At 71.4% G+C, this 57,671-nt stretch carries 45 protein-coding genes, 1 tRNA gene, 3 pseudogenes and 1 riboswitch (2 of these 50 cut by a window edge); of the genes and pseudogenes, 13 read left to right on the forward strand and 36 right to left on the reverse strand.

Annotated elements, in window-relative coordinates:
* A protein-coding gene (gene galE, locus ACZ7J0_RS01305; protein WP_470882916.1) for a UDP-glucose 4-epimerase GalE crosses the window boundary here: on the forward strand, nucleotides 1–623 show its 3' portion. 406 nt of this gene lie to the left of the window's left edge; only the last 623 of its 1,029 coding nucleotides appear in the window; its start codon lies off the left edge, out of view; its stop codon occupies nucleotides 621–623.
* A gap of 23 nt (nucleotides 624–646) precedes the next feature.
* Nucleotides 647–2,029 carry a UDP-glucose dehydrogenase family protein gene (locus tag ACZ7J0_RS01310; RefSeq protein ID WP_470882917.1) on the forward strand — a complete coding sequence of 461 codons (1,383 nt, stop codon included), beginning with the start codon at nucleotides 647–649 and terminating at the stop codon, nucleotides 2,027–2,029.
* Here ACZ7J0_RS01310 and ACZ7J0_RS01315 read toward each other — a convergent pair.
* A complete protein-coding gene (locus tag ACZ7J0_RS01315) occupies nucleotides 2,008–3,774 on the reverse strand; it encodes a right-handed parallel beta-helix repeat-containing protein (RefSeq protein ID WP_470882918.1) in 1,767 nt (588 codons plus the stop codon). The two genes, ACZ7J0_RS01310 and ACZ7J0_RS01315, sit on opposite strands and share 22 nt — an antisense overlap.
* A 709-nt stretch (nucleotides 3,775–4,483) precedes the next feature.
* On the opposite strand from ACZ7J0_RS01315, the gene ACZ7J0_RS01320 reads away from it, so the two are divergent.
* The 7 genes from ACZ7J0_RS01320 (at nucleotide 4,484) to ACZ7J0_RS01350 (ending at nucleotide 19,379) form a co-directional block, all read left to right on the forward strand.
* Nucleotides 4,484–6,181 carry a S8 family serine peptidase gene (locus ACZ7J0_RS01320; protein WP_470884079.1) on the forward strand — a complete coding sequence of 566 codons (1,698 nt, stop codon included), beginning with the start codon at nucleotides 4,484–4,486 and terminating at the stop codon, nucleotides 6,179–6,181.
* 192 nt (nucleotides 6,182–6,373) lie between these two features.
* Nucleotides 6,374–9,469: a helix-turn-helix transcriptional regulator gene (locus tag ACZ7J0_RS01325; protein ID WP_470882919.1), complete on the forward strand. Its 3,096-nt coding sequence runs from the start codon at nucleotides 6,374–6,376 to the stop codon at nucleotides 9,467–9,469.
* 42 nt (nucleotides 9,470–9,511) lie between these two features.
* Complete coding sequence (locus ACZ7J0_RS01330) at nucleotides 9,512–10,192, forward strand: SDR family oxidoreductase (RefSeq protein WP_470882920.1); 681 nt, start codon at nucleotides 9,512–9,514, stop codon at nucleotides 10,190–10,192.
* 125 nt (nucleotides 10,193–10,317) lie between these two features.
* Complete coding sequence (locus ACZ7J0_RS01335) at nucleotides 10,318–15,789, forward strand: trypsin-like peptidase domain-containing protein (RefSeq protein ID WP_470882921.1); 5,472 nt, start codon at nucleotides 10,318–10,320, stop codon at nucleotides 15,787–15,789.
* Nucleotide 15,790: 1 nt separating this feature from the next.
* Entirely contained in the window at nucleotides 15,791–16,849 is a 1,059-nt protein-coding gene (locus tag ACZ7J0_RS01340; RefSeq protein WP_470882922.1) for a trypsin-like serine peptidase, read from the forward strand.
* 281 nt (nucleotides 16,850–17,130) lie between these two features.
* Nucleotides 17,131–17,976 carry an AAA family ATPase gene (locus ACZ7J0_RS01345; protein ID WP_470884081.1) on the forward strand — a complete coding sequence of 282 codons (846 nt, stop codon included), beginning with the start codon at nucleotides 17,131–17,133 and terminating at the stop codon, nucleotides 17,974–17,976.
* Nucleotides 17,973–19,379, forward strand: a complete 1,407-nt coding sequence (locus tag ACZ7J0_RS01350; RefSeq protein ID WP_470882923.1) for a vWA domain-containing protein — start codon at nucleotides 17,973–17,975, stop codon at nucleotides 19,377–19,379. Before ACZ7J0_RS01345 ends, ACZ7J0_RS01350 begins: the two co-directional genes overlap by 4 nt.
* Before the next feature lie 111 nt (nucleotides 19,380–19,490).
* Here ACZ7J0_RS01350 and ACZ7J0_RS01355 read toward each other — a convergent pair whose 3' ends face one another.
* From ACZ7J0_RS01355 to ACZ7J0_RS01370, 4 genes and pseudogenes are all read right to left on the reverse strand, one after another.
* A complete protein-coding gene (locus ACZ7J0_RS01355; protein ID WP_470882924.1) occupies nucleotides 19,491–20,999 on the reverse strand; it encodes a DUF4246 domain-containing protein in 1,509 nt (502 codons plus the stop codon).
* 146 nt (nucleotides 21,000–21,145) lie between these two features.
* A complete protein-coding gene (locus ACZ7J0_RS01360) occupies nucleotides 21,146–21,475 on the reverse strand; it encodes a TfoX/Sxy family protein (RefSeq protein ID WP_470882925.1) in 330 nt (109 codons plus the stop codon).
* A gap of 25 nt (nucleotides 21,476–21,500) precedes the next feature.
* A complete protein-coding gene (locus ACZ7J0_RS01365; protein ID WP_470882926.1) occupies nucleotides 21,501–21,950 on the reverse strand; it encodes an SRPBCC family protein in 450 nt (149 codons plus the stop codon).
* Nucleotides 21,951–22,150: 200 nt separating this feature from the next.
* Nucleotides 22,151–22,319: pseudogene (locus ACZ7J0_RS01370) on the reverse strand (SulP family inorganic anion transporter); the annotation flags it as partial.
* Nucleotides 22,320–22,415: 96 nt separating this feature from the next.
* Between ACZ7J0_RS01370 and ACZ7J0_RS01375 the strand changes: the two are divergent.
* Entirely contained in the window at nucleotides 22,416–23,222 is an 807-nt protein-coding gene (locus tag ACZ7J0_RS01375; RefSeq protein WP_470882927.1) for a DUF2182 domain-containing protein, read from the forward strand.
* A gap of 13 nt (nucleotides 23,223–23,235) precedes the next feature.
* On the opposite strand, the gene nrtS is transcribed toward ACZ7J0_RS01375, so the two are convergent.
* The 4 genes and pseudogenes from nrtS to ACZ7J0_RS01395 form a co-directional block, all read right to left on the reverse strand.
* On the reverse strand, nucleotides 23,236–23,517 hold the full coding sequence (gene nrtS / locus ACZ7J0_RS01380; protein WP_470882928.1) for a nitrate/nitrite transporter NrtS: 282 nt from the start codon (nucleotides 23,515–23,517) through the stop codon (nucleotides 23,236–23,238).
* Nucleotides 23,514–24,137, reverse strand: coding sequence for a DUF1326 domain-containing protein (locus ACZ7J0_RS01385; protein WP_470882929.1), 624 nt, complete (start codon nucleotides 24,135–24,137; stop codon nucleotides 23,514–23,516). Before ACZ7J0_RS01385 ends, nrtS begins: the two co-directional genes overlap by 4 nt.
* A gap of 295 nt (nucleotides 24,138–24,432) precedes the next feature.
* Nucleotides 24,433–25,270: pseudogene (locus tag ACZ7J0_RS01390) on the reverse strand (alkylmercury lyase family protein).
* Between the two features lie 254 nt (nucleotides 25,271–25,524).
* Nucleotides 25,525–25,598: transfer RNA gene (locus ACZ7J0_RS01395), tRNA-Pro, on the reverse strand.
* A gap of 649 nt (nucleotides 25,599–26,247) precedes the next feature.
* Between ACZ7J0_RS01395 and ACZ7J0_RS01400 the strand changes: the two genes are divergently transcribed.
* Nucleotides 26,248–27,444, forward strand: a complete 1,197-nt coding sequence (locus tag ACZ7J0_RS01400; RefSeq protein WP_470882930.1) for an acyl-CoA dehydrogenase family protein — start codon at nucleotides 26,248–26,250, stop codon at nucleotides 27,442–27,444.
* Between the two features lie 173 nt (nucleotides 27,445–27,617).
* On the opposite strand, the gene ACZ7J0_RS01405 is transcribed toward ACZ7J0_RS01400, so the two are convergent.
* From ACZ7J0_RS01405 to ACZ7J0_RS01440, 8 genes are all read right to left on the reverse strand, one after another.
* Nucleotides 27,618–28,187 carry a GAF domain-containing protein gene (locus ACZ7J0_RS01405; RefSeq protein ID WP_470882931.1) on the reverse strand — a complete coding sequence of 190 codons (570 nt, stop codon included), beginning with the start codon at nucleotides 28,185–28,187 and terminating at the stop codon, nucleotides 27,618–27,620.
* Entirely contained in the window at nucleotides 28,184–28,855 is a 672-nt protein-coding gene (locus ACZ7J0_RS01410; protein WP_470882932.1) for a GTP-binding protein, read from the reverse strand. Before ACZ7J0_RS01410 ends, ACZ7J0_RS01405 begins: the two co-directional genes overlap by 4 nt.
* On the reverse strand, nucleotides 28,833–29,204 hold the full coding sequence (locus ACZ7J0_RS01415) for a DUF742 domain-containing protein (protein WP_469121795.1): 372 nt from the start codon (nucleotides 29,202–29,204) through the stop codon (nucleotides 28,833–28,835). The genes ACZ7J0_RS01410 and ACZ7J0_RS01415 overlap by 23 nt, the downstream gene beginning before the upstream one ends.
* A 2-nt stretch (nucleotides 29,205–29,206) precedes the next feature.
* The gene (locus ACZ7J0_RS01420) at nucleotides 29,207–29,641 is read right to left on the reverse strand and encodes a roadblock/LC7 domain-containing protein (RefSeq protein WP_470882933.1); all 435 of its coding nucleotides are present in this window, start codon (nucleotides 29,639–29,641) and stop codon (nucleotides 29,207–29,209) included.
* A gap of 7 nt (nucleotides 29,642–29,648) precedes the next feature.
* Nucleotides 29,649–31,568, reverse strand: a complete 1,920-nt coding sequence (locus tag ACZ7J0_RS01425) for a sensor histidine kinase (RefSeq protein WP_470882934.1) — start codon at nucleotides 31,566–31,568, stop codon at nucleotides 29,649–29,651.
* 535 nt (nucleotides 31,569–32,103) lie between these two features.
* Nucleotides 32,104–33,543, reverse strand: coding sequence for a hypothetical protein (locus ACZ7J0_RS01430; protein ID WP_470882935.1), 1,440 nt, complete (start codon nucleotides 33,541–33,543; stop codon nucleotides 32,104–32,106).
* Nucleotides 33,540–34,466: a hypothetical protein gene (locus ACZ7J0_RS01435; protein ID WP_470882936.1), complete on the reverse strand. Its 927-nt coding sequence runs from the start codon at nucleotides 34,464–34,466 to the stop codon at nucleotides 33,540–33,542. Before ACZ7J0_RS01435 ends, ACZ7J0_RS01430 begins: the two co-directional genes overlap by 4 nt.
* A 163-nt stretch (nucleotides 34,467–34,629) precedes the next feature.
* Nucleotides 34,630–35,868 (reverse strand): MBL fold metallo-hydrolase, encoded by a 1,239-nt coding sequence (locus ACZ7J0_RS01440; RefSeq protein WP_470882937.1) that lies wholly within the window; start codon nucleotides 35,866–35,868, stop codon nucleotides 34,630–34,632.
* Between the two features lie 203 nt (nucleotides 35,869–36,071).
* On the opposite strand from ACZ7J0_RS01440, the gene ACZ7J0_RS01445 reads away from it, so the two are divergent.
* Entirely contained in the window at nucleotides 36,072–36,713 is a 642-nt protein-coding gene (locus tag ACZ7J0_RS01445; protein WP_470882938.1) for a carboxymuconolactone decarboxylase family protein, read from the forward strand.
* Nucleotides 36,714–36,926: 213 nt separating this feature from the next.
* Here the strand turns inward: ACZ7J0_RS01445 and ACZ7J0_RS01450 are convergent, their stop codons facing one another.
* Together ACZ7J0_RS01450 and ACZ7J0_RS01455 are read right to left on the reverse strand one after the other, a co-directional pair.
* Nucleotides 36,927–37,733 carry an SGNH/GDSL hydrolase family protein gene (locus ACZ7J0_RS01450; protein ID WP_470882939.1) on the reverse strand — a complete coding sequence of 269 codons (807 nt, stop codon included), beginning with the start codon at nucleotides 37,731–37,733 and terminating at the stop codon, nucleotides 36,927–36,929.
* Between the two features lie 160 nt (nucleotides 37,734–37,893).
* The gene (locus ACZ7J0_RS01455; protein WP_470882940.1) at nucleotides 37,894–38,841 is read right to left on the reverse strand and encodes a M23 family metallopeptidase; all 948 of its coding nucleotides are present in this window, start codon (nucleotides 38,839–38,841) and stop codon (nucleotides 37,894–37,896) included.
* 2 nt (nucleotides 38,842–38,843) lie between these two features.
* Nucleotides 38,844–39,003: riboswitch (cyclic di-AMP (ydaO/yuaA leader) on the reverse strand.
* 466 nt (nucleotides 39,004–39,469) lie between these two features.
* Between ACZ7J0_RS01455 and ACZ7J0_RS01460 the strand changes: the two genes are divergently transcribed.
* The gene (locus ACZ7J0_RS01460) at nucleotides 39,470–40,279 is read left to right on the forward strand and encodes a tyrosine-protein phosphatase (protein ID WP_470882941.1); all 810 of its coding nucleotides are present in this window, start codon (nucleotides 39,470–39,472) and stop codon (nucleotides 40,277–40,279) included.
* 45 nt (nucleotides 40,280–40,324) lie between these two features.
* On the opposite strand, the gene ACZ7J0_RS01465 is transcribed toward ACZ7J0_RS01460, so the two are convergent.
* From ACZ7J0_RS01465 to ACZ7J0_RS01545, 17 genes and pseudogenes are all read right to left on the reverse strand, one after another.
* Nucleotides 40,325–40,474, reverse strand: a complete 150-nt coding sequence (locus ACZ7J0_RS01465; protein ID WP_469121787.1) for a DUF6126 family protein — start codon at nucleotides 40,472–40,474, stop codon at nucleotides 40,325–40,327.
* 40 nt (nucleotides 40,475–40,514) lie between these two features.
* Nucleotides 40,515–41,207 (reverse strand): helix-turn-helix domain-containing protein, encoded by a 693-nt coding sequence (locus ACZ7J0_RS01470; RefSeq protein WP_470882942.1) that lies wholly within the window; start codon nucleotides 41,205–41,207, stop codon nucleotides 40,515–40,517.
* A 79-nt stretch (nucleotides 41,208–41,286) separates the two neighbouring features.
* On the reverse strand, nucleotides 41,287–42,708 hold the full coding sequence (locus ACZ7J0_RS01475; protein WP_470882943.1) for an aspartate aminotransferase family protein: 1,422 nt from the start codon (nucleotides 42,706–42,708) through the stop codon (nucleotides 41,287–41,289).
* A complete protein-coding gene (gene dxs / locus ACZ7J0_RS01480) occupies nucleotides 42,705–44,732 on the reverse strand; it encodes a 1-deoxy-D-xylulose-5-phosphate synthase (RefSeq protein ID WP_470882944.1) in 2,028 nt (675 codons plus the stop codon). Before dxs ends, ACZ7J0_RS01475 begins: the two co-directional genes overlap by 4 nt.
* A 39-nt stretch (nucleotides 44,733–44,771) precedes the next feature.
* Nucleotides 44,772–45,794: an adenosyl-hopene transferase HpnH gene (gene hpnH / locus ACZ7J0_RS01485; RefSeq protein WP_470882945.1), complete on the reverse strand. Its 1,023-nt coding sequence runs from the start codon at nucleotides 45,792–45,794 to the stop codon at nucleotides 44,772–44,774.
* 7 nt (nucleotides 45,795–45,801) lie between these two features.
* The gene (locus tag ACZ7J0_RS01490) at nucleotides 45,802–46,455 is read right to left on the reverse strand and encodes a phosphorylase family protein (RefSeq protein WP_470882946.1); all 654 of its coding nucleotides are present in this window, start codon (nucleotides 46,453–46,455) and stop codon (nucleotides 45,802–45,804) included.
* On the reverse strand, nucleotides 46,452–48,452 hold the full coding sequence (shc, locus tag ACZ7J0_RS01495; protein ID WP_470882947.1) for a squalene--hopene cyclase: 2,001 nt from the start codon (nucleotides 48,450–48,452) through the stop codon (nucleotides 46,452–46,454). The genes ACZ7J0_RS01490 and shc overlap by 4 nt, the downstream gene beginning before the upstream one ends.
* Nucleotides 48,453–48,556: 104 nt before the next feature.
* The gene (locus ACZ7J0_RS01500; RefSeq protein WP_470882948.1) at nucleotides 48,557–49,669 is read right to left on the reverse strand and encodes a polyprenyl synthetase family protein; all 1,113 of its coding nucleotides are present in this window, start codon (nucleotides 49,667–49,669) and stop codon (nucleotides 48,557–48,559) included.
* Nucleotides 49,666–51,090: pseudogene (gene hpnE / locus ACZ7J0_RS01505) on the reverse strand (hydroxysqualene dehydroxylase HpnE); the annotation flags it as partial. The gene ACZ7J0_RS01500 and the pseudogene hpnE, both read right to left, overlap by 4 nt.
* A 58-nt stretch (nucleotides 51,091–51,148) precedes the next feature.
* The gene (gene hpnD, locus ACZ7J0_RS01510) at nucleotides 51,149–52,087 is read right to left on the reverse strand and encodes a presqualene diphosphate synthase HpnD (RefSeq protein ID WP_470884083.1); all 939 of its coding nucleotides are present in this window, start codon (nucleotides 52,085–52,087) and stop codon (nucleotides 51,149–51,151) included.
* Nucleotides 52,088–52,095: 8 nt separating this feature from the next.
* Nucleotides 52,096–53,013: a squalene synthase HpnC gene (gene hpnC / locus ACZ7J0_RS01515; protein ID WP_470882949.1), complete on the reverse strand. Its 918-nt coding sequence runs from the start codon at nucleotides 53,011–53,013 to the stop codon at nucleotides 52,096–52,098.
* Between the two features lie 325 nt (nucleotides 53,014–53,338).
* Nucleotides 53,339–53,998, reverse strand: coding sequence for a TetR/AcrR family transcriptional regulator (locus ACZ7J0_RS01520; protein WP_470882950.1), 660 nt, complete (start codon nucleotides 53,996–53,998; stop codon nucleotides 53,339–53,341).
* A gap of 140 nt (nucleotides 53,999–54,138) precedes the next feature.
* Nucleotides 54,139–54,924: an ABC transporter ATP-binding protein gene (locus tag ACZ7J0_RS01525; RefSeq protein WP_470882951.1), complete on the reverse strand. Its 786-nt coding sequence runs from the start codon at nucleotides 54,922–54,924 to the stop codon at nucleotides 54,139–54,141.
* Complete coding sequence (locus ACZ7J0_RS01530) at nucleotides 54,917–55,846, reverse strand: ABC transporter permease (RefSeq protein ID WP_470882952.1); 930 nt, start codon at nucleotides 55,844–55,846, stop codon at nucleotides 54,917–54,919. Before ACZ7J0_RS01530 ends, ACZ7J0_RS01525 begins: the two co-directional genes overlap by 8 nt.
* Before the next feature lie 101 nt (nucleotides 55,847–55,947).
* A complete protein-coding gene (locus ACZ7J0_RS01535; protein ID WP_470884085.1) occupies nucleotides 55,948–56,820 on the reverse strand; it encodes a glycosyltransferase family 2 protein in 873 nt (290 codons plus the stop codon).
* A gap of 5 nt (nucleotides 56,821–56,825) precedes the next feature.
* On the reverse strand, nucleotides 56,826–57,605 hold the full coding sequence (locus ACZ7J0_RS01540) for a CDP-alcohol phosphatidyltransferase family protein (RefSeq protein WP_470882953.1): 780 nt from the start codon (nucleotides 57,603–57,605) through the stop codon (nucleotides 56,826–56,828).
* Nucleotides 57,583–57,671 carry the 3' end of an iron-containing alcohol dehydrogenase family protein gene (locus ACZ7J0_RS01545; protein WP_470882954.1) on the reverse strand. It continues 973 nt past the right edge of the window, so 89 of the gene's 1,062 nt are visible here — the last part of the coding sequence; its start codon lies off the right edge, out of view — the gene reads right to left on this strand; the stop codon is at nucleotides 57,583–57,585. The genes ACZ7J0_RS01540 and ACZ7J0_RS01545 overlap by 23 nt, the downstream gene beginning before the upstream one ends.

Here is a 57,671-nt window from a genome sequence, read left to right on the forward strand (position 1 = left end):
CCACGAAGGTGCCGCTGACCGAGCGGGACCCGGCCCGCCCGACCAATCCGTACGCCACCACGAAGTGGCTGTGCGAGCGGGTGCTCGACGATGTGTGCCGGCGGCTGCCGGCGCTGTCGGTGCTGGCCCTGCGCTACTTCAACCCGGTCGGGGCGCACCCCTCGGGCCTGCTCGGCGAGGTTCCCAGCGGTGTACCGAACAATGTGATGCCCTACCTCGCCCAGGTCGCCGCGGGCCGGCTCGACCGGCTCAAGGTCTTCGGTGACGACTACCCGACGGCCGACGGGACCGGCGTGCGCGACTACCTCCATGTGATGGACGTCGCCGAGGGCCACCGGGTCGCGCTGGAACACCTGGACGACGAGAGCGGCATGCGCACCCTCAACCTCGGCACCGGTCGCGGCACCTCCGTGCTGGAGCTGGTGGCGGCGTTCTCGCGGGCCTGCGGGACACCGATCCCGTACGAGATCACCGGCCGCCGCCCGGGCGACGTGGCCGCCCTCGTCGCCGACCCGAGCGCGGTGGCCCGCGCCTGGAACTGGACCACGACAAGGGACCTGACCGCGATGTGCGAGGACGCGTGGCGGTTCCAGGAGCTCAACCCTTCCGGCTACCCGAACTGATCCACAGACAGGAGCAAGACGACATGCGGCTGACCGTCATCGGAACGGGATATCTGGGAGCCGTGCACGCCGCGTGCATGGCGGACATCGGACACGAGGTCCTCGGCGTCGACGTCGACGCGGAGAAGATCGCACTGCTCGGTGACGGCAGGACCCCCTTCTACGAGCCCGGACTGCAGGAGATCCTCACCAGAACCGTCGGTTCGGGGCGGCTGCGCTTCACCACGTCGCTCCGGGAGGCCGCCGAGTTCGGCGAGGTCCACTTCGTGTGCGTCGGAACCCCTCAGCAGCGGGGCTCCCAGGCTGCCGACCTGCGGTACGTCGACGCCGTCGTCGACGGTCTGGCACCCCATCTGCGTCACCCCTGCCTGATCGTGGGCAAGTCCACCGTCCCCGTCGGCACGGCGGCCCGGCTGGCGGCTCGCGTGCGCAGGACCGCCCCCGAGACGACGGACGTCGAGGTCGCCTGGAACCCGGAGTTCCTCCGGGAGGGCTTCGCCGTCGAGGACACCCTGCGGCCCGACCGACTGGTGGCGGGGGTCTCCTCGTCCCGGGCCGACGAGGTGCTGCGCGCGGTGTACGCGCCGATGCTGGCGGCCGGTGTGCCCTACATCAGTACCGACCCCGCGACGGCGGAGCTCGTGAAGGTGGCGGCGAACTCCTTCCTTGCCACCAAGATCTCGTTCATCAACGCGATGTCCGAGGTCTGCGACGCGGCGGGCGCCGACGTGGTCACCCTCGCCGACGCCCTCGGGCACGACACCCGCATCGGACGCCAGTTCCTGTCCGCGGGGCTCGGATTCGGCGGCGGCTGCCTGCCCAAGGACATCCGCGCCTTCATGGCGCGCGCCGACGAGCTCGGCGTAGGCGGCGCAGTATCGTTCCTGCGGCAGATCGACGAGATCAACGGGCGCCAGCGCCGGCGCGCCGTCGACGTGGCACGGGGCATGGTGGGCAAGAACTTCGCCGGGCGCCGGATCGCCGTGCTGGGGGCGACCTTCAAGCCGAACAGCGACGACGTGCGCGACTCGCCCGCGCTCGCCGTCGCCGCCGCGATCCACCGTGAGGGCGCGGACGTCCGGATCCACGACCCCGAGGGCATGGACAACGCGCGTGCCGTACTGCCGGTGCTCGGATACGCCCCCGACATCGAGAAGGCCTGCGCGGACGCCGATCTCGTCCTGCATCTGACGGAGTGGGCCGACTACCGCCGGATCGACCCGGCGGCGCTCGCCGCCCTCACTCCCGCGCGCAGGATCCTCGACGCGCGCAACGCGCTCGACGTCTCTCTGTGGAGGTCCGCCGGCTGGACCTTCCGGACACTGGGACGGCCGACGCCGCCCGCGGTGCCCAGTCAGCACTCGGCTCCCACCCTCCTCCCGGTCTACTCCTCCGAAACGGGCTGAGCGGCGCCGGCGGCGATCCTCGGGGTGAGACTCGCACCGAAGTAGTCGACCCCGCCCGGGTCGACGCCGACCGCCGCGAGGTCCAGCGCCGCCGCGGTCAGCACACCGACACAGCCCGGCACCATGCTCGCGGCCCCCTGCGCAGTGCTGATGGGGGCCGTCGAGCCCTTCAGACACGGATCGGCATCGGTACCGGTCGGACCGGTGGCGTGCTGCTCCTGCCCGCCCCCCGCGCGCCACTCCCGCAGGGTGGGGTACTTCCGGGTACCCCACACCACCTGCCAGGTGTCCGTGCTGAAGTAGTCGTTGCCCTGCAACGCCACGACGTCGACGCGATAGTCCTGCTCCGAGGCCACCAGGGGCGCTCCGTTCGTGACGAAGACGTTGTTACGGATGGTGACGTTCCGCAGTCCTCTCTCGAGACGCAGCGCCGGCGCCCGGACCGGACCCTTCGCCGCCCTCAGCACGACGGTGTTGTGATAGATGTCGAGGTCGCGGACCCAGGCGCCGTACGCGACGATCCCGCCGTAAATGGAGAGCTTGCGGGCGTCGTTGTTGCTGATGTTGAACCGCACCGTGTTGTCCCGGTGCGCGCCGTTCCCGATGCTCGTGTACACGAGGAACCCGGGCCCGTCATTGCCGAACGACAGGTTGTACTGCATGACGGAGGACGACACGTTGTTGTCCAGGCCGAAGCCTCCGCCGTCGGCCTGGGAGCCGGTGCGGTTCGCGTAGGACACGTTGTGCTCCAGCACCACGTGCGTCGAGTCGTAGGCCCAGATGCCCTCCGGCCCCTCCAGAGCCTCGGGCGAGGAAGCCGCCCCGTTGTGATGGGCCGTCGATCGCTGCACCCGCGCGCCGCGGACACTGCCCAGGACGATGCCGTTGCCCGTGTTGCGCCAGCTGTTGGTCCGGTCGCCCGGGTTCGCGAAGGCCGACACACGGACGACGGACACCCGCTCGTGCGCGTACGTCGGATCGGCACCGCGGAATTTCGGTCCGGTGGTGGAGAGGCCGGCTTCCAGGTTGCCGTGCAGCGCGGAATCGGTGATCCGCACGTTCCGGAAGCCGGTGGCCCCCTTGCGGCCGGCGAGGAGGAGTCCGTTGCGGAAGTGCGAGACATCGACGCGGTCGACGACCACGTGCGACAGTTTGCGGTCGTCCGAGAGGTCGCTGAGGAACCGGATTCCCTCCGCCCACTTGTATGAGCGGCCGTCGCCGACCAGCGCGAGGTTACGGATCTCCACGCCCGCGGTGTTGAAGACGGAGATACCGGCCGTCCCGGACGCGGCGATGGTCGCCCGGCCCTTTCCGTACGACTCGATGACGACGGGCTTCCTCTCGCTGCCCGCTTCCTTCGGCCCGATCGAGAGGGTGCCGCGATAGCGCGAGCCACCCCGCAGTCGCAAACGGTAGCCCGGTTCGAAGACCACCGCGTCGGCCTTCTCCAGCGTCCGCCAGGGGCGCTCGGGCGTGAGGCCGTCGTTGTCGTCGTCGCCGTCCGGACTCACGTAGAAGGTGAATCCGCTGGCGCCGTTCCGCGGCGGGGCATACGGCTTGGGCAGGGCACATCCGGCCGCCGACAGCACCACGGCGGCGAGCAGGCAGCGCAGCGCCAGAGCACGCCATGCCTTCGCTCGCCCCTGCCCGGGCCCCTGTCCGAGTCCCTGCCCGAGTCCCTGCCCGAGTCCCTGTCCGGGGAGCCGCGCCTCATCACCGGCCGCCGTTTTCAGTGGATTCCGCATCGGCGCTCATACTCCCTGGCTGCCTGATCGGTCAACGGTGCTTCGCAGCTTGGCAGAGGGCGGACCGCGGACCCCGGCAATGACATGACGCACAGGAATGAAGAATCGCGATCGGGAATCCGGAGGGTGGATCCGCGAGCCGGCCGCACCTCCCGGAGTCCGGCCGAACGCACCGCGGAGCTGGAGCGAACGGCCCCGCGGAGCTGGAGCGAACGCGACCCGGAGCGGCCGAACGTTCCCGGCCATGCCCTCGCGGGGTCCGCGCGGTGCTGTGCGAGGGCTGTGCGGGGCCTGTGCGGGGGTGACAAGGGTTTTCCCCGTATCGGGTTCATCTCGCCGTTCCCTACTGTCTGCCGCACCGGCGCATTTCAGCCTCCGAAGGGGCACCTGTCAGGTGCATGAGGGAGAGCGAGATGTCCCGGTGACGGCCTTGACCCAGGGCCGTCGCGTCGGCGGCGGCGCGCGGGCAACCCGGCCCAAGGGAACTGCGGATCGCACCCCCACACCGCACCGCTTTTCCCGCGCCGCCCGCCCGCGCTCCGCACGTACGTCGTCAGTGAAAGGGAACACCTTGAACGGTTCCAGGCGGAGACTCATATCCGTCGCTGCCGCGAGTGCCACCATCGCGGGTGTCGTCGCCACCTCCACCGTGGCGTTCGCCGCCGCCCCGGCGGCCCCCTCGCCGAAGCCGGCTCCGGTTTCGCAGACCATGGCCGGCCTGCCGACCGCTCCGGTCGAGAAGGTCATCGTCACCTACAAGTCCAGCACGCCGGAGGCCGGTTCCAACGCGGCGGCCAAGAGCGACGCCGCCGCCAAGGGCAAGCAGACCGGCGAGCGCCTCGCCTTCGAGCGCCGGCTCGCCGGTGGCGCGGCCCTGGTCGACCTGGGCGACGCGGCCTCCAAGCAGGACGTGGCCGAGGTCATGGCCGCCTTCCGCGCCGACTCCTCGGTGGCGTCCGTGGAGCCCGACATCCGCGCCTACGCGATGGCGGTCACCCCGAACGACACCGAGTACAGCAAGCAGTGGGACCTGTTCGAGGCCACTGGCGGCATGAACGTCCCCGGCGCCTGGGACAAGGGCACCGGCAGCGGTGTCACCGTCGCCGTCATCGACACCGGTTACGCGGCCCACTCGGACGTGGCCGGCAACGTCGTCTCGGGGTACGACTTCATCTCCTCCTCCACGGACGCGCGGGACGGCAACGGCCGTGACAGCGACGCCAAGGACGAGGGCGACTGGAGCGCCACCGACGGCGAGTGCGGCACCGGTTCCAAGGCGAGCAACTCGTCCTGGCACGGCACGCACGTCGCGGGCACCATCGCGGCCACGACCGGCAACAGCAAGGGTGTCGCGGGCATCGCGTACAACGCGAAGATCCAGCCCGTGCGCGTGCTCGGCAAGTGCGGCGGTTCCTCGGCCGACATCGCCGACGCCATCACCTGGGCGTCCGGCGGAACCGTCCCCGGCGTCCCGGTGAACGCGAACCCGGCCAAGGTCATCAACATGAGCCTCGGCGGCGCCAGCGCGACCTGCCCCAGCGTCTACCAGACCGCCATCAACGGCGCCGTGTCCCGCGGCACGACCGTGGTCGTCGCGGCCGGCAACAGCAACGCCAACGCCTCCGGATTCACTCCGGCCAACTGCTCGGGCGTCATCAACGTCGCGTCCACCAGCCGTGAGGGCAACCGTTCGTTCTACTCGAACTACGGCACCATCATCGACGTCTCCGCCCCGGGTGGCGAGACCCGCCGCGCCACCGACACGCCGGGCACCATCACCACCCCCGAGAACGGCATCCTGTCGACGCTGAACTCCGGAACCACCGTCCAGTCGACGGAGAACTACAAGCCCTACCAGGGCACTTCGATGGCCGCCCCGCACATCGCCGGGCTCGCCGCGCTGCTGAAGTCGGCCAAGAGCACTCTGACCCCCGCCGAGATCGAGTCGGCGATCAAGAGCAACGCCAGGCCGCTCCCGGGCACCTGCACCGGCGGCTGCGGCACCGGTATCGCGGACGCGGCGAAGAGCATCGCCGCCGTCACCGGCACCACCCCGCCGGCCGGTACCACCTTCAGCAACGCGACGGATGTGACGATCTCCGACAACGCGACCGTCTCCTCGTCGATCGCCGTCACCGGACGCACCGGCAACGCGCCCTCGACCCTCAAGGTCGGCGTGGACATCAAGCACACCTGGCGCGGCGACCTGGTCATCGACCTGATCGCCCCGGACGGGACCGTGCGCAACCTGAAGGCCTCCTCGTCCTCCGACAGCGCCGACAACGTCCTCGCGACGTACACGGTCGACGCGTCGAGCGAGGTCGCCAACGGCACCTGGAAGCTGCAGGTCCGGGACGTGGCTTCGGGTGACACCGGATACATCGACTCCTGGAGTCTCACCTTCTGAGACCGGACCTTTTACGCATCACCGCTGGTCAGGGGCGCGTTCGCAGGCATATGCCGCGGGCGCGCCCCGCGGTCCGTCCGGTCTGTACCTGTCCGTATGCCGGACGAGGGGCCTGGACGGGAGCCACTTGCTTCGTATCCTCTGCTCGAACGGGCAGGGGGCCCGCGCACGCCGGAAGGTGGTGGTGGGTAGGTGACGTCGGCGGCGTACCGTCCCGCGCCTGTCGGGCGGGCGGAACTCATCAGGCGGCTGGACCGGGTGCTGCACACCCGTGGACGCGCCCTGCTCACCGGTCCCGCGGGGGTCGGCAAGACGGAACTGGCGCTGGCCGCCGCCGCACGCGCCGAAGCCCGTGGCGAGACGGTGCTCTGGCTCGCCACGCTCCCCGCCGACCGGGGCATACCGGGCGCGGCCGCCGCCGCGCTGGTCGCGTCGGTGTCGGCGTCCGCGTCATGGGCCGCCGACCGGCCCGCGCAGGGGGGAGCGGCCGGCACCGGGTACGGCCTGGGACACGGCCCGGCCGCCGGAGCGCCGGGCCCGGGGGCGGGAGCCGCGCCGGCGTCCGCTTCCGGAAGTCCGCTCACCGCCGCCGGCCACGGCTCGGGTCCCGGTTTCGCCGCCGCGCCCGGTCCGGCTTCCATGACCGGATCCGGCTTCGCGTCCGCGTCCCATCCCGGGCCCGACGCCGCCCCCACGGCCGGCTTCGGCCCCTACGACATCCTCGACGGGCTGCCCGGCCCGCAGCGCACGGCCGTCGCCATGCTCTGCCGCGAGGCGCCGATCCCCGCCACCGGCTGGGACCCCATCGCGCTCCGGCTCGCCCTCGCCCAGATCCTCCGGACGCTGACCGCGCGCGGCCCCGTCCTTCTCGTCGTGGACGGCGTCCAGCGCATCGACCCCGACAGCGCCGATCTGCTGCGCTTCGCCCTGCACCTGGCCCCGCCCGCGCTGCGCGCGATCGCCGTGGAGACCCCGACGGCCTACGGCCCGGTGGCATCCGCCACGGGCGAGCCGGCGGACCCCGAACCCCTCTGGGTGCCGTCCGAGGCCGATGTGCTCTTCGTACCGCCGCTGCACGCGGACGAGATCGCCGAGTTGCTCATCCACCACCGGCTGCCGTCGCGGATGGCCGGCCGGATCCACAAGGCGAGCGGCGGCAACCCGCGGCTCGCGCTCGCCGTCGGACGGTCGCTCGCCGACGCGCGCACGCCGGTGCACCATGCCGAGGCGCTGTCGCTGTCCGGGCGGGCCCGCGATCTGGCCCGCCAGCTCCTGGGTGTCGCCTCGCCCGCCGTTCGCTCCACGCTGCTGCTGGCCGCGCTGGCGCTGCGTCCGACGGCGTCGCTGATCCGCCGCACCGGCCGCCCCACGGCCGAGGCGGACCTCGCCGCCGCCGAGCGGGCGAACCTGATCTCCCTCAAGGAGGACGGGACGGTCGGCTTCACCGCCGGGGTCCTGCCCTCGACCCTGGTGCACGACGCCTGCTGGACCGAGCGCAGCGCGGGCCACGCGGCGCTGGCCCGGGTCGTGGACGACCCGGTGGAGGCCGTACGGCACCGGGCGCTGGCCACGGACATCCCGGACGAGGATCTCGCGGCGGAGGTCGCGGCGGCGGCCGAGACCGCGCGGCGCCGCGGCAACAGCGCGCTCGCGGCCGAGCTGGCGCTGCTCGCCGCCGAGTCGACACCCGTGCGGAACGGGGAGCGGCGGATCACCCGGCTCGTGGACGCCGCCGAGGAGGCGGCCCGCGCCGCCCGCGCCGATCTGGCGATGCGCGCGGCGACGGACCTGCTGGCCCGGGACGCCGCGCCGGCCGACCGGGTCCGCGCGCGCCTCGCGGTCCTGGACACGGCGGGCCAGGGCCTGACCGATCTCGACGAGATGTATGTCCACGCCATGGAGGACTCCGAGGGCGATACGGCCCTGCGGGCGGCCGTGCAGCTGCGTCTCGCGGTGAAGTACGTCCTCGCCGACGGCGATCCGGTGCGTTCCCGTGCCGCCGCCGTCGAGTCAGCCGCGCTCGCCGGGTCGGTGGGCGACCGGCAGACGGCCGCGAGGGCGCTGACCGTACAGGCGCGCATGGACCGCGCCCTCGGGTCGCCGGACGCGGAGCGGGTGCTCACCGAGGCGCGGGCGCTGGAGATGGTGGAGCGGCCGCTCGGCATCCACAACGCGGCGCAGATCCTGACGATCCGGCACGCGCTGTTCGACGACCGGCTCACCGACGCCCGCGACCAGCTGAACGCCCTGCTGCCGCTGGTCGAGCGGCGGGGCACGGTGGAGGACTCCATCGAGCTGCTCCACACCCTCGCCGAGATCGAGGCGCGTCAGGGCCACTGCGCGGCGGCGCTCTCGCACGCCGGGCGTTCCCTCGCCCTGACGCTGGAGGCGGGCCTGTCCCCCGGCCCGGCCTGGTACACGCTGGCGCTCGCGGAGACCGCGGGAGGCTCGTTCGCCCGTGCGGCGAGTTATGCCCGGCGCAGCGTCCAGGCCTCGGAGGAGGAGGGGGACCATGTCTTCCTCTCCCGCAGTCTGTACGCCCTTGGCCGGGTCCAGCTGGTCGACGGCGACGTGGCGACCGCCCTGGAGACTCTCCGCCGGGTGCAGGCGGACGAGCGGGCCCAGTCGGCGGTCGATCCGTCGATGCTGCGCTGGCACGAGGAGCTGGCGGAGGCGCTGCTGGCGAACGACTGCCCGGAGGAGGCGGCCGCCCTGCTCGCGGAGGTGCGGCCGGTCGCGGAGCGTCTGGGGCGTACGTCGGTGCTGCTCGGCTGCGACCGGGCGTACGCGCAGTACCTGGCGGCGACCGGCAGGTCCGACGAGGCGGCGGAGTCGCTGGGCCGGACCGCCGAGCGCTTCGCGGCGGCGGGTCTTCCGCTGGAGCGCGGACGGGCGCTGATCACGCTGGCCCGGGTGGAGCGCCGGCGCCGTAGACGCTCCGCCGCGCAGAGCGCGCTGCAGGCGGCCGCGGCGGTCTTCGAGCGGGCCGGGGCCGCGCCATGGCTGGCGCTGACGACGGAGACGCCGGCGGCCCGGGTCACCGATCCGGCCCCCGCGTCCGGGGACGCGGTGGCCTCCCTCACGGAGGCGGAGATGAAGCTGGCGCTGCTGGTGGGCCAGGGGGCGAGCAATCAGGAGGCGGCGGCGAAGCTGTACTTGAGTGTGAAGACGGTCGAGGCACGGCTGACGCGTATCTACCAGAAGCTGGATGTGCGTTCACGGGCCCAGCTGGCGACCGCGCTGCCCCACACTCCCGAGTGGGTTGGAAATTCAAACTCACAGGGTTAGGGTGAGTTCACTTTCCCAACTCACCCATCCTGGAGAACCCTCATGGAGATCGCCGGCAGCACCGCACTGGTGACCGGAGCCAACCGGGGCCTCGGGCGCGCCTTCGCCCTCGCCCTTCTCGAGCGAGGTGCGCGCACCGTCTACGCCGGCGTCCGTGACCCCGCCACCGTCACCGACCCGGGCCTGGTCCCCGTACCGCTCGACATCACCGACCCCGCGCGGGTCGCCGCCGCCGCCCAACGCTGCGGCGACACCACGCTCCTGATCAACAACGCCGGGATCCTGCGCGGCGACTCGCTGCTGAGCTCCCCCGAACTCGACGGCGCGCGGGCGGAGTTGGACACCAACTACCTCGGCACCCTGGCGATGTGCCGTGCCTTCGCGCCGGTACTGGCCCGCAACGGCGGCGGCGCGCTCGTCAACATGCTCTCGGTCCTGTCCTGGCACACGCTGCCCCGGATCGGCTCGTACGGCGTCTCCAAGGCGGCCGCCTGGGCGATGACCAACGCCGTGCGCGAAGAGCTGCGCGCCCAGGGCACGTTGGTGGTCGCCACGCACGCGGCCTTCATCGACACCGACATGGCGGCCGGAGTCGACCAGCCCAAGACCAGCCCCGCCGAGGTGGCCCGGCAGACCCTGGACGCCGTGGAGTCCGGGAGGGAGGAGGTCCTCGCCGACGAGATCACCCGCCAGGTGAAGGCGGGGCTCGCGGGGGTCGCGTAGCGGGGAGCGGCGGCCGCCGCGACGGTCCGCCTGGCCGCCCTTGCGACGGAACAGACCGAGTGAAACCATGACATATATACGTCAGGACCGTCGCACGCCGCCTGGGGCGGCCGGGTAGGTGCGGTATGCCGCTCACCGATACCGAATGGGGACTCGTCACCACATGGGTGCGGGACTATTTTCTTGACACCCCCGATCCCTATACACCGCTCAGGCAGTTCGGGTTCCCTCAGGACTTCATCGCCGACCTGCCCCTGACGGCCAAGAGCGGCCAGAACGCGATCGCCGTCGTGCAGGCGTCCAGGAAGGACATCGCCTCCCAGCGGCGCCTCCTCGACGCCCTGCTCGGACTCGACGACCTGAGCGCGGCGCAGGCCGGCGCCGAGGCGCAGGAATTCAGGGCGAGGCTGCACGAGGACGAGGATCTGCACTTCTCCGCGCAGGACCATTTCCTGACCAGCGTTCTCAAGAACGGCACCGAGGTGTTCATCGACCGTGGTGATCTGCGCGGCAGTCTGCGGGAATTCGTGCACGACCCGGAGAAGACCGTCCTGGTCGTCGACGGCGATCCGGACAGCGGGCGGTCGTACACCTACAACCTGATCCGTCACCTCGGACAGCACTGCGGGTTCCGTCCCGTGCGGATCACGCTGTCACGTACGTCGAGGGCCGAGAAGGTGATTCAGCGGCTGGCCGAGTTCGTCACCGACCCGCGCACCGGCATCCCGCCGTTGAATCCGACACAGTTGAACGATCCACTGCCCTCGATCGACGACGCCATCCACCGTGTCGTCAGCCGCGCGACCGCCGCGGACGAGCGGTTCTGGCTCGTCCTCGACGAGTGCGACAAGCTCGACATCAACTCCGACGTATGGGACTGCATCGGGAAACTGGCCCTGGCGATCTACGAGTACGCGCCGGTACGCCTGGAGACCGCGCCCCGACTGGTCCTGCTGGGCTATTCGGCGACGATGCGTCAACTGCCCTACGACATCCGCAAGAACGAGTGCCGGGACACGGCCAGGGCGGCCGGTCCGGACGATCTGCGCGCCTTCTTCGGTCAGTTCTTCGCCGAGTCCTCGCCCGTCGTCGACGCCTCCCGGATCCCAGGCCTGGTGGAGGAGGCGGTCACGGCCGTCCTGTGCGCCGCCGAGGCGCCGGGAGGCCCGGAGGACGAGAGCTATATGCGCAAGGTGTGCACGGCGACGGAGAAGGCGGTACGGGTCCACCGCTCGCTCGCGCCCGGCGAGGACTTCACCACGAGACTGCGGCAGGAGCTGCGGGCCGCGTCCGCGACCCGCCGTGAGCCGGTGCGGGACCTTCGCAGGCTCTACCGGGAGGCCGCCTGTCTGCTCACCCAGTTCGACCCCACGCATCTGCGGCTGCCCGACGAGGCGCGGGCGGCGGAGGGCTCGGCGCCGGCGCCGGGGGGCGCGGCGCCGGCGCCGGGGGGCGCGGCGCTGGAACTCGTACACGACTGCACCTCCCTCGGGATGCGCCGCACGACCAGCTGGGTGCTGAAGCCGGGCGTACGGGAGGCGACGCTGCGCGGTCTCACCGGCCCGGAGGCCGCCCGGCGCGCCCTGGAGGCCAACCTCGGTCAGATTCCCGAGGGCCCGGGACCCGAACGCACCGCCCTCGCCCTTCTGTCCGGCACGCCCCCCGACGTGGAGGGACAGAGCGTCGACGAGCTCGCCGACACGCTCCAGGCGGTGCTGTGGCTCTCCCGGATTCCGAGAATGACGGGCCTGCCGGACGTCGAGCACATCCAGCGGCGCCTGGAGAGGGCGAGGCTGGTGCAACCGCTGGAACGGCTCGTGCGGGGATCCTTCCAGGGCCGCGCGGACGAACTGGACCAGCTGCGCACCTATGTCGGGCTGCCCGCCGACTCCCCGTCCGCCCGTCTGCGGCAGACGAGACACGGGATCGTGCGGGCCGTCACCCGCACTCCCGAGCCGCCGCTGGTGATCCACGGTCTCGGCGGCGTCGGCAAGAGCACGCTCCTCGCGAAGTTCCTCCTCGACAGCCTGCGCGACTTCCGGTCCGGATTCCCCTTCGCCTACGTCGACTTCGAGCGGCCGACCCTCTCGATCCACGAGCCGGCCACGCTGATCGCGGAGATCGCGCGGCAGCTCGGCATCCAGTACCCCGATTTCCAGGGCGAGTTCGACGCGGTGGCGGACGAGTGCGAGCTCACGGCCGGAACCCAGCGGATCGAACAGAGCAAGGTCGACGAGCTGTTCGAGCTGTCCACCACCCGCCCCACGCTGGGCCGGGCGTCGTCGTCCGGGTTCCACGTCCTGGCGGGCGCGCGCGAGACGGATCTCGTGCGGCGGGTCGGCCGGATCCTCGTACGGGCGGTGGCGACACCCGCCGGTGAGGCGGGCCCGCCGCTGGTGATCGCGGTGGACTCCTTCGAGGAGGCCCAGTACCGCGGATCCCCGGTGATCGGCCGCATGTGGGCCATCTGGGCCGCGCTCCAGGAGGTCTGCCCCCGGCTGCGGTTCATCGTCTCCGGGCGCGCGCCGGTCGGCCACCCCGCACAGGTCATGGCGCCCCGCACCATCGCCCTCGGCGATGTCGACATGAAGGCGGCCGTCGGGCTGCTGACGTCCTGCGGCGTCGAGGACCCCCAGGTCGCGCAGGCGCTGGCCGAGCGGGTCGGCGGCCATCCCCTCAGTCTGAAACTGGCCGCGCGGGCGGCGGTACTCGCGGGCGGCGAGGCCCGGTCACTGAGCGAGCTGGTCGAGAGCCTGCCCGCCCGGCGGCGGTACTTCTACCGCAAGGTCGACCAGATGCTCGTCCAGGGGACGCTCTACGAGCGCATCCTGCAGCACATCGCCAACCGCGACGTCCGCGAGCTGGCCCAGGCGGGCATGGCGCTGCGGACCATCACCCCCGACCTGATCGCGGAGGTCCTCGCCGAGCCCTGCGGGCTGGCGCCGCTCTCCCCCGACGACGCCCGCCGTCTCTTCGGACTGCTGTCCCGCCTCGACCTCGTGGAGCCGTCCGGTCCGCAGGCCGTACGTCACCGCTCCGACCTGCGCGCCATCATGCTGCGCCTGGCCGAACAGGACCGTACCGATGTGATGCGGAGGGTCGGGCAGCGCGCCGTGGCCTACTACGCCGCGCGCGAGGGCCCGGAGAACCGCGCCGAGGAGATCTACCACCGGCTGCGGTTGAACGAGAACCCTCGCGCGGTCGAGGAGCGCTGGACGCCGGGTGTGGAGCGCTATCTCGAGGAGGCCGCCCAGGACATGACGGCCCGCTCGGCGGCCTTCCTCACCGGACATCTGGGCGGGCACACCCCGGACCAGGTCATGGCCGAGGCCGATCAGGAGGACTGGGAGCGGATCGCGGCCCGCGAGGTCGAGGACCTGCTGGCGCAGGGTTTCACCGAGGAGGCCGCCGCGCGGCTCGCCGAGCGCAGGCCGTGGACCGCGGGCAGCCCGCTGCATCCGCTGCTGGTGGAGACGCTGGCCCGGCAGGGGCGGCGCACCGAGGCGCGGGCGGTGGCCGAGGAGGCCGTGGACCGCGCCCAGGACGCGGGCCGTCCCGAACCCCAGCTGGAGCTTCTGCTGCTGTCCGCCCGGCTCGCGGAGGAGGACGGTGACGTCGAGGCCGCCGAGCGCGACCTGGTGGAGGCGGAGGACATCGCCACGCACCTGGGGCGCGATTTCGAGGCGATGGGCGCGATGCTGGCCCGTGCCCGGCTCACCGGCGCCTCCGCCGCCGAGGAGAGCGAGGTCGAGGACCGGCTCGCCCGGCGGCTGCGACGGCTGCCGGACGAGGCACTCACCCAGCGGCCGGCCCTGGTGCGGGCCGTCACCGCCGAAGTCGGCCGGCAGGACCCCCGAGCGCTCGACCACACCCTGAAGGTGGTGGGGCTGCCGACGGACGACGAGGGTGTACTCGACACCCTCGCGGAGTCGATCCGCCGCACGCTGTCCGACCAACCCCACCTGCGCGGCGCGCTGTTGAGGATCGTCGACACCGCCATCGGCTCCGCCGAGCCGCCACAGGCACCACAACCGTCACAGCCCTCGCGAATGGGGCGGCCGGAACGGCCCGACGGCTGGGGACAGAGCGACGGCCCGGGACCGAGCGGGGCGTCCCACGCCGACATGGCGGGCATGCTGCGCGAGGCCCGCGAACTCGGCACGCTCGACGAACTCGCCCAGCGGCTGCTGGTGGTACGGGACAGCAGTGGGGAGCTGGTCTCCGGGGTCGCCGCCGCGATGGGCGCGGGCACCGCCGTCCACGTACCGACCCTGACCCCGCACCGGCAGCCGTCAGAGGAACCGCGTCAGCAACCGCCGGAAACCCCACATGAACCGCCGCGGCGACAGCCCGGGCAACCGCCGTCGCCCGCCACGGCCGGAGGAGCCATGCACGACACCTATCTCCCCGCGCACGAGGTCGTCCGGCTGCGTGACGCCGCGCTGGAGGCCGGTCTGACCGATCCCTCGATCCGGCGGCTCCTGCTCGACGGCATCATGCCCAAGTACCGAGGCACGCTGCCGCTGGTCGCCGCCCCCGGGCCGCAGGTCCACTCGGACCTGAACGAGATGAACCATGTGGAGCGGCTCATCGACGGATCCGTGCCGCTGGAGATCTGGCTGCGCAACGCGGTCGCCCAGACCGCCGAGGCGGGTCCCCTCGCCGTCTTCCAGCACGCCCTCGACCGGGTGGCCCGGGACGCGGCCGGCGAGCCGGACATCCCGGCCCCGGCGCTCACCGGGGAGACCAAGGAGGAGATCATCCACCGGGACGACACGGTGCCGTACGAGTTCCTGCGCGGCGGCGAGGTGGCCGGCACGGCGGTCGCCCGTCTCAAGGTGCTGCCGTACCAGTCCGGCGCCCCTCTCCAGCCGAACGGCTTCCCCCACGCGGGAACCGGCTGGCTCATCGCCCCCGACCTGCTCGTCACCAACCACCATGTGGTCAACGCCCGGACCCGCACGACCGCCGAACGCCCCGCCGTCGACCCCGCGGACCTGCGGCTCCAGGCACGCAACTCACGCGCGCGCTTCGACTACGGCGCCGACGAGACGGAGACGGAGGAGGCGAGCGCCGGTGAACTCGTCGCCTGGGACGAGGAGCTCGACTACGCGATCCTGCGGCTCACCCCGGACGGACCGCCACGCCACGTCCTGCGCGTCGCCACCGAGCCCCTGAGGGTGACGAGGGACGAGCCCGTCGCGGTCAACATCATCCAGCACCCGGGCGGTCAGCCCAAGCGCGTCGCCCTGCGCAACAACCTCGTCTACGAGGCCGACGAGCGCGACGTGCGCTACTTCACCGACACCCGGGGCGGCTCCTCCGGTTCGCCCGTCCTCACCGACGACTGGACGGTGGTCGCCCTGCACCGGGGGACGCGGCGCGTCGAGGACGTCAACTTCCAGGGCAGGAGGACCGCGTTCGTCAACGTGGGCACCCAGATGAGCAGCGTGCTGAACCACGTGCGGGAGCACAGCCCGGAGCTGTACGCGGAGATCACGGCGGCCCAGTCGGCGCTGTCGCGGGGCGGGCAGTCCGCGGACCGGCCGGCGGAACCACAGGAGCGACAACCCGAAAGGCAGCCGGAGGTGGCGTGAGATGCGGAACGGATCACCCGTGGCGACGGGTCCCGGACAGGTCTTCGGTGACCTGCTGGAGGTCGCCGAACGCGTACGGAAGGGTCTGGAGCTGGAGATCTCCGAGTCGGCGGAGGAATTCCCCTCCGACGCGGCCCCGGCCGGACAGATCTCGCGCTTCGCCCAGGAGGAACGCGCCAGGGTCCTCGAGGCCGGCGTCACCGGACTGGAGAAGCTGGCCGCCGGCCGTGGGGACGCGCTCGACGAGGACGAGTACTTCGGTGTCGAGGCCATCGTCCTCCTCGAGGGTCGTCCCGCGATCCTCGTCCAGGGGCAGGACTTCCCCTCGCAGCAGGGCGACTGGTCGGTCCTCGACGGCCGGCGGGCCGGCATCCGGGACTCGATCACCCGGGTGGGCCGGGTGGAGGTCTCCGGGCACCCCGACCTGGACTGGCTGGGAACGGCGTTCCTCGTCGGCCCCGAGGTCGTGATGACCAACCGCCATGTCGCGGCGGAGTTCACCCGTACCGCCGGAGACAGCTGGACGTTCCAGGAGTCCATGACAGCCTGCGTGGACACCGCGGAGGAACTCGGCGCGGCGGAGTCCGACGGGTCGCACACGTACGACGTCACCGAGGTGATCGGCATCCACCCCGACGTCGACATGGCGCTGCTGCGGGTGGCGCCGGCCCCGGACGGCGAGGCCCTTCCTTCCCCGCTCCCGGTCGCGGCCGAACCGCCGGCGGACGTGGTCGGCCGTCCGGTCTATGTCATCGGATACCCGGCCTGGGACGGCCGCCGCAACGAACCGGAGTCCATGCGGCGGATCTTCATGGACATCTACAACGTGAAACGCCTCCAGCCGGGAGTGGCGACGGAACTCGTCCCCGGCCAGTTCACGCTGAAGCACGACTGCTCCACGCTGGGCGGCAACAGCGGGTCCCCGGTCTTCGACCTCGCCGACCACCGCGTCCTCGGCCTCCACTTCGGTGGCAGGTACCGCACGGGCAACTTCGCCGTGCCCCTGTGGCAGCTGAAGGACGATCCACTGCTGACCCGGGCCGACGTCAATTGGGTCTGACCCCACCGGAGGTACGACTCGCCGCGGAGGTGACCGCGGCGCGGCGGGTGACCTTCGCCGCATTCGCCGCCCCGCCGGTTGTGGAGTGGCTCGGGGAGCTGATCAAGTACGAGGGCCGTCACCCGCTCCGCCGCGCTGGAGGTCTGTTGTTCACCGACGAAGAAGGCCCCACCGCCGAAGGCCACAGGGACGCCGAAGACCACGGGGACGAGAACCGCGCACGCACGGGCCGCACCGGCGGCGGCGCGGCGGACCACCCGGCCACCGGATACTTCACCTCCGTGGACGACGTCGCCGCCCGCCTCGCCGAGACCGGCTATCTGGCCTCGCCCGCTGTCGCCACGACGGTCTTCCTCGCCGACCGGCTGGGCAAGCCCCTCCTCGTGGAGGGCCCGGCCGGCGTCGGCAAGACGGAGCTCGCCAAGGCCGTCGCCCAGGTCGCGGAGGCGCGCCTGATCCGGCTCCAGTGCTACGAGGGAGTCGACGAGTCCCGCGCGCTGTACGAGTGGAACCACGCCAAGCAGCTGCTGCGCATCACGGCGGGCCGGAACGAGTCGTGGGACGAGACCCGCACCGACATCTTCAGCGAGGAGTTCCTGCTGCCCCGGCCGCTGCTCACCGCGATCCGCGGCGGCGACCCGAAGGTGCTGCTCATCGACGAGACCGACAAGGCGGACGTCGAGGTCGAGGGCCTGCTCCTCGAAGTGCTGAGCGACTTCCAGGTCACCGTGCCCGAGCTGGGGACGATCAGCGCGACGCGCCGCCCCTTCGTGGTCCTCACCTCGAACGCGAGCCGCGAGCTGTCCGAGGCGCTGCGCCGCCGCTGCCTGTTCCTCCACATCGGGTTCCCGGAGGAGGAGCTGGAGCGCAGGATCGTCAGGATGAAGGTGCCGGGTCTGAGTGAGACGCTGGCCGCGTCCGTGGTGCGGGTGGCGGGCGCGCTGCGGGCGATGGACCTGCGCAAGGTGCCGTCCGTCGCGGAGACCATCGACTGGGCCCGCACGCTTCTCGCCCTCGGCGCGGACACCCTGGACGAGACGCTCGTACGGGACACCCTCGGCGTGGTCCTCAAGCACCAGGAGGACGTGGTGAAGGCGGCCGCGAAGCTGGACCTGGACAGCGTGTGAGCGCGCCGAGCGGGATCTCCGACCGGCTGACCGGGCTCGTCCGGGCGCTGCGGGGCCACGGCCTGCGGATCGGGCCGGCCGAGACGGTGGACGCGGCGCGGGCCCTGGAGGCGCTGGGCTTCGCCGACCGCGAGCGGATGAGGGAGGGTCTCGCCTCCACGCTGCTGCACCACGAGGGGCAGCGGGCTGTCTTCGACCCCGTCTTCGATCTGTTCTTTCCCCTCCGCGTCGGCGCCCCGGAGGGCGGCGGCCGGACGGAGGGGACCGCCCGGGACGCGGACGTGCGCGCGGGGACGGACGCGGACACGGCGGCGCTGCGGGAGCGCCTCGCGGACGCGCTCGCCGCCAACGACCAGGCGCTGCTGAGCCGGTTGGCGGCCGAAGCCGTGGACAGTCTCGGCGGCTACGGCTCCACGCCGGGCTCGGACGGCTGGTCGTCGCACCAGACCCTGTCCCGGCTGCGGCCGCAGACGCTGCTCGCGCGGGTGCGCGCCGCCCTGCGGCAGGGCGCGGACGCGAGCGGGTTCACCGACCGGCTGGTCGACGACGAGATCCGGCGCCGCATCGAGGAGTTCCGCGACCGCGTACGCACCGAGGCGCGCCGTCGGGTCGCCGAACGCCGGGGGACGGAGGAGATCGCGCGCCGCGTCGTCGCGACCACGGCCGACCGGGTCGACTTCCTGCTCGCGGGCCGGGACCAACTCGACGAGCTGCGCAGGGCCGTTCACCCGCTGGCCCGCAAGCTGGCGACGCGGCTCGCGGCCCGTCGCAGACGTGCGGCGAGGGGCCGGATCGACCTCCGTCGCACCCTGCGCGGGTCCCTGTCTACCGGTGGCGTGCCGATGCGGCCGGTCCTGCGCCGCCGCCGTCCGGCGCGGCCGGAGCTGGTGCTGCTCTGTGACGTCTCCGGTTCGGTCGCGGGCTTCGCGCAGTTCACGATGCTGCTGGTGCAGGCGCTGCACGACCAGTTCAGCAAGGTCCGGGTGTTCGCCTTCGTCAACCGCGTGGACGAGGTCACGGGCCTGATCTCACGCGGCGCCGCGGACCCGGCGGGTCTCGGCGAGCGTGTCCTCACGGAGGCGGCCGTGACCGGCTGGCACGGCAGCAGCGACTACGGCACGGCCCTGGGCGAGTTCGCCGAGCGCTACCTCGACGCGGTCGGACCTCGGACGGCCGTCTTCATCCTCGGCGACGCCCGTACGAACATGAGCGACCCGAACCTGCCGGCGCTGCGGCGGATCGCGGACCGGGCCCGCCGGGTGTACTGGCTGAACCCGGAGCAGATGTCCCTGTGGCCGACGGGCGACTCCGCGGCCCTGTCCTACGCGGCGCTGGTCGAGATGCACCCGTGCCGCAACGCCCACCAGCTCAGCGCCCTGATCGCCCGGCTGCTCCCGGTCTGAGGATTCCGCCCTACCGTCGGACACGCGGAGAGCAAGCGAAAGGCCGTTCCCTCAGCGAGAGAACGGCCGTCCGCACCCTCCTGACCTGAACGTATTCAGGACGGAACAGGTTCAGTGCTCGCAGAGGGAGAATTCTCGTTCGTAAAGCTGATCGTTGTGTTCGTCGACGAAGAACTTGCGTTCCCGCATGAGTTGTTCGCGGTGGTGCTTGGCCTGTTCAAGCGTCATGGTGGAGGTGCCGGACCATGGTTGCTGCGGTGGCACATCGGATGTCGAGACGATCGTCTCCGACGGGTCGACCAGGAAGAACGCAAGAATTTTGCGGTGTCCCGGGCGGGTGTGATCCATGAGGCGGAATGAGCCGACGCGGTGTTGCAGGATGTTCGGGAACGCCAGGCAGCGACCCGCCGGCGTCGATGCCGATCCCAGCATCTGGTTCAGTGCGTCTTCGTCCTCCAGGCCGTAGACCTCACGCAGACCGTTGTCGTCGTTCTGTTCGTAGTCCGGGTCGTCGAGTGCCGCCCGGAAACTCAGCCGGCTTTCGGTGATGTTCTCGCTGTCCCAGTAGTAGATGCCGGTCGAGACGATCCGCTCGTTCAACATCCCCTCGACATGCCAGGAACCGCCTGGATACTCGGGCTTTTCCGGGGTGAGATAAACGGTGGCGAGCTTGACGATGACCTGAAGACGGCGGCCGCGCAGGTCGACTCGGGCGGATTCATCGGGCAACTCGGGCGTGGTGAAGGCCGGGGCGTCCGGGATGGCCGGGCGGCGGTTCTCCCACCAGTCATCCTGGGCCTCTTCCCATGCGCGGAGGGCTCCCGCGTAGGCCCCGTCATCACTGCAGGAGGACTTGTCCGGAAACTCCGGCTTCGAGTCGTACCACCCGAAAGGATCGGCCTCGATCCGCAGGGGCCGCGGATGGCGCAGATCGGTGAGCACGTTCTCCAGCAGCGGGCGCATGCGCGCGAACAAGTCCGGCAGGACGGAGGCCAGTTCGTGATGAGTCTCGGGGTGGACGTTGTTGACGTACGAACGGAAGGTGACATCGCCGTCCTCACTGACGTCGACGTCCGTGGGCAGCCACTGGAACTTCTCCGAGAACTCGTACGTCGAGTAGCGGTCCGTCGGGTTCTGCCAAGCCCGCTCGGGCGCGCCGCTCACCTCTCTCACCAGGCAGAACAGTGAGGGATGAACCAGATCCAGTACCTGCCCGTCGGATCCGGGATGCCAGTCCTGTTCTACTTCGGAGACCTGCTCCAGAACCCGCACCGCCTCGCGCAGCCGGGATCTGAGCTTGTCGTCGACCAGTGTGTCCGACTGCCACACCCCGTCGACGGCGGACACCTCGACGCCGGTTCGCCCGTCCCGCAGCGCGGCGTAGTGCACGAGTTCGGCGAGCACGTAACGAACCTGCGCTTCGGTGAGGCCCTGGGCGACCGCTTCTTGCGTCCACCTCGCGACGATGTCGGCATCGTTCATCTTGTCGAACCACCCCGGCTTCGCCCGAATGTGCGCGCTGCACTGCATCATCTGAAGTTCCCGCAGCGTTCGGGGTGTCGCGAACGATATGGAACGGGAAGCATGAAAGGGCAGCGGGAAAGCAGACAGGCCGGTCAATTCTCGTGGTCCCTACAGTCGGTGTGCGGTGGCGGGAAGGATAGCTCAGCAGACTGACACCACAGCCGTGATCCCTGTCCGCTGGTGCGGCGTTGGGGAGGCTCAGCGGGTGGAAGCGCTCCTGCCGTCACGCGGCGGTCCGGCGCTCACTTGGGCGGCAGGCCGGCGGCGAAGGCCCGGCCCGTATCGATCCAGTCGGTCAGGGGCCCGTCCTCCACGAGGGCGGAGGAGTCCACGACGACCCAGCCGCGCATCGGCCGGCCGGTGAAGTCGAAGATCCTCGCACCGGGGCGCGCGAGGGCGCCGGCCGAGGCCTCCGGACCGACGCGGACCATCAGGTCGTCGCCGGTCACGCCCACGGCCATGTTGCCGTTGCACAGGAAAACCAGACAGCCGAACATGCGCTTCTCCGTGATGGCCCGGTCCTCTCCCAGACGGTCCCGGACCCGCTCGGCCAACCCTTCGTCGTACGCCATCGCGTTCCGCCCTCCGCATGGGCCCCTACGGCCCGCTCAGCCGCCGCTCCAGGTCCCGTAGGTCCTTGACCAGCGAGGATCGCACCTTGCGCGCCATGAACGGCGCCGCGAGACCGTACAGGCCGGAGGCGTCGCCCTGTACGCGGATGCGGGCCAGGGTGCCGCCGTCCGGGGTCGGGGTGAAGGTATACGTCACGTGCATCGGCATTGGGCCCGCGACCGACACCATGTCCAGCAGCCGCGGAGGCTCGTAGGCGGCGACGCGCAGCACGTAGTCGATCCGTTTGCCCAGGAAGTACGCGGTCCGGGTGACCTCGGCACCGGTCCCGAAGCCGCCGCCGTCGGCCTGGCGGGTCAGTTCCGCCGTACGGATGCCTTGCGTCCACTCCGCGTCATGGCGCCAGTCCATCGCGAAGACCGCGACCCGTTCGCACGGCCGCGGGATCACCCGCTCCGCCGTCACGTCGATGCCCATGCGCCACCCGCCTCAGCTCCGTTCCGGTGTCCCCTCCATCGACCCACCCCGGCCCGGCACCGGCAACCGGACGCAAGCCGTCGCACGCTCCGGGCCACTGCTGCTGCACCCCGGCCAACGCCGCAGAAGCCGTAGCGGTGTCCTGACGTGTGACCCGTGCCGGGATCGGCAGCCGGGGGCCGGGGTTCGCCGGGTGATCGTCAGTGGCCGGCGGCAAGTTCGCCGCTGAGCTGTGGAGGTCGGCACTCGGGTCGTTCAGGCGGTGATCTCGACGCTCTTGCCGCGCTGGGCGTACTTGTGCTCGATGGCGTCGAGGGCAGCGACGGAGGAGGCGTCACAGATGTGGGCCGTGGACAGGTCGATCACGACGTCTCACGGCTGATCCGGTTCCGCACCGGGCCCCGTGGCACTGGCGCGCGCGGGCGCTGGTGTGCTGTCCTGGAATTGCCTTTCAGGGAGAGCGCCATGCGTTCCATCACCGTTGAGAAGCAGCCGCTGCGGCTCGGGGTGCTGCTGCCCGCGAGGGATCTGGCGGTGGCCTGGGGTCTGATCGTGGCGATCGCGGCGCTGGCCTGGGTGATCACGCTCGGGCAGGCCCGGGACATGGGGATCGAGCCAGGCACGATGGGGATGCCGCTGCCGTTGTTCCTGCCGCTGTGGCTGGCGATGATGGCGGCGATGATGCTGCCCTCGGTGGCCCCGGTGGCGGTGACCTGGGCCAGGGGCATCGCCCGGCAGTCGAGCGGGATGACGAGGGCGGTGCGGACCACCGAGTTCCTCGGCGGGTACCTGCTGGCGTGGACGGCGTTCGGGCTGCTGGCGTACGGCGGGCTGGCGGTCACCGGCGACCTGGTCGACCGCGATCCCCAGGCCGGGAAGTGGATCGGCGCGGCGGCCTTCGCCTTGGCGGGGTTGTACCAGCTCGGGCCGCTGAAGTACGTGTGCCTGCGGCACTGCCGCAGCCCGATGACCCAGCTGATGCGGTACGCGGGCTTCCGTCCGCCGGTGCGCGATCTGCGGGTGGGGCTGCACCACGGCGCGTACTGCGTGGGCTGCTGCTGGGCGCTGATGGTGGTGTTGGTGCCGCTCGGGGTGATGAACGTGGCGGCGATGGCCGCGATAGCCGTGATGATCTTTCTGGAGAAGCTGTGGCGGCGCGGCCCGCTGCTGGCCCGGGTGGCGGGCGTGGCGTTCCTGGTAATGGCCGTGCTGGCGCCCTTCCAGGACTGGCTGCTGCCGGCACTGACCCCGGGCGGGATGACGCCGATGTGATCGGACGATGTGATCAGCGGGGGTGCTGCTCGCACCACATGGCCCGCTGGCTGCCGTAGAAGCCGGCGCTGGAGACGCAGAACGGTACCGCGTAGTTGGCCGCCCCCCTGGCCCAGGTGACGGCGGTGGCGGCGCCGGCGAAGAGCACCGATCCCTGGTTGACCAGGGAGAGCAGGGTGCCGACGACCAGGGCGATCGGGATGCACTTGGCCAGTGAGGCGTGCGAGAAGACGGTGGCGAGCAGTAGCGGAGGAGACCCTTGCGGCCTCCTCCGCGGTGTGACGGCGCGGGTCACGCGCGCCCCTTGGGCGCCCCCGCCGCCGGCTCGCTGCTGAAGACGAAGTCGGCCTTCTCGCCGTAGGCCGGTTCGAACTCCAGGCCGAAGGCGGACGAGTTGCCGCTGGTACGGCCGATTCCGTACTCGGCGGCGAAGCCGAACATCGCGTTCTTGACCGTAGTCGGCGCGTCGTCGGCGCCGAGCAGCGGCTCGTACGTCAGCCGGGTGCGCCCGGCGACGTTCGCGACCGGCTGCTCACCGTCGGTGAGCGATACCTCGCCGCGTTCGGTACCCACGAATTCGCCGATGAACTGCGCGAGTTCACCCAGCATGCCGCCCTCGCTGCCGGAGAGGATCCGGCCGAGTGCGTCGACCTGCTCGTCGCTGGCACCGCTGTCGATGACGACCCCGACCTTCCAGTCGCCGGCCGTCAGGTGGGAGGGGAAGTGGTTGTAGAAGGCGAAGTCGACCCCGGAAAGGTCGGTGTCGTCCAACCGCCCGTCGGCGATGTGGAACACGGCCGCACCCCGGCATTCGGTGCCGCCGTGCGTGTCCCTCGGCTGGGCGTCGACACTGCAGCCGCAGATCACTGCACACGAGCAGCTGGCCAGGTACTGCCCTGAGATGGCGTACGTCATGGAACTCTCCTCTCGCTCGAAGACCCCGTCGTCCGGCTCTTTTTTCCGGATGGCGTCGAGGGCTGGGTGGGTCGGTGGTGAGCGGGAGGTCTGCATGGTGGTGGGCTCCGCTCCGCAGGATCGGCCGGGGAGCGCCGGTACCTTCACGCTAGGCGTGCTCGATGTGGTCTGTAAACCGTCCGTAGCCTTCGCCGGATGTCTCGATCGCCGGAACGTCGCCCTGCGGCAGGTCACGGATGCGCAGTCGACCAACAGGTGACGGAGGGCATCGTCCACGGCGCCACCGCAGGGCAGCTCAAACCTCGGGTGCCGGACACGGCGGGCAGGGAACGCCGTGGCACATGGCGCTGCTCCGGATGCAGGGTGTGAGCCGACTGGCCTCACGGCCTCTTCCCCGTAGAGGCGGTGCCCGCCGGTCCGGTCGTCCAGGTCGTCTCAGGGGGCGAGCAAGGGTCCGAACGTCTGATGGGCGATCTGCTCGGCATCGGGGGGAGACGACGTGGCCTGGCACCTCCGGATGCGCCTTCGTCCAGGTCCGTGCCGTCTCGTCGCTGGTGAAGAAGTTCAACGCGTCGCAGCAGGCCGTGGCCGCCGGGCCGCTGGCCGACGAACACCACCGTACTCGTGGGTTCCCAGCTCAGGATGCCGGCGGTGGCCCTGACCTCGATACTTTCGCCGGTCACGGGGGCGGCGGAGGAGATCACCACGTCCCGGTCGAGCATGGCGGGAATGCCGAGTGCGTCGATCGCGCGCATCGACCACACCTCCGCGCCTTCCGCGATACGGACCCGGTGGCGGGTGGGGGTGGCGGAGAAGGGGTACGCGGCACGGACGCGCCCCTGCTCGTCCCCGGTGAGGAAGTCCTCCTCGGCCAGCACCGCCGGCACCGCGCCGGCACTCCGGCCGGCCTCCGCGGCGATCGCTGCCAGAGCCTCCGGGCCGGGCGCTCTCCCGGTCCTGGCGAAGGAACGCAGCACCTGCTGGTGCACCGCCCGCAGGCCCCCTTCCTCAGGCGCGCTTCGCCCACGGCCGGCCCTGCCGACGACATCCAGGGGCTCCGGGACAGAGCAGTCCGAGGCTGCACCCGCCCTCGTACGTGGTTGCCGCGGCCAGTGCCCGGCGCGTCGCAGCATCGCTCGGCACCCCGGAGACCGGGCCGTCCGCCTCCCGGTACAGGCGGCAGGACATGCTTGGCGCCCGGTGGCTGCATACCGGCTCGGCGAAGTCGTCCGCCGGCTCCGCTCCCCCGCCGTTGCCGAGTCCAGCGCCACGGCCGACCGGCCGCAGATCGGACGTGCGACCACACTGCGATCACCACGGCCCCGGACGCACGAAAGGCCGTCCCCTCATAGTTGAGAGAACGGCCTCCGACCTGCGTAAAAGCAAGTCGGGACGACAGGATTTGAACCTGCGACCCCTTGACCCCCAGTCAAGTGCGCTACCAAGCTGCGCCACGTCCCGTTGCCCGTCTGACCTGGGGTTTCCCCGGGCCGCACGCGCATGAGAACAATACCGCACTTCCCCGGGTGGTCACGAATCGCTTTCCCGGCGCGGCAGGGGCTCGGAGCCCTGACCCCTCGTGACGCGATAGGCACGCCATGTGATGGGCTTCAGAAAACGCATCCTCCGGGATGGGCGCCGGGCGGCCCGGGCGCGCCCCAGCGCACTCCCCCACCCGCGCGCGCACGCCTGTCACCCCCCGGGGCGCACCCTCGCGCCGGACAGGCCGTGGACGTGAGGCGTCCACTCCGGTCGAGAACGGTGCCGAATCGGTCCTGCCGTGCCACCTCGGAGGTACGACTGTGCACCTATGAGGTCAGGAATTGCGCCTCCGTGCCATATGCCCGCAAAACCTTTGCCGTTGGCATGTGGCAGAAAGAAGCACTGCGGGAATGCCCTACGAACAGGGCCCCACAGGCCGCTACCACCGGAAACGAGACGACTACGCATCGTCAACGGTTCCACTTTCGGACAAAGCTGGGAACGACGTTGAAGGGGCTCGAAAAGATCAACATCATGAGGTAGTCGGCCCGTTCAGGACGGGACCACTGCCGGTGCACCACCTGCTCGAACAACAGGTCGAGCAGGCGTTTCGCAGGGGAGGGCTCGGATGGACGGTTATTTCGCCAGTCGAATGCATCATCAACTGCGCCAGAACGTCAGGGACTTCGCCGAGAGCGAGGTTCGGCCACGCATTCCCTCGATGGAGGCGGCTCGTTCCGTCCATCGGGAACTCTCCCGGCTGATCGCGCGTCAAGGATGGCTCGGCGCGACGATCAACCGGGATTACGGCGGCATGGGTGCCGGCCATCTCGCCAAGACGATCATCATCGAGGAGCTGTCCCGGGTCAGCGCGGCCATGGGCGCCATGGTGCAGGCGTCACAGCTCGGAGCCGCCAAGATCGTCCACTTCGGCAGTGAGGAACAGAAGAAGACCTGGCTGCCCGCGATCGCCGAGGGCTCCTGCCTGCCGACGATCGCGGTGACCGAACCCGAGTCGGGCGGCCATGTGCTGGGCATGAGCGCCGAGGCGTTGCGCGACGGTGACGACTACGTCCTCAACGGCCGCAAGGTGTACGTCGGCAACAGCCACATCGGCGATCTGCACGGCGTGGTGGTCCGCACGGGGCCCGGCTCCGGGGGCCTCACGGCCTTCCTGGTCGAAACCGGCACGCCCGGCCTGCGGGTGGGCGCCCAGCAGCCGGCGATGGGCCTGCACGGCTTCGGCTTCGGCGAGCTGGTCTTCGACAACTGCCGTGTGCCCGCCGAGAATCGGCTCGGCGAGGAGGGGGACGGCCTGGCGGTCGCGTACTCCTCCAGCGTGCTCTACGGCCGGGCCAACCTCACCGCGGTGTCGCTGGGGATCCATCAGGCGATCGTGGAGGAGACCACCGCGTTCTGCGCCGAACGGATCCGCTACGGCAAGCCGCTGTACGAACTGCCGTCCGTGAAGCTCAAGTTGGGTCAGCTCCAGTCCCGGCTGATGACCGCCCGGCTCGCCGCGTACCACGCGGTGCACCTGCTCGACCAGGGTCTGCCCTGCGACGCGGAGCTGATGAACGCCAAGCTGGTCAATGTGGAGTCGGCGCTCGATTCGGCCCGCAACGCCATGGAGATCCACGCCGGGGCAGGGCTCTTCACCGACCGCCCCATCGAGCGGTATCTCCGCGACGCGCACCACATCTTCGCCCCCGCGGGGACGTCCGACGTACAGCTGCTCCGGCTCGCCGAGGTTGCCCTGGGAGCGGCGAAGGGACAGTGGTCCGAGCGGCTCGCCGACGTGGTGAGGATGGCACCGGCGCTTTAGGGGTCTGTCCTTTGGATCAGCCGGCAAGATCCGAACGACAGGCCCCAGCGACCTGGACGCGGCGGCACCCGCGCCCGAAACGGCCACCGCGGGGCCCGGCGGACACGGATGACGCCCCAGGGGCAGATGTTTCCCCCTGGGACGTCATGGGACGACGACCGGATGCGACCGCTTCAGAGACCACCGTCCTCGCGGCGGTGGATCTGCTCCACCAGCTCCGCGGCAAGGGACTTGATGGTCTCCAGGCCGGCTCGCCCCCAGGGACGCGGCTCGGTGTCGACGACACAGATGGTGCCCAGGGCCGTGCCCGTCCGGTCGATGAGCGGCGCGCCGAGATAGGAGCGGATGCCGATCTCGTCGACCACCGGATTGCCGGCGAAACGGGGGTAGTCGCAGACGTCCTCCAGTACGAGGGCCTTGCGGCGCACCACCACGTGCGGGCAGTAACCGTGGTCCCTGTCCATGAAGCGACCGACGTCGGCGCCGGCCGCGGCGGCGCCGAGGTCGGCGCCGGAGCGCGTGCCCTCGGGCGTGTGCAGCCCGGCGAAGAACTGCCGGTTCTCGTCGATGAAGTTGACCATCGAGTACGGGGCGGCGGTCACCTCCGCGAGCTTGTGGGCGAATTCGTCGAAGGCCGGGTCGGGGCGCTCGCCCAGGCCCAGCTGTCGCAGTCGGCGCACCCGCGCGGGCGCCTCCCGGTCGACGGGTGTGAGCAGCAGGTGACCGGTCGGGTCGTACGTCATGACGGTGCTCCGTAGCTCGGCGCCGGGGTCGGGGCCGGGGTGGTGGTGAGCAGATGCTGAACGAGGGTGACCAGGGTCTGGATCCCGGAGCTGGCGATCCGGGCGTCGCAGAGGACGACCGGGACCTCCGGCTTGAGGTCGATCGCGGCGCGCACCTCGTCCGGTTCGTAGTGGTAGGAGCCGTCGAACTCGTTGACGGCCACCACGAATCCGATGTCGCGCCGTTCGAAGAAGTCGACGGCGGAGAAGGAGTCCTGGAGGCGGCGGGTGTCGGCGAGGATCACCGCGCCCAGCGCGCCCTCGGACAGCTCGTCCCACATGAACCAGAAGCGCTCCTGGCCGGGTGTGCCGAAGAGATAGAGCACATGCCGGTCGTCCAGGGTGATGCGGCCGAAGTCCATGGCCACCGTGGTTGTGGTCTTGGACTCGACACCCTCGAGACTGTCGGTGCCGACGCTGATCTGGGTGAGCAGCTCCTCGGTGCTCAGGGGTTCGATCTCGCTGACGGCCCCGACGAAGGTGGTCTTGCCGACCCCGAAGCCCCCCGCGACGAGGATCTTCAGCGCGGTGGGAAAGAGGCCGGGGGCGTGTTCTCCGTGTGGCGGGAGAGTGTCGTGGTGCGGTTCGTGGTGGTCGTTTCGGCGCTCAGAGCCGTCGTCGTAGGCCATCGAGCACTGCCTCCAGCAAAGAACGGTCGGTGGGGTTGCCGTGGAGCCGGGGTGCCCGCGCGGTGAGCGCCCCGCAGTCCACGAGATCGGAGAGCAGCACCTTGGTGACGACCGCGGGCAGCCGTAAGTGCGCCGAGATCTCCGCGACCGAGGTCGGCCCGTCGCACAGCCCCAGAGCCAGGGTGTGTTCCGGGCCGAGCTGGGCCTGCGGCGCCGACCCCGTGGCCATCACCATGGAGAGGAGATCCAACGCGGCCGTCGGCCGCGTCCGGCCGCCGCTCACCGTGTACGGGCGGATCAGCCGGCCGGCCGCGTCGTCGAGCCACGGCCCGTCCTTGGGGGACGGCACGTTCAGCGCCCCCTCGCGCCGGGGACGGCGGCCGGTTGCCTGGCCGGGGTGATCAGGTACGGCCGGACGCTCTTGACCAGCATCGCCATCTCGTAGCCGAGAACGGCGGCATCGGCCTCCCGGCCGGCGAGTACGGCCAGACAGGTGCCGGACCCGGCGGTGGAGACGAAGAGCAGGGTGGAGTCGAGCTCGACCACCACCTGGCGCACCTCTCCGCCGTCGCCGAAGCGCGCGCCCGCGCTGCGGCCCAGTGAGTACAGGCCCGAGGCCAGCGCTGCCATGTGGTCCGCGCTGTCGGTGTCCAGGCCGTGCACCGACTTCACGAGGCCGTCGGAGGAGAGCAGAACCGCGTTGCGGGTGTACGGGACCCGCTGGACCAGGCCGCTGAGCAGCCAGTCGAGATCCGAGGAATGGCCGTTCGGCGCATCGCTCGCCATGGTGCATCTACTCCTTGTGGGAATCGTCGTGTCGCTGCGGTTCGAGTGGTGCTTCGTAGGGGGTGTCCACGCGCGCGGGCTGGGACTCGGCCAGTCCGATGCCGCGCTGGAAGGCGGCCATCAGACCGGGGTCGTGCAGCGCGTACTCCTCGTGCCTGCGTGCCACCGGCTCGTCGCGCAGCTGCGGAACGAGGTGCTCCTGGGCGCGCCGCTTGGGCAGTTGGGGCCGGTCCATGGTGCCGCGCACGACATCGTCCGCCGGCGGGTACGCCTGGTCCGGAGGCACGGGCGACGGCGCGCGGTGCGCCGGTCCGGCTCCGGGGAGCGCGGACGCCGGGTTCGGCCGGTCGCTCTGCTCACCGCGGACGGGCAGGGGCGCGGGGTACGCACCGTCGTTCACGGGGGCGGGCGGAGCGGGCGGGGGCCCGGCGCGGTGGGCCGCCGCCTGGACGGGTATACCGGGGGCCGACGTGGTGTAGGTCAGTGACCGGTGAACCGGTTCGGGGGCGGGTGACTGGGTCTGTACGTGCGCGGGGGCCGCGTACGCCGGCATGGGTGCGGCCGGGGTGTCGGCGCCCGGTACGGACTGCCCGACCGGCCGCACCGCCTGACCTGCGTGACCGGCCTGACCCACCTGGCCCACCTGGCCCGCTGGGGCCGTCTGCCCGGTCTGGCCCTCGCCCTGGGCGAGTCCCTCCGGTTCGTCGCCCAGGAGTTCCTGCGGCAGGACAAGGACGGCCTGCACCCCGCCGTAGATGTTCGACTGCAGGCGTACGGCGATCCCGTGGCGCCGGGCGAGCGCGGAGACCACGAAGAGCCCGATCCGGCCGTCCTGGAGCAGATGGGCCACATTGACCTGGTCGGGGTCGGTGAGCAGGGCGTTCATCTTGGTCTGCTCGGCGACCGGCATACCGAGGCCCCGGTCCTCGACCTCGACCGCGAGCCCGGCCGTGACGTGCTGGGCCCGGAGCAGCACGGTGGTGTGCGGCGCCGAGAACAGCGTGGCGTTCTCGACCAGTTCGGCGAGCAGGTGGATGACGTCGGCGACGGCGTGCCCGCGCAGGGTGCCGTCGATCGGCGGTACGAGCTTGACCCGGGGGTACTGCTCGACCTCGGCGATGGAGGAGCGCAGCACCTCCGTCATGGTGACGGGACGGGACCACTGGCGCCGCGAGATGGCGCCGCCGAGGACGGCGAGGTTCTCGGCGTGCCTGCGGATGCGGGTCGCCAGGTGGTCCACATGGAAGAGGCCCTTGAGCAGCTCGGGGTCCTCGACGTCGTTCTCCAGCTCGTCGAGCAGCTGGATCTCCCGGTGGACGAGCGACTGCAGCCGCCGGGCCAGATTGACGAAGACCTCCACCTTCTGTTCGTTGCCGACGCTGCTGGAGAGCCGGGAAGCCTGCACCACGGCCGCCACGGCGGCGTCGTGGGAGCGGCTCAGCTCCTGTGCCAGCAGGTCGAACTCGTCTCCGCCGAGCGCGGGCGGCGCGGTCTGGGAGCGGGCCGGCGGCCCTTCTCCCCGGCGGAGTTGTTCGACGACGGTGCGCAGGTCGCTCTGGGCGCGCGCGCTGGAGCGGCGCAGTGCGTGGCACCGGTCCAGGACGGACTTGGCGACGCGGTCCGCTCCCAGTACGGCGGCGGCCACGCCTGCCACGGCGAGCGCGGCGGAGCCGGTCAGCGCGGCCCACAGGCCCGTCGACGGCGTGGCTCCGGTGGAGCGGATGGTGAAGAGCACGGCTGCCGCGCCACCGAGGGCGACGACGACGGCCGGCAGCACCGAGGTGCGCAGGAGTTGGGGGCGTATACGGGCTTCCGGAACGAGCGGCGCGGGCCTCCCCGAGCTGGAGAGGGAACGGGCGCCTGGCCGGCCGTGCCGCCCGCCCTCGCGGCGGTCCGGCCGCGCGACGGGTGCGCGAAGTTGAGACATCAGCGTCCTTGGTACGTGGGCCCCAGGAATCGGCGTCATACGGGTGTTCGGCTTCGGCGCACCGGTGGGCCCGGAGCGAGTCCGATGAGCCCACCGTTGATCACCGGACACACACGGTAGTCGCGAACCGTTCATGTGCGGCGGGCAGTTGACAAAGTTGCCCACCGAGCGTCCCGCTCTGGTATGAGGCCTCGTACGGCAGCGCGAAAACGCTGCGTTGACGCGCTGGCGGTCAAGGGGTCCGCGCGGCTTCCCGGGTGTCCGCCCTCGTCGCGGGCGCCTTCCACCGGGGCACCGGCCGCGGACGGGGTGGTCCGGCTGTCACCTGCCGGAACCCGGCCCCTCGCCGGCTCGTGCGCGACTTCGCGCCACGATGGCGCGTCCGGGACCGTCGCGGCCCCGGCCCGATGGGCTCACCGGGCCGGGGCCGACGACCCGGGACCCGACCCCGCTCGCGGCGCCCGCCGTGCCCCCACCGCGCCCGGCAACGGCGTCGCCCCGCTCCCACCGGTCCGGTCCCATCCCGCGCGACCACTCACCAGTTGGGGTCGAGGACCAGTGGAGCCTCCTCGGCGATCATCCACGCGTCGAACTCGACCGGCGTCAGGAACACCGGGCGCCCGGCCTCCTCGACCGTCAGCGCCGCGAGCCCGCTCAGTGCCCCCGCCGGATCGGCGCTCGCGAGCCGTTCCCGTACGGCCACCAGCCCGGGCAGCACGACGGCCGACGCGCGCGTCTCCGGACCAAGGGCGGCGGCCGCCGAACTCAGCAGTCCCGAGGTCAGGGACACCGTGAGCAGCTCCCGCTCCAGCAGGGCCGCGCCCGGTCCGCCGGTGCCGCGGACCACCACCAGGGCCGCCTGAAGCCCCTGCGCGACCAGTGTGCCGACCGCCTGGCCCACCAGACCGCCCACCAGCGCCCCGACCACCGGGACCGGGATCACCGTCTGGGCCACCACCCCGCAGGCCCAGCCCAGACCGATCCGAAGGGTCGCCTCCGCGCTGCGGGCCGCGAACTCACCCGCGTCGATCCGGCCCCGAGCCAGCTCCACCCCGGCCTCCGCCACCGCGTAGGCGGCTCCGGCCGCGGCGAACGCCGTATCCCCGCCGCCGAGCACCACGGGCAGCCGGCCGGCGCGCGCCGCCGTACGGACCACCGAGCCGAGCCCTGCCACCGCGCCGGAACGCGCCGCCCCCTGCACGGCGGCCGCGGCCGCGGTGAGAGCGGCCGACGCGGCGGAGGTCTCGCCCGCCCGCACTCGGGCCAACTGCCCGGCCGCGGACGCGACTCCGGCGACCAGCCCGCCGACCGCCGCCGCCCCACCCGCCGCGGCTGCCGCCTCCCGGCCTGCCGCCCGAACCGCTTCGCCGCGTGCCCAGCGCCTCGGATCCAGGGCCGAACGGTGCGCGTCGGTCAGGTCCACCGGGACGGAGGAGATGTCTCCGTACTCCAGCCGATCCGTCAGGTGCGCCCGGGCATCGGCGTAGTCCACGAACCGCACCCCTTCGGGTGACATGGTGAGCCGGCGCTCCAGGAGGCTGTCCACAGCGGCGACCCTGTCGCCGGCCACGAGCCGCGCCATTCCGTCGTAGTGCGGCCGGGCCACCTGATGGGCCGTCGCCGGGACTCCGTTCATGAGCTTGGCCTGCGCCTCCCCCACGAGCCGTCCCCGGTCGATCAGATGGAGGTCGGCGGGGGCCGTGTGCGAGCCGCCGTCGGCCCACTCCGTGACCACGGCCCGCACGGACTCGCCCGCCCGGATCGCCCGCTGGTTGAACGAGAGCGCGTGCCGCACCTCGAAGAGATGACCCGCGCGCTGGGCGTTGCCGATGTTCTCGTACCGGCGCGCCAGCCGCTCCACGGTCTCCCTGGTGGACAGCGTCTCAACGGTGGCCTCGGCCAGCCGCCGCGTGGCGGCGTCCGCGACCGTCCAGACGGCCTGGTCGGCGGCGCCGGGCAGGGCCGTACGGCTCATGCGGCGGAGCCCAGTTCGGCGAGCCGGGCCCGGGCGTCCGCCACGACCCGGCCGGACAGCTCGCCGACCCGGCCGTCCTCCCCGGCCGGTGGGGCTCCCATTACCGTGACCGTCATACAGGCGAGGTCGAAGAGCTCCTTCACCTGGGCGCGCTGCCGCGCGTCGTAGGAACCGTAGTCGTCGCACTCGGCGACCAGGGCGGCGAAGGCGGGCAGCCGCTGCTCCATGGCCCCGCAGAGCTCCTTGAGCACGAGACGGACCTCCCGGCTGCGCTGCAACACCTCGGAGAGAACGCCTCGGATCTCGTCCAGTTCCGCCTCCGCCCGCCCGAGCTGCTCGGCGACCTCCTGCTGGGCGTCGCGGGCCGAGCGGCCCTGCCATTCGAGCAGGACGCCGGCGACGAGCAGCGCGGGGACGGCGACGACCGCGGCCAGGACCGCCGTCCCGGCGGCGACCCCGCCGCCTCCCGCGGCCAGCGACCCGCCGCCCAGCCAGGCCAGGGTGGCGCTGCTCGCGGCGGCCCCGGAAAGGCCGGAGATCGCCGTCCCGGTGGACGCGGTGGCGAAGGCGCCGACGGCGAGGTACGTGGCCGCGCCGACGCCGGCGCCGGTCGCCGCGCCACCGGCGAGCGAGCCGACGGCGGAGACGGCGAACTCCCTGATCTCCCGGAGTTCCACGTCGGCCGAGGTGTGCCCGGTCGGGTCCACCGGTACCAGTTCGGCCAGGTCCACCCGCTTCAGGCGTTCGAAGGCGTCCCGGAAGGGAACGAGCGCCCGGTGGTACACGGCCTGCCGCCGCTCCTCCTGGGCCGCGCTCTCCTGGGTCAGGCGCCGGTTGAGCTTCTTACGACGCGCGCGGAGCTTCTCGTGGAGCCGTTCGTTCTCCCGCGCGAGCATGACGGCCTTGTACATGGCCACGGCCATGCGGCACCCCTCCCCCTGGACCCGCGAACTGACTGGACGTCAGGCTAGCGCGCCTACCGGGATGCCGCCCGAAGCGTCCGCGATACGGAATGCGTTTTCCGCTGGAACGGTGCCCTGGGGCGCCGGCCCGCACGGTGTTCCGCGGTTCTCGTCCACACGCGGGTCAGGGCGTCTGCGCGGTCTCCTGGGTGTCCCTGCCCTCGCCGGGGACGACGGATTCCACGGACGCGCCGGCTTCGGACGGGACCGGCAGGCTGTCGCCTGCCGGGGTCCAGCCGCCCACCGGCTCGTGCGCGACTTCACGCCACCACGGCGCGTCCGGGACCTTCGCGGCGGTTGGCTCGAACGGCTCACCGGGCCGGGGCAGGGCGATCCGGGACCCCGTCTGGGCCGCCGCGGCGACCGTGCCCTCACCCGGCTCGGCCCACGGGTGCGGCGCCAGGTTGAAGGTGGCCCAGTGGATGGGCAGCATCACTCCGGTCGGCCTGCCACCCTGCAGATCGAGGTGGGCCCGCATGCCCTCGGCCGGGGTCATGTGGATGTCGGGCCAGTACTCGCTGTACGCGCCGATCTGGATCATGGTGACGTCGAAGGGGCCGTGCGCGGCGCCGATCTCCTGGAAGCCGGGGAAGTACCCGGTGTCGCCGCTGTGGTAGATCCGGTGTTCGGGTCCGGCCACGACCCAGGACGCCCAGAGGGTGTGCTGCTGGTTGCGCAGGCCGCGACCGCAGAAGTGGCGCGCGGGGGTGGCGGTCAGGCGGAGGCCCGCGACCTCGGTGGACTCGTTCCAGTCCAGCTCGCGCAGGCGCGAGGGGGCGACACCCCAGCGCTCCAGATGGGCGCCGACGCCGAGCGGCACGGCGAAGACGGTGTCCGTGCCGGCCAGGGCGCGGATGGTGGGCATGTCCAGGTGGTCGTAGTGGTCGTGGGAGATGACGACGACATCGACCGGGCCGAGGGTGGAGAGCGGTACGGGTACCGGGTGGAGACGCTGGGGCCCGGCGAAGGAGAAGGGCGAGCAGCGCCTGCCCCAGACCGGGTCGAACAGCACGCGAACGCCGTCGATCTCGGCGAGGACGCTGGAATGCCCCATCCACGTGATCCGCAGGCCGGAGGCCGGGGGCTTCGCGAGTTCCGCGAGCGTGGTGGTGTGCACGGGGATCACGCCGAGGGGCGAGCGCCGCGACCGGGCTTCCTTCTGGAAGTAGACCTTCGCGAATTCGACCGAGGAACCCGACGGTCTGTGGCTGGCGGCCACCGGATTCTGGAAGACCCCGTCCGCGAAGTTCGGCGAGCGGCGGATCCGCTCCATCCGCTCTCCCGTGGGGTCCGCGCCGAAGGCCGCGGCCCGCAGCGAGCGAAGCCGGGCACGCAGCGGATGAACAGAGCCAGCGCCGGTCACAGCACCTCCTGGTGTTCGGGGTCGTTCCATTATGGGCGGCGGACGACGCTGGTGGCGTTGTCGCAGGTGAGAGCTGCGTGACAGGGCGGGTGACAGGGCGGCCGGGAGTCGGTCGAGGATTTCCCGGCCGCGATGTCACATCTGACGGTGCCGCATCCGTCTCCTCGGTGAAACGTCACCACGCGACACCCAGGAGGCCCGTCATGGCCCGTATCTCGCTCACCCCGCCCCGCACGCTCTTCTCGCGCGCGATGGAGTGGTACTGCAAGCGGACCTACGGCAAGATCCTCGAACCCGCTCTCGCCCTCAGCCACAACCCGCGCGTCCTCCGCGCGGACCTGCGCTTCGAGCTGGCGGTCGGGAAGTGGAAGGCGCTGGACGCGGATCTCAAGGCCCTGGCCGTGATGGCGGCTGCCGCCTCGATCGGCTGCAGCTGGTGCATGGACTTCGGGCACTGGGAGAACCAGCGGCGCGGTATGGACGCGCGCAAGCTGCGCGAGGTCCCGGTCTGGCGCGACAGCGACGCGTACACCCCGCTGGAGCGGGACGTCCTCGCATACGCGGAGGCGATGACCGCCAACCCTCCGACGGTCGAGGACGCACTCGCCGCGCGGCTGGTCGGGGCGCTGGGCGAGGCCGCGTTCGTGGAGCTGACGGCGATGGTGGCGGTGGAGAACCTGCGGTCGCGGATGAACGCCGCGCTGGGGCTGACGAGCCAGGGCTTCAAGGACCACTGCGAGATCGGCGAGGCCTCCGCGAGCCGTGCGCTCCGTGAGACCGGAGGAATGGGTGAGACGGGTGGGAGCGGTGGCGTCCCTGAGGCAGCCGGCGCCGGTTCGCACTGAGACCGGCCGCGCCGCCGGGGCGGGCCGTCGCCCGCCCCGGCGGCGCGCACCCGAACACCCCAGACCCGCCCCCGAGCCCCGGCGGCACGAGCCCGAGCGGCCCTGGATCAAGCGCCCCCTCGGGGGCCGCGAGCCTCCCGCGCGCTGGGCCCGGGTGGCGCGAGCCGCGGCGTCATGCGACCCGGCGGTCCGCGATCCGCCGGGCCCCCGAGGTCACAGCGGCAGCAGGTCGGGGCGCTTCGGCTCGACGTGGTCGCCGGACGATTCGCCGCGGAGCCTGCGTCCGATCCAGGGCACCAGATACTCGCGCGCCCACTGGATGTCGTCCCGGCGCACTTCGAGGGCGCCCCGCGGAGGCAGCGGCGGCCACGGCTGGTCGGGGTCGGCGGGCACCTCAAGGCCCAGGACCTGGCCGGCGCGCAGGGCGACCCGGGTGTGGCCCTCGGCCGACAGGTGCAGCCGGTCGCTGTCCCAAGCCCGCCTGTCCTGAATGGACTTGAGGGACCACAGGTCGAGGACGGGGCATCCGTACCGGTCGGCGACGGCCCGCACATGCCCGTTGTACGTGGCGATCTTGCCGCGGAGATGACGCAGCAGGGTCACACCGCGCGTGTCGAAACCGGTCGTGACCATCACGGTGCCCACGGCCGAGGTGAGGTCCGCGACGGCGCGCTCGAAGCGTTCGGCGACCTCGTCGGGGTCGGTGCCGGGCCGGATGATGTCGTTGCCGCCCGCGCAGAAGGTCACCAGTTCCGGGGCGAGTTCCTTCGCCCGGGGGACCTGCTCCTCGACGATCTGGTCGAGGAGACGTCCGCGGACGGCGAGGTTGGCGTAGCGGAAGCCGTCGTGGTCCTCCTCCGGAAGCCGGTCGGCGAGGAGGACCGCGAGGCGGTCCGCCCAACCCACATACGTTTCCCCGGGCCCCGGGTCCCCCACCCCTTCGGTAAAGCTGTCGCCGATCGCCGCGTACGAACCGAATACGCCTGTGCCACTGTCTATTGCTCTCGAACGGTCTGCCACGGGACCACATCTTTCCCTTACGGATGTGACCTACGCGACCGTAAGGAGCGGTTGACGGGGCGTGACATATGCCACCGGTCAAGATTCACCCAAGCCGGAATAGACCGAGGCCCGGCACAGAAGTGCCGGGCCTCGGTACGGGATTCGCGCGTGTACCGGGTCAGATGGAGACGCCGTGCTGACGCAGGTACGCGAGCGGGTCGATGTCCGAGCCGTAGCTCGGGCCCGTACGGATCTCGAAGTGCAGGTGCGGACCGGAGGAGTTGCCGGTGGAGCCGGAGAGGCCGATCTGCTGTCCGCCGGTGACGCTCTCACCGGAGGAGACCGAGAGGGACGAGAGGTGGCCGTACTGCGAGTAGCTGCCGTCGGTGTGCTGGATGATGACCTCGTTGCCGTACGCGCCGCCCCATCCGGCGGAGACGACGGTGCCCGGGCCGACGGCCTTGACGGTCGTGCCGGTGGAGGCCGCGAAGTCGACACCGGTGTGGTAGCCGGAGGACCACATGGAGCCGGAGGCGTGGTACGGGGTGGTGACGCTCGGGCCGCTGACCGGGGCGGTGAAGCCGGAGGCCGACGTGGAGTCCGGGGTGGACGCCGAGGTCGAGGTCGAAGGGGCGGACGCGCGGTCACTGCTGCGGGAGCTGCGCGCCGAGTCGTCGGCCTTGGGGGCCGCCTTCGGAGCCGCCTTCGGCGCGGCCTTGGGAGCCGCCTTGTGCGCGGGCTTGGCCTTGGCGGTGGACTTCGCGCCCAGGGTGAGCTTCATGCCGGGGATGATCAGCGCGGGGTTCTCGCCGACGACCTGGCGGTTGTCGTGGTAGAGCTTCTTCCAGCCACCGGCGAGGTGGTGGTCCGCGGCGATCGTCGAGAGGCAGTCACCGGCGACGACGGAGTACGTCTTCGGCGCGGCCTTGGCGGACTGCTGTGCCACGGACTTGGCGGCGGCGACGGTGGTTCCCTGCGTCACGGCCGGGGCGCTCGCCTCGGCGGCGTGCGCTCCGGTCGCGCCGAGAAGCGGAAGGGCGACGACGGCGCCACCCGTTCCGGCGGCGACGAATCCACGCGTGATCGGGTTGGCCTTGGGACGGCGGTGCTTACCCTTCGCGGGCATGGCGAATTCCTCTCCGGCGCCTGCGAGGTGAGCTGTCGGGTTCGGGCTGGAGATGCCCGGTCGCGCTGTGGCGCGCCTTAACCCCGAGCCGCCTCCGGAAATCCGGAATCGGCGTTCTTACCTGGGTCCCCCGCTCCTGCCACACGTGGGTGGGTGTGAATTCCGGACGGTGGCAGGATTCGGCGGTCCATCCGGATTGACGGTGACCGTAGACGAGCCGGTCGGCGCTAACAAGCCATCGCATTCCATCGCGAATGGGCGCTGTGATATCGGCGCGAAATTCCGGTCACCCTCCGTCGACTCCGGATCATCAATCTCCGTCGTGAGCAAGGAATTCGACTTCCGTGTTCCGCCACGGACGGTCACGTTTATGACGCTGCTCACGTGCCCGTACCCATCTCCCGCATTACCGGGGCACGCCATGCCGAACAACTCAATACGGACAGAAGGCTCATTCCATACGCATTGCACTCAACAGCAAATGTTCTGCCGATTGCCGCCAGTTCCTCAGGAACCGGCGTGTCGGGAGGCTCCCGCCGAGATGATTGCCTCAGGAACCGATGTCGTATCGTCGAGGCCGCGCCACGTCGGCGATCAGCGCCGACGGCAGAACACCTCAGGAGCTCTCGTGACGCAGCAGCTGCCGCAGGTCCCGTCGACCGAACCCGAGCTGACCGGAGTCCGGAATTTCCGGGACGTGGGCGGGCTGCCGACCGTGGACGGGCGGACAGTGCGCTATGGGCGGCTCTTCCGCAGCGGGCACCTGGCCCACGCCACCGATGACGACGCGACCTTCCTCGCCGGCCTCGGGCTGCACACGATCTTCGACTTCCGCAACGCCGCCGACCAGAAGGTGGAGGGCCCGGACGTCGCCCTGCCCGGCGTGCGGAACGTGAACATCCCGCTCAACGACCCCGCGGACGGCAAGGAGTTCTGGAAGATGGTCAGCGGTGGCGACCTCGCCCAGCTGCGCTCCCTCCTCGGCGACGGCAAGGCCGCCGCCCGCATGACGCACACGTACCGCGAGATCATCACGGACCGCACCGCCGAGCACAGCCGGGTCCTGCACGCCATGGCCGAGGACAGCGTCCCCGCCCTGATGCACTGCGCGGCCGGCAAGGACCGCGCGGGGCTCTCCATCGCCGTGTCCCTGCTCGCGGTCGGCGTCGAGCGCGAGGCGATCGAGACGGACTACCTCAAGTCGAACGACCCCCACCGCCGCTACAAGGTCCGCCGCAGCAGCACCTCGGCCGAGGCCATGTCCCCGGAGGTCATGGAACTGCTCGGCCCCCTCTTCGACGCACGCGCGGAGTACCTCTCCGCCGCCTTCGACACCATCGAGGCGAACTGGGGCAGCGTCGAGCGGTACCTCTCCGAGGGCCTGAAGCTCACCCCGGAGACCCGCGAGCGGCTGCGCTTCGCCCTCCTCCAGGACTAGCGGTAATCAGGATCGGCGGAAGCGCGGGACCGGCGGGATCCGGCCCTACTGGTTCTGACCGCCGAGCAGGAACAGCAGATAGAGGAACGCCGCGAAGAGGTGTCCGGCGACGAGGTAGGCGAAGAGGCGGATGACCAGCCCCCGGGGGAACTTCTTCTCCTCGGTGGACGGGACAGATGCTGATTTGTCGGACATTCGACGTCTCATTTCATGAGGTCGGCGGCGAGCGTGCGGGTCAGCGGCGCGGCGCTCCGCCACCGAGGCACAGCTCGGTGGCGGGACTCTGCAGCAGGGTGTGGACGAAGAGCAGCGCGGCGCCGCCGCGCGTGGCGGCGCCGATCCGGTGCGGGGTGAGCGAGTCGAAGTGCGCGCTGTCCCCGGGGTCGAGGACGTGGACGGCGTCGCCCAGGGCGAGGCGCACCCTGCCTTCCAGGACGTGGAGCCACTCCTCCCCCGGGTGGACGCGGACGAGGTCGTCCCGGGTGGTGTACGGGACCTGGACGCGCAGCGCCTGCATGGCCCGTCCGGGCCCGCCCGCCTGGTGATAGATCCACCCGTCCGCCTCGGCGGGCTCGGCGCTCCCCGCGCGGACGATGGGATCGCGCTCGGGCGGCACCTCCCCGAGCAGTTCGGAGACGGTCGTGCCGTAGATGCGGGCAAGGGCGAGCAGCATGGGCAGCGAGGGCTGCCGGCGGCCCGTCTCCAGCCGGGAGAGGTGGGCCGGGGAGAGTCCGGCGCGGCGGGCGGCCGTCTCCAGAGTGAGCCCCTGGCGTCGGCGCAGCCCCCTCAGCCGGGGCGCGACGTCGGGGAGGGCCTCCGAGATCAGTTGGTCGTCGGACGCGCCGTCCGACGCGGCGGCGGCCGACCCTCGGTCCGGGACTTCCGCGGACGTCGCAGCCCTGTCCGCCCTTCCGGCAGAATTGCTCATGGGTCCATTGCGCCAGGGTTTTTCCTCAGGGGCAATTTTCTTGCCCCTGAGGCAAACACGCGGCTGGCGATCCGCCGGTTCAGCGCTGCGCGACGGCCTGCTTGACCAGCGTTCTGCCGAAGTCCCACATCAGCCCGCCCCCGCCGTGGGCGTCGTCCATCACGGCGGTGAAGGCTTCGACGAACCGGTCCACGTCCGTGTCGTCGATCACCAGCGGCGGGATCAGCTTGATCACTTCCATGTGGTCGCCGGACACCTGCGTGAGGATCCGGTGCCGCTGGAGCAGCGGGACGACGACCATCTGGGCGAAGAGTCCCTTGCGGGCCGCCTGGAGCATCGTCCAGCGGCTGCGCAGGCCGAGCGACGACGGCCTGCCGAACTCGATCCCGATCATCAGCCCGCGTCCGCGCACGTCGTGGAGCAGTTCGTACCGGGGTACGAGCGCGGCGAGGCGCGAGCGCAGCAGGTCACCGGTGCGACGCGCGTGGGCGACGGTCTCCTCGTTCTCCATCACCGAGAGGACGGCGAGCCCGGCGGCCATGGCCTGGGCGTTCGAGCCGAAGCTGGCCGAGTGGACGAGCACCCGGTCCATCGACGAGTAGACCTTCTTGAAGATCCAGTCCTTGCCGAGGGTGGCGCCGACGGGCACATAGCCGCCGGAGAGCGCCTTGGCGACGCACACCAGGTCCGGTTCGACCCCCATCTCGTGCTGGTAGGCGTAGAAGTCGCCGGTCCTGCCGAGCCCGGTCTGCACCTCGTCGGCGATCAGCAGGGCCTTGTGCCGGCGCAGCAGCTCCTGGGCGGCGCGCAGGAACCCCGGCGGGACCTCGCGCACTCCCTTGCCCTGGATGGGCTCCACGACGAACGCGGCCACGTCGCCCTTCCGCAGCTCCCGCTCCAGGGCGGCGAGGTCGCCGAGCTCGATCGCGGTGTCGGGCAGCAGCGGCGCGAAGCCGTCCCGGAAGCCGCTTTCGCCGTTGACCGAGAGCGAGCCGGTGGTCAGTCCGTGGAAGGCGTGGGCGCAGTAGAGGATCCGCGGCCTCCCGGTGGCGAAGCGGGCGAATTTGAGTGCCGTCTCCACCGCCTCCGTACCGCTGTTGCCGAAGAAGACCCGGTCCAGGTGAGGGCTGTGGGTGAGCAGCTTCTCGGCGAGCAGCCCGGGCAGCGGCTGGCAGTCGAACCGGGTCAGATCGGCGAGCGAGGCGTCGAGGACGTCGTGCAGGGCCTTGCGGACGACGGGATGGTGGCGACCGAGGCCCATCACCCCGAAGCCGGCGAGCATGTCGAGGTAGTCGTTGCCGTCGGCGTCCCAGAAGTGGGCACCCTCCGCCCGCTCGTAGTACTTGTCGAACCCGAGGGTGTGGAGCATGCGCGGCAGCTGGTGGTTGAGGTGTCGGGTGTGCAGCTCGTAACGCTCCGCGCCGCGCTCGGCGAGCAGCCGGCCCAGGTCGAACTCCTTGCTCGTCGGCGCCCCCGTCGGCGTCCCCATCGGCGTCGTCATCGACCGTTCTCCTTGGGCTTTCCGGGTTCCCCGGGATCCTTGGGCTCCCGCGGCTGCGTCGGCACCACGGATTCCTTCACGTCGCCGGCCTCCGGGGACGGCGACCTCTCGTAGGCCGTGGGCTCCGGCGCCGCACCCCCGGCGGCCTCGTCGGGCTTCCTTCGCGCCAGGGCGGCGCTGATCCGTCCCGCGATCTCGACCGGGGTCAGCCCGATGTCGGCCAGGACCTCACCGCGCTTGCCGTGGGCGAGGAACTGCTCCGGGATGCCGAACGTACGCAGTGGCACGTCCACATCAGCGTCCCGCAGCGCCTGCCCCACCGCCGAGCCCACACCGCCGGCCCGGCTGTTGTCCTCGACTACCGCGACGAGCCGGTACCCGGCGGCGAGCGGCGGGAGCTGTGCGTCGACCGGCTTCACCCAGCGCGGATCGACGACCGTGCACCGGATGCCGCGCCCGGCCAGCAGCTCGGCGGCGTGGAGGCAGACCGGCGCCATGACGCCGACGGCCACGAGCAGCACATCGGGGTCCTCGGCCTGCCGCAGTACGTCCATCCCGCCGATCCGGCCGACGGCGGGCACGGCCTCTCCCACCGGTTCCTTGGGGAAGCGCAGCAGGGTCGGCGCGTCGGACACCTCCACGGCCTCGCGCAACTGCGCCCGCAACTGGTCGGCGTCCCGCGGCGCGGCGATCCGCAGCCCGGGGACGACCTGGAGGACGGACATGTCCCACATCCCGTTGTGCGACGCTCCGTCGGTGCCGGTCACCCCCGCACGGTCGAGTACGAAGGTGACACCGCACCGGTGCAGTGCCACATCCATCAGCAGCTGGTCGAAGGCCCGGTTGAGGAAGGTGGCGTAGACGGCGACGACCGGGTGCAGCCCGCCGGTGGCGAGACCGGCCGCCGACACCACGGCGTGCTGCTCGGCGATCCCGACGTCCCAGACCCGCTCCGGGAAGCGCTCGGCGAACGCCGTGAGCCCGACCGGATGCAGCATGGCGGCGGTGATCGCCACGATGTCCGGCCGCTCGGCCCCGAGGACGGCGATCTCCTCACCGAAGACGGAGGTCCAGGACGGCCCGTCGGCGGGAACGAGCGGTGCGCAGGTCAGCGGGTCCATCGAGCCGACCGCGTGGAACCGGTCGGCCTCGTCCCGGAGCGCCGGAGGATAGCCCCGGCCCTTCTCGGTCAGGCAGTGGACCAGTACGGGACCGTGGAACCGTTTCGCCCGCCGCAGCGCCGACTCCACCGCCGCGATGTCGTGCCCGTCGACCGGCCCCACGTACTTGAGCCCCAGGTCCTCGAAGAGGCCTTGCGGCGCGAAGGTGTCCTTGAACCCCTTCTTGGCTCCGTGCAGCGACCCGTACAGCGGCTGCCCGATGACGGGGGTGTGCTGGAGCACCTCCTTGCCCCAGGCGAGGAAGCGTTCGTAGCCGTCGGTGGTGCGCAAGGTGGCGAGGTGGCCGGCGAGGCCACCGATCGTGGGGGCGTAGGACCGCTCGTTGTCGTTGACGACGACGATCAGCGGGCGGTCCTTGGCGGCGGCGATGTTGTTCAGCGCCTCCCAGGCCATGCCGCCGGTGAGCGCGCCGTCGCCGATGACGGCGACCACGTGGTCGGAACCGCCGTGTAGCCGATGGGCCTTGGCGAGACCGTCGGCCCAGCCGAGGACCGTCGAGGCGTGCGAGTTCTCGATGACGTCGTGCGCGGACTCCTGACGGGACGGGTATCCGGAGAGTCCGCCCTTGCCGCGCAGTTTGGAGAAGTCCTGTCGGCCGGTGAGGAGCTTGTGGACGTAGCTCTGGTGGCCGGTGTCCCAGAGGATCCGGTCGGCGGGTGAGTCGAAGACCCGGTGCAGGGCGATGGAGAGTTCCACCACCCCGAGGTTGGGTCCCAGGTGACCTCCGGTTCTGGCCACCGCTTGGACCAGGAACTCCCTGATGTCCTGGGCCAGTTCGTCCAGCTCCGGTTCGATCAGCGCTTTGAGGTCGCGCGGTCCTCGGATGTTCTCCAGAATCGTCACGCTCGGGCCCCCTTCCGGATCGCTCCTGCCGGCATCACGTCACCCGCGGTTCGCCGAGACGGTCTCGCGCGCCGCGCGGAGCGACTCCTTGAGGGAGCCCATGGTGGCGAGGACGGCGGTCGGCTCGTAGCCGCAGTGGGCCATGCAGTTGGCGCAGCGCGGGTCCTTGCCCCGGCCGTACTTGTCCCAGTCGGTCTCCTCGATGAGCTGGCGGTACGTGGGGACGTACCCGTCGCTCATCAGGTAGCAGGGCCGCTGCCAGCCGAAGAGCGAGTAGTTCGGGATCGCCCACGCCGTGCACGGGAAGTCCGCCTTGCCCTCCAGGAAGTCCAGGAACAGGGGCGAGTGGTTCAGGCGCCAGCGTCGCCGGTTGCCGCCCGCGAAGGCCTTCTTGAACAGCTCGCGGGTCTGCTCGACGCCCAGGAAGTGCTCCTGGTCCGGCGCCTTCTCGTAGGCGTAGGCCGGCGAGATCATCATCTCGTCGACCTTGAGGTCGTCGTTGAGGTAGTTCAGCACCTCGATGATGGTCTGCGGGGTGTCGGTGTTGAAGAAGGTGGAGTTGGTGGTGACCCGGAAGCCGCGCCGCTTGGCTTCCTTGATGGCCTCCACCGCCTCGTCGAACACGCCCTCCTTGGCCACGGATTCGTCGTGCCGCTCCCGCAGCCCGTCGATGTGCACGGCGAAGGCGAAATAGGGCGACGGCGTGAAGTCCTCGATCTTCTTGCGGAGCAGCATGGCGTTGGTGCAGAGGAAGACGTACTTCTTCCTGGCCACCAACTGCCGCACGATCTCGTCGATCTGGGGGTGCATCAGGGGTTCGCCGCCCGCGATGGACACCATGGGCGCTCCGGATTCGAGCACCGCGCCGACCGCCTGGGCGACCGGCATGCGCTGCTTCAGCACGCCGGCCGGATGCTGGATCTTTCCGCAGCCCTCGCATTTCAGGTTGCAGGCGAAGAGCGGTTCGAGTTCGACGATGAGCGGAAACTTCTCTCGCTTGCGAAGTTTCTGCTCGAAGAGATAGGTCCCGACCCGGATGGACTGACGAAGCGGCATGGCCATGACTCGCTCACCTCCAGGGGAGCAGCAAAGAACGGTGCCATTCGAAGAAAGCAGGAAGGACGGCACGAAGAACGCGGAAGGCAGATATTCCACCGCGTACCGTGCTGATCCGGACCAGTTCATGCTCCGGAGCGTCCACGACCACCCGTACGGCCGCAACCGGACGCCGTCCGGTGCTCAGCGCCGTGCGGAGCGTGGCGGCGGACTCCATGTCGACCGCGATCGCCCCCGTGCCGCGCAGCTGGGCCCGCTCCGGCCCTCGCACGACGTGGTCGGAGCCGTTGAGCGGGCCGGTGTGGACGGTGCGCCCCGGCAGGGCGCGGGTCAGGGCCGTCACCAGCAGGTCGGCGGCGTCGCACGCCGTACTGCCGTCCGGGCCCCGGGTCTCCTCGGCGACGACCAGGTCTCCGGGGTGCATACCGGGCGCGAGGCCCGCGCAGAAGCCGGACGCGATGACGGCGGCGCCCCGCAGCCGGGGGTCGGCGAGCTTCTCCGCCACGGCACGCCGTGCGTTGTCGGGCCCCATGCCCGTACGCAGCACGGTCACCGCCCCCGGGACCCCCGCGCGCTCTCCCCCGCGCAGGGCGAACCGCTCGATGCCCAGCGCGCATGCGATCAGCAGTGGCGGCACGGCACCGGGCGGGTCCGCGCTCCCTGTCACCGGGCCTCCTTGCCGGCGGCCAGGCCGAGGGCGGGCTCCCCGTTGACGTACCGGCCGAGCGCGGTCAGCGGGAACACCTGCCGGTACAGGTGGTAGTTGATGGAGAAGTCCCAGGGGAACCCGGTTCCGGTGAAGTGGGGCTCGTCCCAGGAGCCGTCCTGGCGCTGCATCACGACGAGCCAGGTGATTCCGCGCTCGACGGCCTCGGTGTCCCGCTCCCCCGCCGCGAGGAGCGCGAGGAGCGCCCAGGCGGTCTGCGAGGCGGTGGAGGCGCCGTGTCCGATCCACTCCCGCTGCCGGTACGAGCGCAGGTCCTCGCCCCAGCCTCCGTCGTCGTTCTGGACGGATTCGAGCCAGGAGACGGCCCGGCGGATCGCCGGGTGGGAGGTGGGCAGTCCGGCGGCGGTCAGGGCGGGGACCACGGAGCCGGTTCCGTAGATGTGGTTGACGCCCCAGCGGCCGAACCAGGCTCCGGTGGGCTCCTGTTCGGCGAGGAGCCACTCGACGCCCCTGCGGGTACGGGGGTGATGGGCGAGGCCCTCGTGGGCGAGCATCTCGACGACGTGCGCGGTGACGTCGGCCGACGGCGGGTCGATGACCTCACCGAAGTCGCAGAAGGGAAGCCGGTTGGGGAACGGGCTGGTGTTGTCCGCGTCGAAGGCGGCCCAGGCTCCGTTGGCGGACTGCATACCGAGGGTCCAGCGGGCACCCCGGCGGACGGCCGCGTCGGCCTGGTCCCGGTCGGGGTGCCGGACCCTGCGCAGGGCGAGGATGACCTCGGCGGTGTCGTCGATGTCGGGGTAGTTGTCGTTGTGGAACTCGAACGCCCAGCCACCGGGACGCAGTTGGGGTCGGCGGACCGCCCAGTCGCCGGGCCGGACGATCTCCTCGCCGAGCATCCAGTCGGCGGCCCTGACGAGCGACGGGTGGTCGGGCGCCACGCCCGCGTCGGCGAGCGCGATGGTGGCGAGACAGGTGTCCCACACGGGTGACTGACAGGCTTCGATCATGCGGGAGCCGTCCTCGCGCCACACCGCGAAACGATCGAGCGACTCGAGCCCGGTGCGCATCACCGGGTGCTGGAGGTCGTAGCCGAGCAGATGGAGCGCGATGATCGAGTAGACGGCGGGGGGCTGGATACCGCCCCAGCATCCGTCGTTCTCCTGGCGCTCGATGATCCAGCGGGCGGCCGCGTTCATCGCGGTCCTGCGCAGCCGGCGCGGGGCGACCTTGTGGTAGACGTGCAGGGCCTTGTCGAGCCGCTGGAAGACGCCGTCCCAACTGACCACCGGGGCCGTGGACTTGGGCGGATTGGGGACGCTGGGGTCGGTGTGCAGCTCGTCCAGCGGGAAGGGCGCGGGGCGGACGGGCCGCTTCGCCGAGACCACGGTCAGCGGGACGATGGTCTGACGCGCCCAGCAGCCGAAGTCGTAGATGTTCAGCGGGAACCAGCGGGGCAGGAAGATCAGCTCGGGTGGCAGTTGGGGGAGGTCGTCCCATTTCCACCAACCGAAGAGCGCCAGCCAGATACGGGTGAAGACCCGGGCGGCGGCCATTCCGCCCTGTCCCCTGATCCAGGCGGACGCGCGAGCCATGTGCGGGTCGTCGGGCCGGTCCCCGGCGAGCCGGAGGGCGACGTACGCCTCGACGGTGGCGGAGAGCTCGGCGGGCCCGCCGTAGAAGGTGGCCCACGTACCGTCCTCGCGCTGTCGGCCCCGGATGTGGAGGGCGGCCGCGTGGAGAATCTTCTCGTCCTGGATGCCGAGGAACTGACGGAGCAACAGGTCCTCGGCGTCCATGGTGACGTTCGTCTCCAGGTCGCCCTTCCACCACCCCTCGGCGTCCTGCCGCCCCAGGAGATGGTCGATGGAGCGATCCGCGGCCCGCGCCGCGGCTTGGCGCACGTCCTCCGCGACGGGTGTGACGTCGGTTGTTTCGCTGGCCGAGGCTGCCCGGGGGCCCACGGCCCCGGCGCTTCCGTCGGTCGTCGCTGTCATGGCTTCCCCTTCGTGCAGTCGGATTCTGCTGCTGCGGGTCTGCCGTCGGCCGGTGCCGGGTGGCACCGGCCGGCGACTGCGAACTCATATGAGGGTGATGGGGATCATCTCTTCCGTACGACGACGAAGTCGGCGAGCGCGGTGAGCTGCGCCCGTACCCGGGACGGCATGTCGACGCCGTCGAGGGCCTCGATGGCGATGGCGTGCTGCCTGCGCGCCTCCTGCGACGTCCAGGCGCGCCCGCCGGCCTCCTCGATGAGGGCCGCGCGGGCGGCGAACTCCTCCTCGGAGAAGGAGTCGAGGTCATTGCTCTTGGCGTCGGCCGCGAGCAGCTCTCCGAGGCGCTCGGAGGCGGATCCGCCGGCGGCGAGCGCCGCGACGACCGGGAGGGACTTCTTGCGCTGGCGCAGGTCGCTCCAGGTCTGCTTGCCGGTGGACTCGGGGTCGCCCCAGATGCCGAGGAGGTCGTCGACGGCCTGGAAGGCGAGGCCGAGGTGGTAGCCGTACTCCTCCAGCTTGTCGGCGGTCCGGTCGTCGGCTCCGCCGAGCACGGCGCCGATGGAGACGGCGCAGGCGAGCAGAGCGCCGGTCTTGTTGCCCTCCATCTCCAGGCACTCCTCGACGGTGACCCGCTCGCGGTGCTCGTAGGAGATGTCCTGGGCCTGGCCGTCGATCAGCTTGCGGGTGGCGGTGGTGAGCCGGCGGGTCGCGCGTCCGGCCTCGACGGTGCCGAGCTCCAGGAGCAGCTCGTTGGCCAGCGCGAAGAGCGCGTCGCCGACGAGGATCGCCTGGGCGGGGCCGTGCACCTTCCAGACGGTGTCGCGGTGGCGGCGCTGCTCGTCGCCGTCCATGAGGTCGTCGTGGAGCAGCGAGAAGTTGTGGACCAGCTCCACGGCGACGGCGCCGGGGATGCCGACCTCGGGAGCGGCGCCGGCCGCCTCGGCGGAGAGCAGGGCGAGCGCCGGCCGTACGGCCTTGCCGCCGTCGCCGTCGGCGGGCCGGCCGTGGGCGTCGATCCAGCCGAAGTGGTAAGCGGCCACGGTGTCCATGGGCGGCGCGAGCCGGTCGACCGCGGCGCGCAGCACCGGCGTCGACATCGTCCGCCCGCGCTCCAGCAGTGCGGTGACATCCGCGGTGTCGACAGCCGGTTTCACCGGGGGCACAGTCGGCACGGTCTCTCCTCTACTTGCCGTACGTGTTCCACTGCTCAGGCTCATGCCGCCTCCTTGAGGGGATGTTCGTGGGGGCGGCCGAGGGCCGAGAGCGCGGCGCCGGCGGCACTGAAGCCGCTGCGTACGGCGCCCTCCATGGTGGCGGGCCAGCCGGTGGCGGTCCACGCGCCGGCCAGGTAGAGGCCCGGTGCGCGGGTATGGGCGCCGGGGCGCAGGCGCCCCACGCCGGGGGTGGGGGCGAACGTCGCTGTCCGCTCCCGGGTGACGAAGAAGTCGCGTACGACGGCTCCGCGAGCGGCGGGCAACAGCCGTTCCAGCTCGGGGAGATAGCGCGCGCGCAGGTCGGCGACCGGCCGGTCGATGTCGTCCTGTGCCGCGGACTGGGAGACGGCGAGGTACTGGCCGCCCTTCAGCCCCGAGGAGTCGGTGCGGTCGAAGACCCACTGCACGGGCGAGCCCAGCGCGGTGAAGAAGGGCTGCCGCAGGACCTTGCGGTCGTAGACGACATGCAGGTTGAGGATGGGCGCGGTGCCGATGTCGAGGAGGCTGCCGGGGTCGTCCAGCGCGCCCTCGGGCAGCAGGTCGTGGGCCTCGCGCTGCGGTACGGCGAGGACGACGGTGTCCGCCTCCAGCGTCTCGCCGGACACCTCGACGTTCCAGCGTCCGTCCCCGGCGCGGGAGATGCGGTCGGCCCTGGTGCGCAGTTCGGTGCGGATCCCCGCGGAGTCGAGGGCCTTGCGGGCGAGCCCGTCGTGCAGGTCGCCGAGGGGCACCCGCGCCCAGCCGATGTCGGCCGCGCCGGGTTCGGAGAGCAGGGCGGTCTTGAAGACCATCGCCGCCAGCCCCATGGAGGCGTGGGCGGCGGTGGCGTTGAGGGTGGCGACGCCGATCAGGTCCCAGAGGGCCTCGGCGGCGCGCTCGGACTGGCCGTGGCGGCCGAGCCAGGTGGCGAAGTCGATGCCGTCGAGCGCGGGATCGGCGGGGTCGAGCCTGCCCAGCGCCAGGGCGGCGCGCCCGACACCGATCCGCTCGGCGAGCGAGAGGTGCGGATAGGTGGCGAGGCTCGCGGCGAGGTGCAGCGGTACGGGCAGGGCGGTGCGGCGCAGTCTGCCGAGCCGGGGGCCGCGCGGATGGGCGACGTCCAGGACGGGGACGTCCAGCCGGTCCTGGAGCGGGGCGAGGGCCGCGCCGTCGACGCGGTCGAGGAACCACCGGTAGGCGGTGCAGCAGCGCAGGTAGACGTGCTGGCCGTTGTCGACGGTGAGGTCGCCGCGGCGGAAGGAGAAGGCGAGACCGCCCAGGCGGGGCCGTGCTTCGAGCAGGGTCACGCGCAGGCCCGCGTCCGCGAGTTGCAGGGCGGCGGTGATGCCGGCGAGGCCCGCGCCGACGACCACGGCGTGCCGGGACGGTGTGTCGTCGCCGAAGATGCTGTCCGTCATGCGACCTCCCCACGGGTCGTCGCAGTCAGGGACGCGGGGCCGGGGCGAAGGGTTGCCCGTCGCCGCGGGCCGTGCTGGGGGCGCATCAGGCTCTCCTCCTGACGGTCTGTCGCGAGATGGTGCGCGCGTCGAGGCCGGACAGGCCGCGTACCGCGACGTACGCCTTCTCCCGGCCGGGCAGCGAGACGCGGCCGCGCAGCACGGCCTCGGGGTCGCGCTCGATGCGGTCGAGCAGGCGCCGGTAGATCCCGGCCATGGCGGCGACACAGGCACCGCTGCGCCGGTCGAGCATCGGCAGGAGCCGGTACCCCTCGGCGAACAGCGCCCTGGCGCGCCGGACTTCGAAGTGGACGAGGCCGGTGAAGTCGGCTCCGGCCGGCGGGGCGGAGCTGTGGAAGCCGTCGGAGCAGCCGAACTTGGCGAGGTCGTCCGCGGGCAGATAGGTCCGCCCGCCGGCCGCGTCCTCGCGGACGTCCCGCAGGATGTTGGTGAGCTGGAGGGCGAGGCCCAGCGTGTCGGCGTACTCGGCGGCGCGCTCGGCGCCCGGTGCGCCGGGCTGGGTACCGAACACACCGAGGGAGAGCCGGCCGATGGCTCCGGCGACGCAGCGGCAGTAGACCTTGAGGTCGTCCCAGGTCTCGTAGGTCTCGCCGCGCACGTCCATCAGGACGCCGTCGATCAGCTCGTCGAGTCCGTCGAGCGGAAGGGGAAAGCGGCGTGCCGCGTCGGCGAGCGCCACGGCCACCGGGTCGGTGTCGTCGTCCTCGATCGCGCCCTTGCGGATGCGTTCGAGGAGGTCCCGGGTGGTTTCGAGCCGCTCGCGCTTGGTCTCGGGGGCGAGGGTGCCGTCGCCGATGTCGTCGACGCGCCGCGAGAACGCGTACAGGGCCGACATGGCCTGCCGCTTCTCGGTCGGCAGGAGCCTGATTCCATAGGCGAAGTTACGCGCCTGCTGCCCGGTGACGGCCTCGCAGTAGCTGTACGCGGCCTGCACCGGCGCGGTCATGTCCGTCTGTGCCTCCACGGTCCGGATCACCCCTCTCTCCGCGCTCGTCGCAGGACGGCGCCCGCTTCGCGCATCAGGCTCGGCTTGGTGGGCTTGGGCGGCCTGGGCAGTACGTCGTGTCCGGCTGCGGCGATGGCGTCGAGGGCGGCGTGCCCGCCGGCGACGAATCCGGCGAGGAGCAGGCGGAGCCTGCCGTGGACGCTACCCACGAGCGGGGTGCCCTCATGCAGCAGCTGCCGGGCGCGCGCGGCCTCGAACGCGATGAGGGCACGCACCGACGCGCCCCCGGAGGGTCGCCCCAGATCCGCTTCGGTGACGTGGAAGCGCTTCATGTCCTGGGCGGGCAGGTAGATGCGGTCGCGGCCGAGGTCCTCGGCGACGTCCTGGAGGTGCTCGACGATCTGCAGGGCGGTGCAGATGGCGTCGGAGCGGCGGATTCGCTCGGGGCTCTCGGTGCCGGTGATGCCGAGCACGAGCCGGCCGACGGGGTTGGCCGAGAGTTCGCAGTAGGCGACGAGGTCGTCGTAGGTCTCGTAGCGGCCGACCAGCTGGTCCTGGCGGTTCGCGGCGATGAGGCCGAGGAACGGCTCGGGCGTCAGCGCGTGGCGGCGTACGGTCGGCTCCAGGGCGCGCAGCAGCGGGTGGCGAGGGCTGTCGGACGGGTCGAAGACACGCATGAGGTCGGCCTCGAAGGCGTCGAGCACAGCGATGCGGTCGTCGGCGCGCCCGGGCTCGACACCGAGGTGGCGGGCGTCCGCGCCGCCGGGGGCGAGATCGCCGTCGCCGATGTCGTCGACGAGGCGGGCGAAGCCGTAGACCGCCATGAGGTCGTCGCGCCAGGCGCGCGGCAGGAAGAAGGGCGCCACGGGGAAGTTCTCGTGTGCGGCCTTGTCGAGGGTGGCGCGCGAGGAGGCGTCGGGGCGCACCTGCCGGGTACCTGTCACTGTGTGCTGCCCGCTGCGGGGACGGCCGAACGCTCGCGGAGCTGGAGATTTTCCGTCATTGCCGTCACATCTCCCGTTCTACACTGCTGACCCAATACATCCTATTTCGGACACGCCGCCGGTCCTCCCAAGTGGAGCGCCCGCCGGGGGACGAAAAAGCCGGGGAGTATCGCCCCACTTGCCGCGAATCAGCACCGGTACAGCTTACGTTGTACAACGCGAGGTGCCGCGTCGGGGTGTTCGCCGCACGGCAAGAACACTCCTTTGCCCGCCAACGTTCTTCTGTTTCATGGGACTTGACCGACGCTTGAGGTTCGGGCGGGGCTCAGGCGGCCCGCACGCCCGAGACGACCATGGCCAGGGTCCGGTCGAGGACCGCGCCCCGCTCGCCGTGGGCCAGATGGTCCAGCGGACCGTCGAGCAGCAGGAGCGACAGGCCGTGCAGGGCCGACCACACGGCGGCCTGCGCGCCCGGGCGCGTCGCCGCGCCCATCCGGCCGCTCGCGACGAGGGCGTCGAGCGCCTCGGAGAGCAGCCGCAGCGCGCGGGGTTCCTCGCCCGCCCCCTCGCACTCCGGTTCGAACCGGACACGCTCGTCCCCGGCGGGCGGGCGGGGGGTGCAGAAGGCCGCCCGGTAGAGGCCGGGCTGGGAAAGGGCGAAGCCGACGTAGCCCCGGCCGATGGCGGCCAGCCGCAGCTCGGCGGCCCGGCCCGGGTCGTCCGCCCCCGGGGCTTCGGCGGCGGCCTTCTCCATGGAGTCCGCGAGCACCTGCCGGCTGTGCGCCTTCACGGTCCGGAGCAGCTCGCCCTGGCCTGCGAAGTGCCGGTACGCGGCGGTGGGCGAGACACCGACCCTGCGTGCGGCCTCCCGGAGGACCACCTTCTGGGGGCCGCCGCCGGTCGCGAGCGCGACCGCTGCCGCGATGAGCGCGTTGCGCAGGTCGCCGTGGTGGTAGCCGGACTTGCCGCCCAAGATCGCTGCCATGTGCGGCATCCTGCCCGATGTTGACTGCGGGAACATGCACGCTCCGTGTTCCGTCGCCGCCCGGGCGGCCGAGGGCGGCGCCCCACGGAGACGGGCCCCCGCCGGAGGTTTCCGGCGGGGGCCCGTCTCACCGGCGGTGACTACTTGCCGGTCTCGCGCTCATAGGCCTTCAGGACCTCGTCCGCCGGGCCGTCCATCAGCAGCTCGCCCTTCTCCAGCCACAGGACGCGGTCGCACGTGTCCCGGATCGACTTGTTGCTGTGGCTGACCAGGAAGACGGAACCGGCCGACTTCCGCAGCTCGCGGATCCGCTCCTCGGAGCGGATCCGGAACTTGTTGTCGCCGGTGGCCAGGGCCTCGTCGATCATGAGGACGTCGTGGTCCTTGGCGGCCGCGATCGAGAAGCGGAGCCGGGCGCCCATACCGGAGGAGTACGTGCGCATCGGCAGGGTGATGAAGTCCCCCTTCTCGTTGATGCCCGAGAAGTCGACGATGCCCTGGTAGCGCTCACGGATCTCGTCCCGGGACATGCCCATGGCGAGACCGCCGAGAATGACATTGCGCTCACCGGTCAGGTCGTTCATCAGCGCCGCGTTGACGCCCAGCAGCGACGGCTGTCCGTCGGTGTAGACCTTGCCGCTCTCGGTGGGGAGCAGGCCGGCGATGGCGCGCAGCAGGGTCGACTTGCCGGAGCCGTTGGTGCCGATGAGACCGATGGCCTCGCCGCGGTAGGCGGTGAAGGAGACACCGCGTACCGCGTGGACCTTGCGCACACCCCGGGACTCGCCCTTGTTCTTACCGCGGACCATGCGGCTGAGGGCGGCGGTCGCGCTGCCCTTGCCGCCGGCCGTGCCGTGGACGCGGTAGACGATGTGCACGTTGTCGGCGATGACGGTGGGGACGCGCCCCTGGTTCGGATCAGCCACGGCCGTACCTCTCCTCGGCCTTCCAGAAGTAGATGAAGCCGGCGACACCGATGAACAGGGCCCAGCCGAGGGCCGCCGGCCAGACGTGCGACGGCAGGTTCGCGGAGTCGTAGCCGTCGATCAGGGCGAACCGGACGAGGTCCATGTAGATGGCCGCCGGGTTGTACATGAGGACGTCGGCGATCCACGCCGGCTTGTCCCTGAGCATCACCGGGATGGAGAACATCACGCCGGACGCGTACATCCAGGTCCGCATGATGAACGGCATCAGCTGCGCCAGGTCGGGCGTCTTGCTGCCCAGCCTCGCCATGATCATGGCGAGACCGGTATTGAAGACGAACTGCATGGCCAGCGCCGGAATGACCAGCAGCCAGCTCAGCGAGGGGTAGCTGCCGAACCCGACCGCGACGAGCACCAGCACGATCATCGAGAACAGCAGCTGCTGGAGCTGCTGGAGCGCGAACGAGATCGGCAGGGAGGCGCGCGGGAAGTGCAGCGCCCGTACCAGGCCCAGATTGCCGGAGATCGCCCGCACGCCGGCCATCACGGAGCTCTGGGTGAAGGTGAACACGAACACACCCGTCACCAGGAAGGGGATGTACACCTCCTTCGGCATGCCGCGGCTGGCGTTCAGGATCAGCCCGAAGATCAGGTAGTAGACGAGGGCGTTGAGCAGCGGCGTGGCCACCTGCCACAGCTGGCCGAGCTTCGCCTGGCTGTACTGGGCCGTCAGCTTCGCCTGGGAGAACGCCAGGATGAAGTGGCGACGCCCCCAGAGCTGCCGGACGTAGTCGCCGAGCCCCGGCCGGGCACCGCTCACCGACAGGCCGTACTTGGCGGCCAGGTCCGCCGGGGACAGGCCTTCGTCGGGAGACGGCGGAGCGCTCATGGCGATCGCGCCGTCGTGGGTCGTGTCACTCACAAGTTGAAACTTTCGTGTTCAAGATGCGCGGCAGGGCGGGCGGCGGGGACCGGTGGCGGCCAGATCCCGGAGTACGCCCGATGCTCTCAGATCCGAGCCTGTCAGATGACGGGAGGTCGGCCCAGTCTGGTCAGGCGCCATACCGTACGCCACTTCATGGGCCGGCGGGGACCGCACGGTGTGGTCCAGCCCTCCTTGAAACCGCCGAACCAGGCCTTGAGGGCGGCCCCCGAGGGCCGTCGGGCCAGGGTCAGCAGCAGCCAGACGCCGACATAGACCGGCACCAGGGGCGCGGGCAGATTGCGGCGGGCCAGCCAGACCCGGTTGCGGGCCACCATGCGGTGGTAGACCGCGTGCCGGGACGGCGGGGTCGTGGGGTGGAACAGCACCATGTCGGAGCGGTAGTCGATCATCCAGCCGGCGTCCAGCGCCCGCCAGGCGAGGTCGGTCTCCTCATGGGCGTAGAAGAACTCGTCCGGCAGTCCGCCGACCTCGGCGATGACCTTGGTCCGTACGGCGTTGGCGCCGCCCAGGAAGGTCGTCACACGAGAGGAGCGCATCGGGTCGGCGGCGCGCAGCCGGGGCACGTGCCGGCGCTGGGTCAGCCCGGTCTCCGGGTCCGCGATCCGGAAGCTGATGATGCCCAGCTTCGGGTCGGCGGTGAAGGCCTGGCGGACCAGCTCGGCGGTGTCCGTGTGCGCGAGCAGACCGTCGTCGTCGAGGAAGAGCAGGGCGTCCACGTCGGTGCCGCCGGGGCCGAACGCCTCGATGCCGGCGTTGCGGCCGCCGGGGATGCCGAGGTTCTCCGGCAGGTCGACCGTGCGGACACCATCGGGGACACCGGTGACCGGGGCGCCGTTGCCGACGACGACGATCTCGACCGGGTCGCCGTCCTGCTTGGCCACTGACTCGAGCAGGGCTCGCAGATCGTCGGGCCGGTTGCCCATGGTGATGATGACGGCACCGAGCTTCATGGCACTCACTTCAGCCTGCTCGACGCGAGGATCGACACCAGGTGGAGCAGCGTCTGGAGCAGCGCGATGCCGGCCAGCACCGCGACGCCGAGGCGGGAGAAGAACAGATCGCCGCGGACGTCGTCCAGGACGGCCAGCACCAGGATGAGCAGGGACGCCTCGATGCCGAGGACGAGACGGTGGAACTTCAGGGCGGCGGCGGCCCGGCGGGCGAGCGCCATGCCGGACGAGCGCGGCTCGGCCGCCGCTTCCTTGACCGGCGGCAGTCCGCCCTGGTGGCGGGCGACACCGACCAGGTCCGTCTCGGCCTTGATCAGGATCGCGCCGAGCGCCGCGAGGGTGCCGAGGAAGGCCCACAGCCAGTCGATCCGGCCGCTGCCCCACAGGTCGGCGGCGCGCAGGCCGAAGCCGACCAGCACCGCCGCGTCACAGAGGTAGGCGCCAACCCGGTCCAGGTACACGCCGGAGAGCGAGAACTGCTTCTTCCAGCGCGCCACCTCCCCGTCGACGCAGTCGAGCAGCAGATAGAGCTGGACCGCCACGACGCCGAGGACGGCACCCCAGACGCCCGGCACCAGCAGGGCCGGGGCGGCGAGGACGCCCGCGAGGGTCATCAGGTAGGTCAGCTGGTTCGGCGTGACCCGGGTGTTCACCAGGTGGCGGGTGATGCGCAGCGAGATCTCCCGCATGTACATGCGCCCGGCCCAGTGCTCTCCGCTACGCCGGTCCTTCACTCCTGCCGGGTGAACGACCGGACGGAGTTCAGCTACTGATGGTCTTGGCATAGTCGGCGTACGCGTCCCTGATCTGGTCGGTGGAGAGGTCGAGATGCTCGAGGATCGTGAAACGTC

This window comes from Streptomyces sp. NPDC038280, assembly GCF_055600045.1.

What these genes read in the sequence shown, in the direction of transcription:
- ACZ7J0_RS01310 (WP_470882917.1), top strand. Translation starts at nt 647, where the DNA reads ATGCGGCTGACCGTCATCGGAACGGGATATCTGGGAGCCGTGCACGCC.
- ACZ7J0_RS01315 (WP_470882918.1), bottom strand. Translation starts at nt 3,774, where the DNA reads ATGCGGAATCCACTGAAAACGGCGGCCGGTGATGAGGCGCGGCTCCCC.
- ACZ7J0_RS01320 (WP_470884079.1), top strand. Translation starts at nt 4,484, where the DNA reads ATGGCCGGCCTGCCGACCGCTCCGGTCGAGAAGGTCATCGTCACCTAC.
- ACZ7J0_RS01330 (WP_470882920.1), top strand. Translation starts at nt 9,512, where the DNA reads ATGGAGATCGCCGGCAGCACCGCACTGGTGACCGGAGCCAACCGGGGC.
- ACZ7J0_RS01335 (WP_470882921.1), top strand. Translation starts at nt 10,318, where the DNA reads ATGCCGCTCACCGATACCGAATGGGGACTCGTCACCACATGGGTGCGG.
- ACZ7J0_RS01340 (WP_470882922.1), top strand. Translation starts at nt 15,791, where the DNA reads ATGCGGAACGGATCACCCGTGGCGACGGGTCCCGGACAGGTCTTCGGT.
- ACZ7J0_RS01360 (WP_470882925.1), bottom strand. Translation starts at nt 21,475, where the DNA reads ATGGCGTACGACGAAGGGTTGGCCGAGCGGGTCCGGGACCGTCTGGGA.
- ACZ7J0_RS01365 (WP_470882926.1), bottom strand. Translation starts at nt 21,950, where the DNA reads ATGGGCATCGACGTGACGGCGGAGCGGGTGATCCCGCGGCCGTGCGAA.
- ACZ7J0_RS01375 (WP_470882927.1), top strand. Translation starts at nt 22,416, where the DNA reads ATGCGTTCCATCACCGTTGAGAAGCAGCCGCTGCGGCTCGGGGTGCTG.
- ACZ7J0_RS01385 (WP_470882929.1), bottom strand. Translation starts at nt 24,137, where the DNA reads ATGACGTACGCCATCTCAGGGCAGTACCTGGCCAGCTGCTCGTGTGCA.
- ACZ7J0_RS01400 (WP_470882930.1), top strand. Translation starts at nt 26,248, where the DNA reads ATGGACGGTTATTTCGCCAGTCGAATGCATCATCAACTGCGCCAGAAC.
- ACZ7J0_RS01405 (WP_470882931.1), bottom strand. Translation starts at nt 28,187, where the DNA reads ATGACGTACGACCCGACCGGTCACCTGCTGCTCACACCCGTCGACCGG.
- ACZ7J0_RS01410 (WP_470882932.1), bottom strand. Translation starts at nt 28,855, where the DNA reads ATGGCCTACGACGACGGCTCTGAGCGCCGAAACGACCACCACGAACCG.
- ACZ7J0_RS01420 (WP_470882933.1), bottom strand. Translation starts at nt 29,641, where the DNA reads ATGGCGAGCGATGCGCCGAACGGCCATTCCTCGGATCTCGACTGGCTG.
- ACZ7J0_RS01425 (WP_470882934.1), bottom strand. Translation starts at nt 31,568, where the DNA reads ATGTCTCAACTTCGCGCACCCGTCGCGCGGCCGGACCGCCGCGAGGGC.
- ACZ7J0_RS01430 (WP_470882935.1), bottom strand. Translation starts at nt 33,543, where the DNA reads ATGAGCCGTACGGCCCTGCCCGGCGCCGCCGACCAGGCCGTCTGGACG.
- ACZ7J0_RS01435 (WP_470882936.1), bottom strand. Translation starts at nt 34,466, where the DNA reads ATGGCCGTGGCCATGTACAAGGCCGTCATGCTCGCGCGGGAGAACGAA.
- ACZ7J0_RS01445 (WP_470882938.1), top strand. Translation starts at nt 36,072, where the DNA reads ATGGCCCGTATCTCGCTCACCCCGCCCCGCACGCTCTTCTCGCGCGCG.
- ACZ7J0_RS01455 (WP_470882940.1), bottom strand. Translation starts at nt 38,841, where the DNA reads ATGCCCGCGAAGGGTAAGCACCGCCGTCCCAAGGCCAACCCGATCACG.
- ACZ7J0_RS01465 (WP_469121787.1), bottom strand. Translation starts at nt 40,474, where the DNA reads ATGTCCGACAAATCAGCATCTGTCCCGTCCACCGAGGAGAAGAAGTTC.
- ACZ7J0_RS01470 (WP_470882942.1), bottom strand. Translation starts at nt 41,207, where the DNA reads ATGAGCAATTCTGCCGGAAGGGCGGACAGGGCTGCGACGTCCGCGGAA.
- ACZ7J0_RS01475 (WP_470882943.1), bottom strand. Translation starts at nt 42,708, where the DNA reads ATGACGACGCCGATGGGGACGCCGACGGGGGCGCCGACGAGCAAGGAG.
- hpnH (WP_470882945.1), bottom strand. Translation starts at nt 45,794, where the DNA reads ATGGCCATGCCGCTTCGTCAGTCCATCCGGGTCGGGACCTATCTCTTC.
- shc (WP_470882947.1), bottom strand. Translation starts at nt 48,452, where the DNA reads ATGACAGCGACGACCGACGGAAGCGCCGGGGCCGTGGGCCCCCGGGCA.
- ACZ7J0_RS01500 (WP_470882948.1), bottom strand. Translation starts at nt 49,669, where the DNA reads ATGAGCCTGAGCAGTGGAACACGTACGGCAAGTAGAGGAGAGACCGTG.
- ACZ7J0_RS01520 (WP_470882950.1), bottom strand. Translation starts at nt 53,998, where the DNA reads ATGGCAGCGATCTTGGGCGGCAAGTCCGGCTACCACCACGGCGACCTG.
- ACZ7J0_RS01535 (WP_470884085.1), bottom strand. Translation starts at nt 56,820, where the DNA reads ATGAAGCTCGGTGCCGTCATCATCACCATGGGCAACCGGCCCGACGAT.
- ACZ7J0_RS01540 (WP_470882953.1), bottom strand. Translation starts at nt 57,605, where the DNA reads ATGCCAAGACCATCAGTAGCTGAACTCCGTCCGGTCGTTCACCCGGCA.